The organism is Hydrogenophaga sp. (genome assembly GCF_048549895.1).
In the GTDB taxonomy this organism is placed as follows: domain Bacteria; phylum Pseudomonadota; class Gammaproteobacteria; order Burkholderiales; family Burkholderiaceae_C; genus Hydrogenophaga.
In genome coordinates, this window is sequence record NZ_JBLYYB010000165.1 from 1 (window position 1) to 52908 (window position 52908).

Here is a 52908-nt window from a genome sequence, read left to right on the forward strand (position 1 = left end):
ATCGGCATCGTGCGCGGCGTGCACTTCATGGAGATCGGTGGCTACATCGTTGATCCGCAGTTCCTGCTGCCGTTCGGCAAGCTCAGCGCCAAGAACGACATCGCCGCGCTGGGCAGCAACACCGGCGTGGGCGACCTGCTGCTGGCGGCCACTGTGTGGTTGACCAAGCCCGGCGACAAGACCCACTTCGGCATCACGCCCTTCATCTCGGCGCCCACCGGCCAGTACGACCGCAACGACCCGCTGAGCCTGGGCGAGAACCGCTGGAAATACGCGCTGCAGGCGGGCTTCATCACGCCGCTGGCCGACAAGGTCATGCTTGACCTCGCGGCCGACGTGCAGATCCACGGCAAGAACAAGGATTTCGGCGCGAGCAGCGCCACCATGGAGCAGAAGCCGCTGTTCCAGGCTCAGGCCTTTCTGCGCTACCAGCTCTCGGCCACGACCGATCTGCGCACGGGCGTGTCTCACACCACCGGTGGTCAGACCACGCTCAACGGCGTGAGGCAGGACGACCGCATCGCCACCACCAAGTTTCAGGTGGGTGTGGCGCATTTCCTGAGCGCCAAGACGCAGGTGTTGGCCACCTACGGGCGCGACACCTCGGTGCGCCAGGGCTTCAAGGAAGACGGTCGCATCAACCTGCGCCTGCTGCAGATTTTCTGATGGTGTGGGTGCGCTGACCGTCAGCGCACCCACTGTGCCTCCAGGCGGCCGCCCAGCAGAAAACCGTTGGGCACTTTTTCTTCGCGCTCGAACTTCACCAAGCCCTTGCCCTGGCAATACCACTCGCGGCTGGTCAGGGGCACGTCTGTGAAGCCGTTCACCGGGTCGGTGAAGAGGTTGAGGTTGGCGCGGCCCACCACGCGCAGGCAGGGCTGGTGGGTGCCGGTGGGGGTGGTCACGCTGTCGTCCACCGCCTCGATGCGCCAGTACATCAGCGCCTTGTGGCTGTAGCGCAGTTCGCGCGGGTGTTCGTTGCGCCGCAGGATCAGGTAGGGCACGGTGGTGGTGGTCCATTCGGTGCCCACCGCATACGGCGCCTTCAGCACCCACATCGGCTCTTTCTCGGGTGTGGGCTCGGTGTCGATGTCCATTTGCGTTGCCACGCGCTTCACACCGGTCTCGTCGGTCTTGAGGAAGTAGCCCACGCCGGCCGAGTGGTGGCGCACCATCACCGGTTGGTCGTTGAGGGTGCGCGGGCCTTCCACGCGCAGCGTCCACTCGTCCACGGGGGGCGCTTCTTCGCTGGTGACCTTCACCTCGTACACCTGGGAACTGCCTTCGACGAGCGGGAACCAGCTGTCGCTCTGGGCGCCCTGGCAGCCCGCAAGCAGAGCGGCGAGGCCGATGGCGTTGAGGCGCTTCATTTTTCGGGCAACTGCGCGCGGGGCAGGTCGCTCAGCTTGATCTGCAGTTTGTCGTTGCTGGTCGGGCGCAGCCATGCAAAGCCACCTTGGCCCTTGACCGGCTCGGTGCTGCCCATCTGGGTGTTGCCGTCGCGCGCTTTCTTGATGCCGTCGCCCAGGATGCGTGCGAGGTCTTTCTCGTACGGCAGGCGGTGCACGCGCGGCATCTCCAGCGGCTTGTTGTCCTTCATGGGGTTGACCCAGATGAAGATGGCGCCGGGGTGGTTGCGCCCGGGGCTGGGTTCGTCGAACACCGCAGACAGCAGCACAAAGCGCTGGGGCAGGGCGTCGTCGCTCGGCCAGCCGGCAATGCCTTGCAGGGTGTTGTGGCTCAGGGCATAGAAGGCGGTGACCAGCAGCACGGCGCAAGCCTTGACGCCCCAGTGCCAGCGCGTGGCCAGCAGCAGGCACACGAGCAAAAAGGCGAGCAGCGCGTACACGAGCACCAGCAGCAGCAATTGGGATGAAACGGTGGGGATCATGGGGGTGGTGTCAGAGACCGGTTCTTTGAACGATGGTGAGCGGTCGGGTGTTGATGTCGGTCACGGCGCCGGTGTCGTTGATGCTGAAGCGCACCAGCGTGCGTTCGTCGCCCTTGCGCGGAATCTGCTGCGTGCCGGTGAACACGATCTCGGCCTGCGGGTTCACCTTGACCACCGCCACCGACACGTCCACCGGCTGCTGGTCGCGCGTGTCGTAGTAGTGGGCGTTCACCACGTACTCGCCCGGCACCAGGCCGCGCAGTGTGACGATCTCCTGGCGCACCGGGCTGGTGATCTCGCGGCCGTTGACGATCACGGTGTTGTTCTTGGCGCCGCGGTCGTCGCGGTCCAGGTGCAGCATGCCGGCGTCGCGCGCGCGGAACCACAGCGTCTTGCCGCCGGGCTCGTTGACCCAGGCGTCGATGTCGTTGGGGTTGTTGTCCGGCCAGGAGATGGTGACGATGAACTCGGCCTTGGCCGGGATGTCGCCGGCCTTGCGCGACTTGGGGTTGAACGAGAGCAGGGCGATGACGAAACAGAAGACGAAGGCGATCAACATGTTGAACAACATGTCGTAGAACGGATCGGTCTCCGTGTCACGGACCGCTCGGCCGATCGCCATGCGGCGCTCCTGCAAGTGCCTGGATCGCGGGCGCTGTCATGGGGGGTGTGGCGGCCAGGGTGTCGGCCACCAGCGCGTCGGCAAAGCGGTCCAGCCGCATGAGCTGCAGGCCGAGCAGGATGTTGCCGGTGAGCCCGGTCACGGTGGTCAGCAGCGCGATGCCCAGGCCGCCCGTGAGGTTCTTGAGCAGCTGCGCCGACTGGCTCGCGTCGAAGCTGTCCATCTGCCCGAGCTGCAGCGCGAGGATGGAAAAGCCGATCACCTTGCCCAGCAGGCCGAGCTTGAGCTGGATGCCGTTGAGCCACCAGGCCATCTCGTGCGGGCCGTGTGCGCGCTCGCCCAGGATCTGCATCCAGGTGTTCTGGTCGGCGCCGGGCTGGGTGCAGCCGCGCAGGTACTCGGCGCTCCAGTCTTGTTCGGTGTTGTTCGTCGAATCTGGGCGCGCGAGCAGCGCGTCCAGCCGCTGGCGCTGCAGGCCCAGCGCCCACGCGCGCCGGCCGGCCCACACCGAGCAACCGATGAACAGCAGCACGATGATCACGGTGAGGCCGGTGGGGTCGGCCGCCACCAGCCGGTGCCACGCGCCGGCCTGCCACAGCAGCAGCGCGCCGAAGGCCAGCAGGCCCATGTAGGCCAGCCACAGCAAAAACAGGCCGTTGGGCGCTTGCTCCAGTGCCAGCGGGCTGCGCCGTGCGCCCGGCAGGTGGCTCACCAGCGCGGCGCCGAGCATGCGGTGGTGGTGGGGTGTGGCGGGCGCGGTGTCGGCCATGGTCAGGCTTCGGGGTGCAGCGCGCGCGATTCCGCGTCGCTTCGGAAGACGATGGGAATGTGGCGCTGGGTGGGCGCCTGTTTGACGAGTTGAACCACCTTCTCGTGGTGCGGCGATTTGCTGCACACCGGGTCGGCCTGGGTGGCGTCGCCGGTGATCAGGAAGGCCTGGCAGTGGCAACCGCCAAAGTCCTTGTGGCGCTCGTCGCAGCTGCGGCAGGGCGGCTTCATCCAGTCTTCGCCACGGAAGGCGTTGAAGGCCTGGCTCTTCTGCCAGATGTCGGCGAGCGCCATGTCGCGCACGTTGGGCAGCTTCAGGCCCGGCAGGTCGCGCGCGTTGTGGCAAGGCATGGCCACGCCGTCGGGTGCGACCGAGAGGAACACCGAGCCCCAGCCGTTCATGCAGGCCTTGGGCCGCTCTTCGAAATAGTCGGGCACCACGAACAGCAGCTTGCAGCGTTTGCCGATGGTCTCGCGGTAGCGGTTGACCACCGCCTCGGCCTCGACCAGTTGCTCATGCGTGGGCATGAGGTGGTCGCGGTTGACCCAGGCCCAGCCGTAGTATTGCGTGTTGGCCAGCTCCAGGTATTCGGCGTCGAGCGCAAGCGCCATCTCGATGATCTGGTCCACGTGCGGCAGGTTGTGCCGGTGCAGCACGCAGTTCATCACCATCGGCCAGTCGTGCGCCTTGATCAGGCGCGCCACCTTCTGCTTGAGCTCGAAGGTCTTGGTGTGGCTCAGGAAGTCGTTGAGCTCGCGTGTGCTGTCCTGGAACGAGAGCTGGATGTGATCCAGCCCCGCGTCTTTCAGGCGCTGTGCACGCGCTTCGTTCAGACCCACACCCGACGTGATGAGGTTGGTGTAGTAGCCCAGCGCGTGCGCTTCCTGCACCAGTTCTTCGAGGTCGTCACGCACCAGCGGTTCACCGCCCGAGAAACCCAGCTGTGCGGCGCCGAGCTTGCGCGCCTGGCGCATCACGTCGACCCACTGCGCGGTGGTCAGCTCGTCCTGGATGCGCGCGTGGCGCGTGGGGTTGTAGCAGAACACGCAGTGCAGCGGGCACTGGTAGGTGAGCTCGGCCAGCAGCCACAGCGGCGGGCCGGCTGGGTGCGTTTTGGCGGCCAGCAGCGAGAGCGCTTCGGAGACCGGTGCGAACTCAGTCGATCCAGCCACGGCGGCCTCCTTCTTCAATCAGCGATTCGACCTGGGTGGTCAGGCCCTGAACCGAAAACGCAGCTTCAAGCTCGCTCACGATCTGTGCCACCGTGCGTTCACCATCGCAGCGCTTGAGGATCTCGGCGGCGCTGTCGTTGAGCTGCACCATGCCCTCGGGGTACAGCAGCACCCAGCGTGTTTGTGCTTCTTCGTACTGCAGGCGGAAACGGCGCGAGAGCTTGGGATGGGTGGAGGTCATTGGCAGGCTTTCTCGATCGCGTCGAGCATGGTCCAGAGCACATCGAGCTTGAACTGCAGGATGTCGAGCGCGCGGTGCTGCTCGGCTCGCGTGGTGAAGTGGTCCAGCGTGACGCGCAGGCCGTGTTCCACGTCGCGCCCGGCCAGCGGGATGCGCTTGCGGAAATAGCCCAGGCCGTCGGCGTTGATCCACGGGTAGTGCGTGGGCCAGGTGGCCAGGCGGTCCTTGTGGATCTGGGGCGCGAACATCTCGGTGAGCGAGGAGCACACGGCTTCCTGCCACGGGGCCTTGGCGGCGAAGTTCACGTAGGCATCGCAGGCAAAGCGCACCGCCGGCACCACGCCTTGCAGCGAGAGCAGGTCGTCGCGCGCAATGCCCACCGCTTCACCCAGGCGTATCCAGGCCTCCAGGCCGCCGCTGGCCGAGCCCTCGAAGTCGCCGTAGCCGTCGTGGTCGAGGATGCGCTCCACCCACAGGCGGCGGTGCGCCCGGTCGGGCATGTTGGCCAGGATCGCGGCGTCCTTGCGCGGAATGCAGACCTGGTAATAAAAGCGGTTGGCCACCCAGCAGCGCAGCTCGTCGGGCGTGCAACCGCCGGCGTTCATGCGCACGTTGAACGGGTGGTGGATGTGGTACGAGCGGCCCTTGTCGCGCAGCTGGGCTTCGAACTCGTCGCGTGTCCAGGCGGGGAGGCCTTCGAGCGGGCGCGGGGTGGTGGCGATGTCCATGGTGTGGCGGCTTCAGAACACGATGTCCATGCCGTCGTGCGCCACCTCGATGCCGTGGCGGGTGAGCTCGGCGCGCTCGGCGGAATCTTCGATCAGCATCGGGTTCGTGTTGTTGATGTGGATGAGGATCTTGCGGATGGAGCGCGGCAGTTTTCCCAGCTGTTCGATCATGCCGCCCGGGCCGCTTTGCGGCAGGTGGCCCATCTCGGCGGCCTTCTTCTTCGAGAGGCCTTGCGTGATCATTTCGTCTTCGGTCCAGAAGGTGCCGTCCACCAGCAGCACCGAGCAGCTCGCCATGAGCGTGAGCAGCTCGGGCGTCACCGCGCCCAGGCCCGGCGCGTAAAACACGCGCGCACCGTTGGCGGGGTTCTGGATCACCAGGCCGAGGTTGTCGCCCGCGCGCGGATTGCCGCGAAAGGGGGAGTACGGTGGCGGTTTGGAGGCAATGGCCACGGTCTGCACCTCGATGCCGGGCAGGCCGTCGACCGTGATGGTGCGGCCGTCGGACGGCAGCTCGGTGGTGGCCACGCCGCAGTAGTGCGAGAGGATGCCGGTGATGGGGAAGCCGCTGGAGATGTCGGAGAGCACCTCGGGGGTGGCCAGCAGCGGCAGTTTCGAGCCGCGCTCGCGCAGCATGATGAGACCGGTCACGTGGTCGATCTGCGCGTCCATGAGCAGCACCGCCGCAATGCCGCTGTCGCGCACGGCGCGTGCGGGTTGCAGGTCGGGGGTGTCGCGGATCTGGGTGAGGATGTCGGGCGAGGCGTTGACCAGCAGCCAGTCCAGGCCGTTGGCGGTGACCGCAATCGACGACTGCGTGCGTGCCCTGGCTTTGATGCGGCCATGGCGCAGGCCGTCGCAGTTGGCGCAGTTGCAGTTCCACTGCGGGAAACCACCACCGGCCGAAGAACCCAGAACCCGGATGCGCATGTCAGGACACCTGAAAGACCAAGAAAAAGGCGCACGCGTTGTTCACCCGTGCGCCCCGAACCAAGCGGTGAAGATCAGCGGTTGGCGATGTACATCGTGATTTCAAAACCGAAACGCAGGTCGGTGAAGGCGGGGGTCGTCCATTGCATAGAAGGTCTCCAATAATGGGTTGGCACGAAACATGTCTGCAAGCTCGCCAGCACCATTGCCACAAGCCGCCCCCATGAATAGCAATATCGATGCCACAAAAACTGTGTCACCCCCGGCGGTGGCCAGCACCGCGTGGCCGTGCCCGCAACACCTGCCGCTGGGGCCGTTGCCTGGCGTGCACCGCATGGCCTGGCGCACCGTGGGCGCGCCGCAGGGCGAGCCCTGGTTGCTGTTGCACGGGGGGCCGGGCAGCAGTTGCCAGCCCGGCATGTTGAGGCCCTTTGACCTATCGAGGCAATGGGTGGTCGCGCCCGATCAGCGGGGCTGCGGCGCCTCGCTTCCGAAGGGGCGCACGGCCGGCAACCACACGGCAGCGCTGGTGGCGGACATGGAAGCGCTGCGCGAACACCTGGGGCTGGAGCGCTGGTCGGTGCTGGCCGGTTCGTGGGGCACGGTGGTGGCTTTGGCTTACACGCTGGCGCACCCGCAGCGTGTGCAGCGCCTGGTGTTGCGGGGCGCGTTTGCGCTGAGGCGGATCGAGGTCGGCGGGCTGTTGCTGCCCTCGTCGCGCGTGCGACAGTCGCTCGGCTGGAGCGCTTTGTGGCCCGCTTTTTCCGGGGTGGTTTTGCCGGTGGCGCTGCGGCGGCTGACACAACTGATTCAAAGTGGGACACCGGGTGTTGCATCGCTGCGCGCCGCGCGCGGCTGGGCTTTGCTGGAGACCGCGTCGGCTGCGCGCAGCCAGCGGCGCAGCCTGCGCCACGCGGCGCTGACCACACCGCGCCTGGCGGCCTCGATCCGGCGCGAATGGGCGTCACTGCGCAAGGCCGAAAAGCGCGCCGTGGCCCGGCTCCGCAAACCCGGGAAAACCCGCGCTGACCACAACGCGTTGGCGAAATTCCGCATCCAGGCGCACTACCTGCGACACCGGGGTTTCGTGCGCCCGGGCGGGCTCGAACAGGGCGTGTTGCAGGCCGCCCGCCACGGCTTGCCGGTGGACTGGGTGCATGGCCGGTTCGATGTGATCTGCCCACCGGCCAACAGCCGGCGCTGGGCCGCACTGGGCCGCGCTGCGGGGGGTGAGGTCACGCAGGTGGAGCCGCACAGCGGCCACCTCGGCCACGAGCCCGACATGCTGAACCAGCTGCGCAGCCGCGTGCGCAGGACGCTGGCATGAACGGCCTGTGCCGTGCGGTGCTGGTGGGTGTGTTCACGCTGCTGGCGGGCTGCGCCTCGACCTCTCACCAGCCCGACTGCAACGCCGCCAGTGCGGTGCCGTGGCAGGCGGTGGCGCCGGGCGTGTGGGTGTGGCAACCCGACGCACAGGCCGACGTGTCTGCCGCCAACGCAGGCCACGTGGTGCCCACCTCGGTGGTGGTCTCGGGCGCGGATGCGCTGGTGATCGACCCCGGCCCGAGCCACCGGCACGGCCTGCGCGTGCGCGACTCGCTGGCCTGCCGCTTCGGCGCGCAGGTGCGCGTGGTGGTCAACACCCACGCCCACGCCGAGAACGTGCTGGCGAACTCGGCGTTTGCCCCATTGCTGGCGGCGGGGCAACTGGAGATCGTGTCCAACGAGGGCACGCGCAGCGCCATGCAGCAGCGCTGTCCGGCCTGCCTGGCCAGCCTGAGTGAGCGCGCAGGCGAGGGCGCCATGGCCGGCACCCGCATCGTCTGGCCCAGCCGCGTGCTGCAGACCGGCGAGGTTTTGCGCATCGGTGCGCATCGGCTGCGCGTGTTGCCAGCCGCGCCGGGTCACACCGAAAGCGATCTCGTGCTGTGGGACGAGGCCACCCGCGTGGTGTGGGCCGGGGGGCTGGTGTACGACCAGCGCCTGCCCGAGTTGGCGCAGGGCGGGGTGGACGCGTGGCTGGCCGCGCTGGACCGCATCGCGGCACTCCAGCCGCGCCACGTGATCGGCAATGCCGTGTCCAGCGCAGGGGGCGCGCAAGCCTTGCCACCGGCCATGGTCAGCACCCGCGCCTACCTGCGCGACTTGCGCGCGGCGGTGCTCAAGGCCATGGACGAAGGTCGCTACGCGGGCGAGACCGCCGCCATCGAGATGCCGGCCTACAAGGACTGGGCGGGCTACGCGCAGCGGCAGGGCTTCAACCTGCAGCGCGCGTGGCGCGAGATGGAGCCGGTGTGGATGGAGCGCAGCCCCGCCACACGCTGAGGCTCAGTTGAGCAGGTCCGGCGGGAGCTGGTCTTTCTTGCGGTAGATGGTGTTGCGCGAGACGCCCAGCGCCTTGGCCGCTGCCGAGACATTGCCCTTGTGCAGGCGCAGCATCTGCGCCATGGCGCTGAGCGCCACGTCCTGCAACTTCTGGCCTTCAGCAGACACTTCCGCCGCCGGCTCCGGCGCGCTGCAGGCGGGCGCTGCATCCACCGGCACCATGATCGGTGCCACCGGCGCTGCGGCTGGAGCCACCACCTGTTGGTGGTCCAGCTCTTCCAGGAAATCGTCGGGCAGGTGGCTCATGTCGATCACACCGTTCTGGCCGACCATCACCACCGCCGTGCGCAGCAGGTTGTGCAGCTGGCGGAAGTTGCCGGGCCAGGCGTAGCGCTTGAAGAGGTCCATGACCTGCGCCGACACGCCCACCGGCTGGCTGCCTTCGCTGAGCGCGAGCAAAATTTTCTGCACCACGAGTTCGAAGTCGCTGCGTTCGCGCAGCGCGGGCAGGCGCACCACCAGGCCGTTGAGGCGGTAGTACAGGTCTTCGCGGAAATCGCCGCGCGCGATCATGTCCTTGAGGTTCTTGTGCGTGGCGCTCACCACCGCCACATCCACATCGACCTCCTTGCCCGCACCCAGCGGGCTGACCTTGCGCTCCTGCAACACGCGCAGCAGCCGCGCCTGCAGGTGCTTGGGCATGTCGCCGATCTCGTCGAGGAACAGCGTGCCGCCGTGGGCCTGCAGGATCTTGCCGATCGAGCCCTTCTTGCGCGCACCGGTGAAGGCGCCTTCTTCGTAGCCGAAGAGTTCGGACTCGATCAGCGTGTCGGGGATGGAGGCGCAGTTCACCGAGACGAAGGGCTGGGCCGCGCGGCTCGAATCGCCGTGGATCGCTTGCGCGAGCAGGTCCTTGCCAGTGCCGGTTTCGCCCAGGATCATGATCGGGATGTCGCGCCCGCTGACCATGCGCAGCTTGTGGATCACCGAGGTCACTTGTGCGTCGCCGGTGTCCAGGTAATGCAGCGACGAGAACTGCATCTTCTTGCCGGTCTGCTTCAGCGGCTCGGGCTGCGATGCCGCAGGCGCCTGCGGTGGCTGGGGCTGGGGCTGGGCAGGTGCTTCGCCCGTGTGCGCCGTGGGCTTGGCGGCCCACATGTTGGAGGCCTTGAGTTTGACCCGGCACCACACCGACACGCCGTTGTGCATGCACAGCTGCTTGGGGTTGGGTGTGGCGCCGCCGAAGAGTTCGAACAGCGCCGAGACCGGCAGGCCGAACAGCGAGGAGAAGGTGTGGGCCTTGAGTGCGGAAAACGGCAGGCCGATCTGGAACTGCGCACTGCGGTTGGCCGAGAGAAAACGGCCCTCGGGCGAGAACACCGCGATGCCCTCGACCAGCGTGCCCAGAAACTCCGAGCGTGTGTGGAAGTGGATGCGGATCGCCTTGGGGAAGATGTCGGCGAACATGTGGTTCTCGATCATCTGCGCCGACATGCGCACCAGCGCCAGCGTGTGCTGGTGGTAGCTGCGGTGGTCTCCAGTCACATCCAGCGCGCCGATCACCTGACCGTAAGGGTCGAAGATGGGTGAGGCCGAACAGGTGAGGAACTTGTTGGCGTTCATGTAGTGCTGACCGCCGTGCACGGTGAGCGCTTCTTCTTCGGTCAGCGCGGTGCCGATCGCGTTGGTGCCCTTGCTTTTCTCCGACCAGTCCATGCCGGGCGTGAGTGCGACCTGCGAGGCGCGCTCCAGAAAATCCATGTCGCCCAGCGAGTGCAGCACCAGGCCCTTGGCCGAGGTGAGCAGCACCATGCTGTGGGTGTTGACGATCTGGTCGTAGAGCGTTTCCATCACGGGTGCGGCGTGCTGGAACAGAAAGCGGTTTTCTTCCAGCGCATCGGGCAGCACGCCGTGCGCCGGGCTCGAAAAGTCAGGCTCGTCGGTCACGGTGAGACCGTACGACTGCGAGCGGCGGTGCGACTGACCGATCAGGTCGTGGTGATCGGCACCCGGCACGCCCGCCAGCGGGGATGCCGCGCGATGACCCGTGGCGGGGCTCGTGAAGAGGGCGGAACTCATGTGGTCTCCAGGGTCCGGGGGGAGGACTCCCCAGCAATCCACCGACCAGTGCGGGTCGTCGGATTCAGGGTGATTGGATGCGGTGCGTTCGCTGTGTTGGTGTGTCATGCAATTTTCTTCATAACTGTCCCGGGAAACAACACTGGTAATCCCGGTGTGCAACAACCCGGGCCGCGTGTACCTCCGCCTTGATAGCAAGTAACTTGCCTGCTTTTGCACTACTTTTTCCGGTGAAAAGGTGGTCCAGAAGGCACCAGTGGCGCAGAACGGTGTGACACGCGGCGTGGGAGAGGGCTTCGCAATTGATGCAATTTGGTACACGTGGGCGGCATCGATCCGGGTTTTGATGGAAGGCCTGCTTCTTGCTGACCAGATCGGGTGAACCCGCTTTGACCCTGGAGACCTCTCGATGAAAACCCGTACTTTTTCTTTCTCGAAACGCGCTGCTCGCGGCCTGCTGGCGCTGGCGGTGACTTGCGGTGTGGCCGCTGTCATGGCCCACGGCGACGTGACCCCGCAGTCGGTGGACACCAGCAGCCTGCCGCAGCTCGGTGCCAAGTGGCTCGACGCCAACCCCTACAGCACCGGCCCGGCCAACAAGGAGGCCTTGCGCATCGGCACCTCGGCCTACAACCAGAACTGCGCGCGCTGCCACGGTCTGGAGGCGATCTCGGGGGGCATGTCGCCCGACCTGCGCAAATTCGACGCCGACTGCACGGGCATGGCCGATGCGGCCAAGAAGGCGGCCTGCTACAAGGAGATGGACGACTTCTACGTGGCCACCGTGCGCCGTGGCCGCGTGCGCGATGGCCGCGTGTACATGCCGCCCTTTGAAGGCACGCTCACGCAGGAAGCCATCTGGTCGATCAAGACCTACCTGGAAACCCGCCGCGAGAAGTGATGACCCGCGAGCCGCTTGCGGCCCGCATCCCGAGGAGACAAGACATGACAGACAACAACAGGCAGCTGGACCGACGCCAGATCCTGGGCAGCCTGCTGCCCCTGCTGGCCGGCCTGCCGCTGATGGCGAATGCGCAGACCGAGCTGACCGACCTCGCCAAGATCCGCGCCAGCGGTGTGCTCAAGGTGGCGGTCTACAAAGACAACGCACCCTTCTCCGATGGCCCGGCCAACGACGTGAAGGGGCTGGACGTGTCGATCGCAGCAGCGCTGGCCAGACAGCTCAACCTCAAGCTCTCGCTGTTGCCGTTCGATGCGGGCGAGAACATGAACGACGATCTGCGCAACATGGTCTGGCGCGGCCACTACCTGGGTTACGGCCCGGCCGACGTGATGCTGCAGGTGCCCGGCGACAAATACCTCATGGCGCGCAACCGCCAGGTGCTGATCCTGGCGCCGTACATGCGCCAGTCGCTGGTGCTCGCCTACGACACCACGCGCATCGCAGACGTGAGCAGCCCGGACGACCTCAAAGGGTTCCAGCTCGCCGCCGAGCGCGGCGCCGGAGCGACCAGCGCGCTCATGGGCTACAACGGCGGCCTGCTGCGCGCACAGGTGGGCATCCACAACACCGGCACGCAGGCCGTGCAGGCCATGCTCGACGGCAAGGCGGTGGCCGCCTATGTGACGCGCGCGCAGGCCGAATCGGTGCTCTCGCGCGCCGAGGTCAAGCCCGGCCAGTACCGCCTCACGCCACTGGCGCTCAGTGGCCTGCCCGACAACGGCTGGCCGGTGGGCATGGCGATCAAGGCCGAGAACAAGGAGCTGGGCCAGGCGCTGGAGACCGCTTTGCAGTCGATCCGCAGCAGCGGCGAATTGCTGGCGATCTTCAAGCAGCACGGCATGACGCTGACCGCGCCCTGAGCGCTCCGTGCCGGGCTCATCCGGCGAGCCTGCAAGGCGGCTTCCCGGCCGCCTTTTTCGTGGTCAGCCGCCGGACTTCTTGCGCATGAGCTTGCGGTAGACCGTGGCGCGGCTGATACCCAGCGCGCGTGCGGCTTCCATCACGTTGCCGCGGGCTTCTTCCACCGCTTTGCGGATGAGGGCGGTCTCCACGTCCTTGAGCGGTACGGCGGCGCCCGAGCCGTTCATGGGTGCCCGCTCGCCACCCGCGTTGAGCCGCGCGTGCACGTTCAGGCGCAGCCCCGACCACAGCGGCACCTCGATCGCGTTGCGCTGACCGCGCGCGGCATCGAACAGCGTTTCGAGGGGCACGGCAAACACGTCGGTGCAATGGCCTGCGCGGCCCAGCGGCGCGATGCCCAGCATGTCGGCAGCCGGTCGGTTCAGGCCGGTGATGTGGCCGTCTGCATCCACGCACACAAGCCCGTCGCTGTCACTGCCCAGCGACTGGCCGGGCCAGTTCAGGCTGAGCAGCAGGCGGTGCGGGCGGGCCAGCGCCAGCGCGTTTTCGATGCTGCGCGCCGACTGCGTGACGAGGTGCTTGAGCGCGGGTTGCTCCACCACGTTCACGCCGGTGAGGTCAAGCATGCCCACGCATTGGCCATCGGGGCCCCAGATGGGCGCGCCCGCGCAGCTGTAGACGCTGGTGGCATCAAAGAAGTGTTCGCCCCGGTGCAGCCACACCGGCTGCAACTCGGCCAGCGTGGTGCCGATGGCGGTGGTGCCCACGGCGCGCTCCGACAGGTCAACGCCCACGCGTGCAATGCTCGATGCCTGCGGGTTGTGCCGGTCCACCGGGCCGTTCACGTCGATCACCATGCCGCTGGCGTCGGTGAGGATGGCGAAGTAGCGCGTGTTGGCCATGGCCCGCGTGAGCGACTGGATGACCGGGGCCGCCGCGCGCAGCAAGGGTTGGTTGGCGTCGATGGTGTTGCGCACCGCGCTGTGGGTCACCGCATCGAAGGCGACGGGGTGGTGCGGGTTGAAGCCCATGCCCAGGCAGCGCCGCCACGAGCGATCAATCCAGGGCGAGAGCTCCGTGGGTGCGCTGGGGTCGCGCGTGTCCAGCACCGCCTTGCGCGCCTGCTCGATCACGGCCAGGCGGTGCGGGTGCGTCAGGGGTGGCTGGGTGTTCGGAATCACAACAGAATTAAAGCAGCGTTTGAACGTCCCAGCGTGCGCCTCAACTGCTCGCGGGATCGGTGTTAACCCCCAGCGCAGGCTCGGGCCAGCGGCAGACCCAGCCGGTGTCTCGCGCGAGAGCATCGACGTCTTCGGGCGTGTCCAGGTCGCGCGTGTGGTGCGGGTTGTCCACCACCCAGGGCAGGGTGGCCTGTGGGTGCGCAGCGCGCCACTGCCGCAGGCCGGTGCCGGGGGCGGCGAGCAGGTCGGCGCGCACCGCAGCATCGAACATCACCGGATGGCCCGGCACGCCGTTGACCATGGGCATGAGCACCTGAGAGCCGGGCGGGCGGCGCTGGAACGCGTGCAGCACCGCGCCGATGTCGCTGGCGTCGATCAGGGGCTGATCGGCCAGCAGCACCATCACGGCCTGCACATCGCCGTCCAGCGCGCGCAAGCCCAGGTGCAGTGACGAGGCCGGGTCGTCCTCGGGCGCGGGGTTGACCACCTGGCGTGGAGTGATGTGTTCAGGCCACTGGGCGAGGTGCGCCTGTATGTCGGCGGCGTGGTGGCCCAGCACCAGCACGGGGGTGTGCAGCCCCAGGCTGCGCACCGAGCGCACCAGCCGCTCCAGCAGGCTGTGGCCTTGCACCTCCAGCAAACACTTGGCCCGCCCTCCCATGCGCCGGCCAGCACCCGCGGCCAGGATGAGCACGCCGGTGCGCAGCGGCTGCGGAGCTGCGGCGGTGTTCACCGCGCGGCGGTGCTTGAAAAGCAGGTCGGGCCGGATGGCTCGGCCGTGCCATCGGTCAGCGCATTCTTGGCGTGCGCCACGTCCATGTCGCGCGGCAGCGGCACGCCGTTTTTCACCGCCAGCACCTCGGCCATGATGCTCACCGCGATCTCGGGCGGCGTCTTGCTGCCGATGTAGATGCCGATCGGCCCGCGCAGCCGCGCCAGGCTTTCTGCGGTCTGCTCGAAGTGTTCGATCAGGCGGGCGTGGCGCGCTTCGTTGTTGCGCCGCGAGCCGATGGCGCCCACATAAAAAGCCTCGGTGTCCAGCGCTTCGAGCAAGGCCAGGTCGTCGAGCTTGGGGTCGTGCGTGAGCGCGATCACGCAGCTGCGGCGGTCGACCTTGAAGTCGCGCACCACGTCGTCGGGCATCTCGGTCAGCAGCGCCACGCCGGGCACCGACCAGGCGGTGCGGTACTCCTCGCGTGGGTCGCACACGGTGACGGCGAAGCCGCTGAACAGCGCCATGGTGGCGAGGTATTCGGTGAGTTGGCCGGCGCCGATCAGCAACATGCGGTACTCGGGGCCGAAGGTGTTGGCCAGCACCTCGCCGTCGTCGAGCAATGGCGAGGGCGCGGTAACCGCACGCAGTTCCACGCGGCCACTCGCCAGCTCGGTGCGCCGCTGCACCATCTGGCCATCGGCCAGGGTCTGCACGAGTGCCAGCAGCGAAGCCGCGTCGGGGTTGAATTCGAGCACCAGCTCCAGCGTGCCGCCGCAGGGCAGGCCGAAGCGGTGGGCTTCGTCCGCGCTCACGCCGTACTTCACGCGCTGCGGCGTGCTGTCGGGAATGTCGTGGGTGATGCCTGGCGCTGGCGCGCTGGCGCTGGTCTGGTTGGCGCGGCTGTAGCGGTAGATCAGGTCGTCTTCGATGCAGCCGCCCGAGACCGAACCGACCACCGCGCCGCTCTCGCACAGCGCCATGATGGAGCCCACCGGGCGCGGCGACGAACCCCAGGTGCGAACCACGGTGGCGAGCAGGGCGCGTTGCCCCTGGGTGCGCCAACCGTGCAGCGTGCGCAGGACGGTGACGTCGAGGTTTTCCATGTGTGGTTTCTTTCAGCCCCGCGTGGCCATGTACACCGCTGCCGCCACGAGGACGGCGATGGTACCCCAGACCCACACGGGAAGGCCGCCTTTGGCGGTGGGTGCTGGCAGGGCCACCACTTCGCCGGCGGCGGCGGGGTAGCGGCGTTGCAGCTCCTCTTCGAAGCGGCGGAAGAAGTCTTCCGCGAGCGACTTGGCCGCGCCGTCGATCAGACGCTGGCCGAGCTGCGCGATCTTGCCGCCCACGGTGGAGTGCACGGTGTAGCTGAGTTCGCAGCCAGCGGCGTTGGGTGTGAGCAGCACGGCCGACTCGCCCTTGCCGAAACCCGCCACGCCGCCTTGCGCGTCGAAGCCGAGCTTGTATGACTGCGGGGGCACGATGTCGGAGAGCACCACGCGTCCGTTGAAGCGCGCGGCCACCGGGCCGATTTTGATGGCGGTGCCCACCGCGTAGGTGTTCTCTCCCGTGAGCTCGAACTTCTCGCAACCCGGGATGCAGGTCTTGAGGATCTCGGGGTTGTTGAGGGCCTCCCAGGCCTGTTGTTGTGTCACGGCGAGTTGCCGGGTGCCTTGCATGTCCACGTTGAAATCTCCGGTTGGTTGTGAATGTGAAGAAACAGAAAATCAGGCGCGCTGCATCAGCGCGGCCATCGAGCGCGCCAGGTCTTCCAGGCGGCTGAGGTTGTGAACGGCCAGCGCGCCGTGGGCGTGGCGCTGCAACACGGCGGCACCGCTGGCCAGCGGCTGGTAGCCGTCAAAACGCAGCAAGGGGTTGAGCCAGAGCAACTGGCGGCTGTGGCGCTTGAGCCATTGCAGTTCGGCATCCAGCACGTCGGGCGCGCCGGTGTCCAGGCCGTCGGTGATGAGCAGCACCACGGTGCGCCGTCCCACGAGAGTGCGGCGGTGGTGGGTGCGCAGGTCGGCCAGCGACGCGCCCAGGCGTGTGCCACCGGCGAAGTCGTCGATGGCGTCGTTGGCCAGCGTCAGCATCTGGTCGGTGTCGCTGTGGCGAAAGGCGGTGCGCAGGTCGGTGAGCTGGGTGCCGAAGGCGAAGGCTGAGCGCGGGGTGCCGCGTGTGGCCTGGTGCAGAAAGGCCAGCAGCAGCCGCGCGTAGCGCTCCATCGAGCCCGAGATGTCGACCAGGATCAGCAGCGGCAGCGGCTGGTGCCGGCGCGTTTTCATGGGCAGGTGCAGCAGCTCGCCGTCAAAGCGGCGCGCTTGTTGCAAAGCGCGTGGCCAGTGGGGACGGTGGCCGCGTGTGCCGGCGCGTTCGCGGCGCGAGCGCACGGGCGGCAAGGGCAGCGGGATTTCGCGCACGAGTTGTTCGACCAGGCGGAACTCGCTGGCCGAGAGGCCGGCAAAGTCGGCGTGGCGCAGGCGCTGCATGTCGCTCGCGGTCATGGCGGCGTCGAGCTTGAGTTCGGTCTCGCCCTGGTTGGGCGTGCGCGCCTTGAGGCCGGCCACGCTCAGCGCTTCCTGCACGCGCGCCTTGCGTCGCACCGGGTGGGCTTTGGCGGCCTTGGGCAGCATCTGCGAGAGCAGTTGCTGCGCCAGTTCGGGGTTGCGGAAGAAGGCGTCGAACATCTCGCCGAACACGCCCAGGTCTTGCTGGCGGCTCACCAGCACGGCTTCCAGTGCGGCGCGCAGGTCGTCCTTGCGCTCTACGCCCACGGTCTGCGTGGCGGTGATGGCCAGTGTCATGCGGCTGCTGTCCACCGGCACACCGGCGCGGCGCAGGGCGCGGCCGAAGGCGGTGATGTGGTCGGGCAGTTTTCCGCTTCTTGCGTCGCCGAGGATCATTGGATGACCAAAAATTCCGTTCGCCCTGAGCTTGTCGAAGGGTGCTGGTGGTGGGGGTGTGGAAGGGCTTCGACAGGCTCAGCCCGAACGGGATTTGGCATGGCGCGAACAGGTCATTCCTGCGGCTCCAACAGCTTGTCCAGCATCGGCAGCAAAGCCGCCACATCCTCCCGCTGCTTGAACAAAATGCCCGCCGTGTCCTGGATCACCTCGGGGTCCAGCGTGAGGGTGTCCAGCGCCACCAGGGCCTTGGCCCATTCCACGCTCTCGGCGATGCCGGGGCCGCGCTGGAAGGCATTGGAAAACGGCTGGCTGCGCAGGCGCGAGACGAAGCGCGACACCTGTTCGGTGAGTTGTTTGCTCGCCTCGGGCACCTGGCTCCTCACGATGGCGAGTTCGCGCTCGCGCTCGGGGTAATCGAGCCACTGGTAGAGGCAACGGCGCTTGACGGCGTCGTTCAGATCGCGGGTGCGGTTGCTGGTGAGGATGGTCAGCGGTGCAGCCACGGCCTGGATGGTGCCGAGCTCCGGAATGCTCACCTGGTATTCGCCCAGGTACTCCAGCAGAAAGGCTTCAAAGGGTTCGTCGGCGCGGTCCACCTCGTCGATCAGCAGCACCGCGCCTGGGGCTGGTGTCTGCAGCGCCTGCAGCAGGGGCCGGCGGATGAGGTAGCGGGCCTGGTAGACCTCGCGTTCGATCTCGTCTGGAGTTGAAGTTGCTTGGGCTGCGCGCATGTGCAGCAACTGCGCGGTGTGGTTCCACTCGTAGAGGGCTTCGCGCTGCTCCATGCCGTCGTAGCACTGCAATCGCAAGAGCGGACGGCCCAGCACCTTGGCCAGCGCTTTGGCCAGCTCGGTCTTGCCCACGCCGGGTTCACCTTCGAGCAGCAGCGGGCGCTGCAGTTTCATGGCGAGGAACACGGCGGTGGCCAGCCGCCGTGGCGCGTGATAACCCACGCCTTGCAGGGCGTGGGTCAGGCCGTCGATGGACTCCACAGCAGCGGTGACGCTCGGCTCGCTCACGCGTTGGCCAATGCCACCGCCACCTGCGTCTGCACCTTGATGAGGTGCGCGCGGTAGGCTGCGCTGGCATGCAGGTCGCCATTGATGTCGCTGGCGTCGATCACCACGCTGTTCACAGCATCGGGTGTGAAGCTCTTGCTCAGCGCAGCCTCCAGGCCTGCATGGCGGAACACGCCGTTGCCGGTGCCGGTGATGGCCACGCGCACGCCACTGGCGGTCTGTGCCACGAACACGCCCACCAGCGCAAAACGCGAGGCCGGCTGGCGAAACTTGGCGTAGGCGGACTTCAATGGCACGGGGAAGCTGATGGCGGTGATGAGTTCACCGGCGTCCAGCGCCGTGGTGTAGAGACCCTGGAAGAAATCGTCGGCGGCGATGGTGCGGCGGTCGGTGTGCACCGTGGCGCCCAGGCCCAGCACCGCGCTGGGGTAGCAGGCGGCGGGGTCGTTGTTGGCCACCGAGCCGCCCATGGTGCCCATGGCACGCACCTGGCGGTCGCCAATGCCGTCGGCCAGCGCGGCCAGCCCGGGAATGTGCTTGCGCACCTCGGCGTGGTTGGCCACTTCCTGGTGGCGGGTCATGGCGCCGATGACGACGCTTTGACCGTCCACCTGGATGCCGCGCAACTCGGTCACGTTGGCCAGGTCCACCAGGCGTTCGGGTTGCATGAGCCGCTGCTTCATCGAAGCGATCATGGTCTGGCCACCGGCCAGGGCTTGTGCGCCGCCTGCGGTCAGGCGTTTGGCGTCGGCAAGCGTCGTGGGTTGTTCAAGGGTGAATGCGTACATGGTGCTGTCTCCTTACTTCTTGGCGTTCTGGATGGCGGTCCACACACGGTTCGGGCTGGCGGGCATGTCGAGGTCTTTCACGCCCAGCGGTGCCAGCGCATCGAGCACCGCGTTGATCACCGCCGGGGGTGAACCGATGGCACCGGCCTCGCCGCAGCCTTTGGTGCCCAGCGGGTTGGTGGTGCAGGGGGTGCACACATGGCCCACGGTGAAGTCGGGGAAATCGTCGGCGCGCGGCATGGCGTAGTCCATGAACGAACCGGTGACGAGCTGACCGGTTTCGCGGTCGTACACGCACTGCTCCATGAGCGCCTGACCGATGCCCTGTACCAGACCGCCGTGCACCTGGCCCTCCACGATCATCGGGTTGATGATGGTGCCGAAGTCGTCCACCGCGGTGAAGCGGTCGACCCGCACCACACCGGTGTTGGGGTCGATCTCGACCTCGCAGATGTGGGTGCCGGCGGGGTAGGTGAAGTTGGTCGGGTCGTAGAACGCGGTCTCGTTCAGGCCCGGCTCCAGCTTGTCCAGCGGGTAGTTGTGCGGCACATAAGCGGTGAGCGCGACCTGGCCGAAGGTCACCTTTTTGTCGGTGCCCTTGACGGTGAACTCGCCGCCCGCGAACTCCACGTCGGCATCACCCGTTTCCATCAGGTGGGCCGCGATCTTCTTGGCCTTGGCCTCGATCTTGTCGAGCGCCCGCATGATGGCCGCACCGCCCACCGAGATGGAGCGCGAGCCGTAGGTGCCCATGCCGAACGGCACACGGCCGGTGTCGCCGTGCACGATGTCGACCTGCTCCGGGTCCAGCCCCAGGCGAGACGCCACCACCTGCGCAAACGTGGTCTCGTGGCCCTGGCCGTGGCTGTGCGAGCCGGTGAACACGGTCACGCTGCCGGTGGGGTGCACACGCACTTCGCCGCATTCAAAGAGGCCGGCGCGCGCGCCGAGTGCACCCGCGATGTTGCTGGGTGCCAGTCCGCAGGCTTCGATGTAGCTGGAGTAACCGATGCCGCGCAGCAAGCCCTTGGCCTTGGACGCCGCCTGGCGCGCCGGCAGGCCGGCGATGTCGGCCAACTGGTTGGCTTTGTCCAAGCACTGGGGGAAATCACCGGTGTCGTACTGCAGGGCCACCGGCGTCTGGTAAGGGAACTCGGTGATGAAGTTGCGGCGGCGGATCTCGTCTTGCGAGAGACCGGTTTCCCAGGCCGCGCGGCTCACGATGCGCTCCAGCAAATAGGTGGCCTCGGGCCGGCCGGCGCCGCGGTAGGCGTCCACCGGCGCGGTGTTGGTGAACCACGCGTCCACCTCCACATACACCTGCGGCGTGGCGTACTGGCCGGCCAGCAGCGTGGCGTACAGGATGGTGGGCACGGCGGTGGAGAAGGTGGAGAGGTAGGCGCCGAGGTTGGCGTCGGTGTGCACCTTGAAGGCCAGGAACTTGCCGTCCTTGTCGAGCGCCATCTCGGCGTGCGTCACGTGGTCGCGGCCGTGGGCGTCGCACAGAAACGCTTCCGAGCGGTCGCAGTTCCACTTGATCGCGCAATTGAGTTTTTTGGCGGCCCAGGTCAGGCACACGTCTTCAGCGTAGAGGTAGATCTTGGCGCCGAAGCCGCCGCCCACGTCGGGCGCGATCACGCGCACCTTGTGCTCGGGCAGGCCCATCACGAACGCGGTGAGCAGCAGGCGCTCCACGTGCGGGTTCTGGTTCGACACGTAGAGCGTGTAGTCGTCACCGGCGCGGTTGTACGAGCCGATCACCGCGCGCGGCTCCATCGGGTTGGGCACCAGGCGGTTGTTGATCAGGTCGATCTTGGTCACGTGCGCGGCGTTGGCGAACGCGGCGTCGACCTGACCCTGGTCGCCAATGGACCACTTGTAGCAGTGGTTGCCGGGCGCGGCGTCGTGCAGCGCGGTGGCGCTGGGCTTCATGGCGTCGCGCACGTCCACCGTGGCGGGCAGGGCTTCGTAGTCCACCACCACGAGTTCGGCGGCGTTCTTCGCCTGCTCCAGCGTCTCGGCCACGACCATGACCACGTGGTCGCCCACGTAGCGCACCTTGCCGTGCGCCAGGATGGGGTGGGGCGGCTCCTTCATGGGCTGGCCCTGGGTGTCGGTGATGAGCCAGCCGCAGGGCAGGCCGCCGATCTTGTCGGCTGCCACGTCTTCACCGTCGAACACACCGACCACGCCGGGCGCGGCCAGTGCGGCGGTTTTGTCGATGCTGATGATGCGGGCGTGGGCGTGCGGCGAGCGCACGAACACCGCCTGGCGCATGTTGGCCAGCACGATGTCGTCGGTGTACTGGCCGGCGCCGGTGAGGAAACGGTAGTCCTCCTTGCGCAGGAGGGATTCCCCGATGTGGGGGAGTTTGGCGAAGTCGATGGCACCCATGTCGTTTGCTCCTTATGCCTTCAGGCCTGCAGCACCCTGCTGCACGGCCTTGACGATGTTTTGATACCCGGTGCAGCGGCACAGGTTGCCTTCCAGGCCTTCGCGGATGTCGCGGGCGCTGGCGTTGGGGTGGCTCTTGCACAGGCTGATCGAGCTCATCACCATGCCGGGCGTGCAGAAGCCGCATTGCAGGCCGTGGCATTCCTTGAAGGCGGCCTGCATGGGGTGCATGGTCCCGTCGGCGGCGGCCAGGCCTTCGATGGTGGTGACATCGCTGCCGGCGGCCTGGGCCAGCAGCATGTTGCAAGACTTCACCGCGCGGCCGTCCAGCAAGACGGTGCAGGCGCCGCACTGGGCGGTGTCGCAACCCACGTGGGTGCCGGTGAGTTTGAGGTGTTCGCGAAGCGTGTGAACCAGCAGCGTGTGGGGTGCTGCATCGACGGTCACGGCCTTGCCGTTGACCTTCAGTTGGACCTGCATGTCTGTCTCCTGTGTTGTGGGCGAACGCAAGTGAAACATGCTCGATTGGCCACCGAATTGAGTGATAACCCTCAATTCAATTGGCTGCTTTCAATCATTCTCAATTTGAGACGGCGGGCTATTCGATGGGTGAAAAAGTCAGCCCATTGAATCGGCTTGAATTTGTATGTTGTTCATTGCATAGGCTGGCTTATGCATTGCAATTCATGCAGGTCGCGCCGTTGATGCGACCCTGTTTGAAGGGATGCATCAGCCCTCCACCCCGGCAAAGCGCTTGGACTTGGGGCTCCGATGGTGCGAAAAACGGTGTCTCAAACTGAGACTTTTTGAAAGACTGCCCTTCAGTTGCGGGTAAACCCTGAATATGAATTGCGGTCACAACCAAACAATCGTATGAAGAGGTCTGCATAAAGCACCCCACGGACAGCCCTCTACCCACACCCGGAGACACGTATGCAAAAAGTCCTACACATCAACCCCGACAAATGCACCGGCTGCTTGCAGTGCGAAATGGCCTGCTCGTTCGAGAACTACGGAACCTACGCCACGTCGAAGTCGCGCATCAAGGTTTTTGACTTCCACCACACCGGCAAAAAAGTGCCCTACACCTGCACGCAGTGCGACGAGGCCTGGTGCCTGCACGCCTGCCCGGTGGAAGCGATCACGGTCGACAAGATGACCGGCGCCAAGGTGGTGAACGAGACCACCTGCGTGGGTTGCAAGGTCTGCACCATCGCCTGCCCGTTCGGCACGATCAACTACGTGCAGGAAACCGGCAAGGTCCAGAAGTGCGACCTGTGCGGTGGCGAGCCGGCCTGCGCCGAGGCCTGCCCGACCGCCGCCATCACCTTCATTGATGCCAACTGGACCGGCATGGACAAGATGAAGCAGTGGGCCGACAAGCTGGGCAACCAGCCAACAGCGGCCTGACCGGTTTCCGTTCGGGCTGAGCCTGTCGAAGCCTTTCGACAGGCTCAAGGCGAACGGGTATTTGAGATCTTGAGGGTCAGACCACTCGCAAAGCGATGTGCTCTGACCCCAACCGATTAACTGAAGGAGCATCAACATGTCATGGGCTGGAAAAATCCTCCGCGTCAACCTGACCGCGGGCACCGTGAAGACCGAAGCGCTGAACACCGAGTGGGCACGTTCCTACATCGGCTCGCGCGGTCTGGGCAGCAAGTACCTGGTGAGCGAGGTCGATCCCAAGGTCGATCCGCTGTCGCCTGACAACAAGATCATCTGGGCCACCGGCCCGTTGACCGGCACGATGGCCTCCACCGGGGGCCGCTACACCGTCATCACCAAAGGCCCGCTGACCGGTGCCATCGCCTGCTCGAACTCGGGTGGCTACTGGGGCGCCGAGCTCAAGATGGCCGGCTGGGACATGATCATCTTCGAGGGCAAGTCCCCGAAGCCGGTCTACCTCTACATCAACGACGACGTGGCCGAGCTGCGCGACGCCGGCCACCTCTGGGGCCAGAGCGTCTGGAAGACCGAAGAGATCCTCAAGTCGAGCCTGCAAGATCCGCTGGTGCGCGTGTCCAGCATCGGCAAGGCCGGTGAAAACGGCGTGCTGTACGCGGCCGTGGTGAACGACCTGCACCGCGCGGCTGGCCGTTCGGGCGTGGGCGCTGTCATGGGCAGCAAGAACCTGAAAGCCATTGCCGTGCGCGGCACCAAGGGCGTGGGCAACATCCGCGACCCCAAGGCCTTCATGAAGACCACCTTCGAGAAGAAGAAGATCCTGGCCGAGAACGCGGTGACGGGCCAGGGCCTGCCGGCCTACGGCACGCAGGTGCTCATGAACGTGATCAACGAGATCGGCGCGCTGCCCACCCGCAACCACCGCGACGTGCAGTTCGAGGGCGCCAAAGACATCTCGGCCGAGGCCATGGTCACGCCGCGCGAGAGCGACGGCAAGAAGCACCTGGTGACCAACCAGGCCTGCTTCGGTTGCACGATCGCGTGCGGGCGCATCAGCAAGATGGACGAAGGTCACTTCACCGTGAAGAACAAGCCGCAGTACTGGGGTGCCAACGGCGGCCTGGAATACGAAGCGGCCTGGGCACTCGGCGCGGCCAACGGCGTGAACGATCTGGAAGCCCTGCAGTACGCCAACCTGCTGTGCAACGAAGAGGGTTTCGACCCCATCAGCTTCGGCGCCACCGTGGGTGCGGTGATGGAGCTCTACGAGATGGGTGTGCTCACCAAGGAGCAGCTGGGTATTGACGCGAAGTTCGGTTCGGCGCAAGCGCTGGCCCACTTCGCCGAGATCACTGCCAAGGGCGAAGGCTTCGGCAAGGAAATCGGTCTGGGCTCGGCCCGCCTGACCAAAAAGTACGGCCACCCCGATCTGTCCATGAGCGTCAAGGGCCAGGAGTTTCCGGCTTACGACGGTCGCGCAATCCAGGGCATTGGTCTGGCTTACGCCACCTCCAACCGCGGCGCCTGCCACCTGCGCGGCTACACCATTGCGTCTGAAGTGCTGGGCATTCCGGTCAAGACCGATCCGGTCGAGTCCGACGGCAAGCCGGAACTGGTGAAGGCATTCCAGGACGCCACCGCTGCGTTCGACTCGTCGGGCCTGTGTGTGTTCACCACCTTCGCCTGGGGCGTGGCCGATCTGGCGCCGCAACTGCAGGCCGCGTGCAACGAAGAGTTCACCACCGAAGAGCTGGAGAAGATCGGTGAGCGCATCTGGAACATGGAGCGCGAATTCAACAACGCCGCCGGCTTCACCGCCAAGGACGATTCGCTGCCCAAGCGCCTGCTGACCGAAGCCGCCAAGACCGGCGCCTCCAAGGGCATGGTCAGCAAGCTGCCCGAGATGCTGCCCAAGTACTACGCCGCGCGCGGCTGGGACCCGGAAGGCCGCCCGACGGCCGCGACCAAGGCCCGCCTGAGCCTTTGACGGCGACTGCAAGAACGCAGGTTGATGGGGTCGGATCACCGACCAAAGCGCAGCGCAGGTCGCGTGCTCTGACCCCCAATCAACTGGAAGCAACGAAGCAGCGGTCCCCAGAGACCGTTTTCTTTTTTCTGGAGAACAACATGACCCACCACGTCATCCTGGGCGCCGGCCCCGCCGGTGTCATCGCCGCCGAGACCATCCGCAAGCATGCCCCTGCCGACACCATCACCCTGGTGGGTGACGAGGCCGAGCCGCCGTATTCGCGCATGGCCATTCCCTACCTGCTCATCGGCAATGTGAAGGAAACCGGCACCTACCTGCGCAAGAGCCTCACGCACTACAGCGACCTGCGCATCGACCAGGTGCCCGGTCGCGCCACCCAGGTGGACACGAAGGCGCGCACGGTGACCCTGGACAGCGGCAAGACCCTGACCTTCGACAAGCTGCTGATCGCCACCGGCTCGCACCCGGTGCGTCCGCCGATCCCCGGTATGGACTCGCCCGGCGTGCATCCCTGCTGGACGCTGGAAGACGCGCGCGCCATCATGGCCCTGGCCAAGCCCGGCGCACGTGTGTTGCAGATGGGCGCCGGCTTCATCGGCTGCATCATCATGGAAGCCCTGGCCGCGCGCGGTGTGGAACTGAGCGTGGTGGAAATGGGCGACCGCATGGTGCCGCGCATGATGGGCCCCACGGCCGGCGGCATGATCCGCGACTGGTGCGAGAAGAAGGGCGTGAAGGTCTACACTGGCACCAAGGTCGAGGCCATCGAGCGTGCCACCAACGGACCCACCGGCATCGTCGGCAAGCTGGCCAGCGCCATGGGCCTGGGTTCGTCCGAGCCGTCCAGTGGCCTGCGCGTCAAGCTCTCGGGCGGGCAGACGGTGGAGGCCGATCTGGTGATCAGTGCCACCGGCGTGCGCCCGGCCATCGGGTTTTTGAAAGACTCCGGCATCACCTGCCTGGTGGGTGTGCTCACCGACGAGCACCTGCAGACCAATGTGAGCGGCATCTACGCTGCCGGTGATTGCGCCGAAGCGTTCGACAAGGTCAGCGGCAAGACCATCGTGAGCGCCATCCAGCCCAACGCCGCCGAGCAGGCGCGCGTGGCCGCGCTCAACATGGTGGGCCAGAAAGCCGACCTCAAGGGTGTGACGCAGATCAACGTGCTGGACACGCTGGGGCTGATTTCCACCAGCTTCGGCAACTGGGAAGGTGTGGCCGGCGGCGAACACGCCGAGCTCACCGACAAGGCCAGCGGGCGCCACCTGAGCCTGCAGTTCAAGGACGACGTGATGGTCGGCTGCAACTCGGTGGGCTGGACCGAGCACGTGGGCGTGATGCGCGGCCTGGTCGAAGGCCAGGTGAAGCTGGGCGAATGGAAAGAGCGCCTGATGCACGACCCGACCAAGCTGATGGACGCTTACCTTGCCAGCGCACAGGGTCAAGGGCAGTGGGCTGGCGCTGGCGATGAACGCAGACGGTGAAAATCACGTGTCCTTTTCCCGTTCGCCCTGAGCCTGTCGAAGGGCCCTCGCCATCCATGAACATCACTTTCAAGCTCTTCGCCACCCTCACCGACTACCTGCCCCCAGACGCCCGGCGCAGCAACCAGGTGTCGCTGGACATCGACCCGGCGACACCCATCAGCCGGATCATCGAGCCCTTCGGCCTGCCGCCCAAGCTGGTGCATCTGGTGCTGGTCAACGGCAAATACATCCAGCCCGAGGAGCGCCTGAGCGCCACCTTGGTCGAAGGCGACGTGCTCGCCATCTGGCCGCCGATTGCGGGGGGCTGAGCCCCATGCAGTCGAGCTACGAGGAGCGCTTCGAGCGCGACATGGGCTGTACCGAGGCCGAGTGGCTGGGCTGGTTGCCCGCCGCCGTGGGTGCGTGCGTGTGGCGCCGCGAGGGTGCTCACGCCGTGATCGAAATCCCGCCGGGCCGGCTTGAACTGCGCTGGGCTCAACAGCCGCCGCGCGTGATCGCACTCATGCGCATGCCGGTGCTGCGGGTCAACTTCGTCCTCAGCGGGCTGGACGCAGAGCAGCGCTACGCCTTCATGAAGCGCTTTGACCTTTACATGCAGCGCGGAGGGGGCTGAAGCCTTCAGCTCAGCGTCTTCAGGCCGAGCCAGGTCAGCAGCAGCGAGCCGAACAGGTGCAGCCCGGCCACACCGCTGGCCATCAACACCCGGCTTTGCTGCAGCAGGGTCATCACCTCGATGGAGAAGGTGGAGAAGGTGGTGAGCGCGCCCAGCAGGCCGGTGACGATGGCCAGGCGCCACACCGGGTCGAGCTGGGGCTGCGCATTGAAGAAAGCGAACGCCAGGCCGATGGCGTAGGCGCCGATCCAGTTGGCCGCCAGCGTGCCCCAGGGCAGCAGCGCGCCGGGTGTCGTGAGCCACAGGCCCAGCCGCCAGCGGGCCAACGCGCCCACGCAAGCGCCCAGGCAGATGGCGATGACGCTGGGCAGGGTGTTCATGGCTCAGGGCTCACAAGGCTTAGAAAGGTGGGTCTTCGTCGCCGTCGGCGGTCACGGTGGCGGGCTGGGTTGCCACAGGTGCATCACCGGTGGGTGCAGCGCCAAACGCCATCTCGCCGCCCAGCGCTTCCACCAATTCGGGCAGCAGCTTTTGCAGTTCGCCGGTGGACAGGGCCACGTCGGCGTCAAAGCCGTTCTCGCCTTCGTCGGGGCGGCCGTCGAACACGCCTTCGAGAAAGTTGATCTTTTTCAGCTGCAGCGATTCGGTGAGCACAAAGCCGATGCGGCCTTCCCAACTCAGCGCCAGGCGCGTGGGCAGTTTGCCCTCGGTGATGTGCTGGCGCACCTCGTCGGTGGCGAGGTTGTGGCGGGTGAATTTCACCGACGACTTCTCCTCGTCGCCCGACTTCAATTCACACTCGCGCTCCACCGCAAAACCGCCCGGCCATTCGTCGGGCGTGGTGGCCGAGAGCCACTGCGTCATGGCGGTCTGCGGCGTCACGGCGGTCTGCAGCAGCGTGATGACCAGGCCGTCGAAGGCGCGCACCAGCGCGGTCACCACCTCGTCGATCTTGCCCTGGCTGCTGGCGTCGGTCACGAGCCAGCCGTTGTCCAGGTCGAGCCAGACCCACACGTTCATCTGCCGCGCAAACGCCTGCGGCAGCAGGGCCAGCAGCGCGTCTTCGCGCAGTGCCTTGGTTTCTTTCTTGCCGGGCTTGCGGCCGGTGGTGGCCTCGATGTGGTCGGCCTCTTCCTGCGCTTTCTTCTTCACCACTGAGCCGGGCACACCCTTGGTCTCGATCTGGAGTTTGAGGATGCGCTGGCCAGCCACCGATTCCACCAGCGGGCCATGGGCCTCGCCCCGCGGTTCGACCCAGCCCACCGATTTGTCCTGCGTGGCACCGCAGGGCTTGAAACGGGCCGCGTCGAGTGCGGCCTCCATGTCTGCCAGCGTTGCCGTCCAGCCGGGGGCAATGCGGTAGATCGTCACATTCTTGAACACGGAAATCCTTGTTGATCTGCAAAACGAAAAAGGCCCGCCACTGTCTGGAGTGGCGGGCCTTGCATCTTAGGGGATGGCGGGGTCACATCCTCGATGGCAACGAGGTAACGATTTGCGGGAGCCACCACAGGAGCGGCAGCGCCAGCACCATCAGAAAGAAGCAGGGCATGAGGTGGCGGTCGACGAGCCCGAGACCGCCGCAAAGATGGTGCTGCCCAGGATGCAGGTGTGCAGCAGCCGGCCAGGCCGCAGGCGTCGCCCACCTTCTGCGAAGCGGCTCCGCCGAGCGCTTGGGCGTCGGCCCCCGGCTTTTCGCAGTGCGTCTTGCGTGGGTTTGTCCGGCGCATCGAAGGCGCGCTTGTTCACGATGACCGCGTTCTTGGGCAGCCAGGTTGAAGTCGGCGGCCTGATAGACCGCAGGGAGGTCCCGCTTGGTCTGTGCCCGGACGGCTGAACTCAGCACAGGCACGGTGGTCGTCGTGGCAGATGTGAGCTTCGTGCTTTCTCCGGGACAATGGTCGGATGATGAAAATCCTCAACACAAACGCAAACACCGGGCCCGCCGCTTGCGTGTTTTCCCGGAGAACGACAGCATGAACCTGCGGTTCGTCGAGGCGTTCTATTGGGTGGCCTCGCTCAAGAGTGTCACGCGCGCGGCCGAGAAGTTGTTCTTGACGCAGTCGGCCATGTCAAGCCGCATTGCGGCCCTGGAGGAAGAGCTGGGCGTGCTGCTGCTGGATCGGCGCGAAAAGCAGTTCCGCCTGACGGTGGCGGGAGCGCGCTTTTTCACCTATGCCCAGCGCCTGCTGGAGCTGCAGCGCGAAGTGAAAGCAGAGATGGGCGCGGGCGCGGCGCTGACCGTTTCACTGCGCATTGGCGCCATCGAATCGGTGTTGCATTCATGGTTGATTCCGTGGATCGAGAAACTGCGCGCTGACCACCCGGCGTTGGCGCTGGAACTCACGGTTGAAACCACACCCATTCTGGTGGAGCAGGTTCAGCGCGGGACGCAGGACATCGTGTTCGCTGCGTTGCCTGCGGCCGCCGACGGCGTGCGCAGTCTAAGCCTGCCACCGATGGAGATGGTGTTCATGGGCCACACCCAATTGCATCGCAAGCGCCGTTATGCCTTGAGCGAATTGGCCAGCCTGGAGCTGTTGACCTTCCAGCGCGGCTCGCACCCGCATGTGGCGCTGATCGACCTGTTTCGCCACGAGGGCGTGGAGCCCGGTCGCGTGCACACCATTTCTTCGATCTCGGCCATGGTCCAACTGGTGCAAGGCGGCTTCGGTGTGGCCACGCTGCCATTGCACGCGATCCAACGCATGCAGAACTACCCCGACCTGCGACCGCTGGCATGTGACAGCGCGTTGCAGCCGTTACCAATCCATGCAAGCTATCGGACAGATCCTTCTACAAATGCAGTAGAGACGGTGGTGCGGTCTGCTTTGGCCTTCGTCGAAGCGCAATTCGGCACCAAGAAGCGGTCCACGCGCGCACCATCCGGGCGCGATGTGCCCCGTTCTTGAGCACAAGAAAAATCGATGATCTAAGCGAAATATTATGAATTTGAACTCCTGCTGATCGACATCCACAATCCGCCCATCGTCATCAAGGTGACATGTCAAAACGACAGGAGACAAGGTGGATTCGGATTCCCGTCTGACAGTGGATGTGTTTGGTCACGAGGGCATGCAGAGCGCATCCCATGTGCGCAGCTTGATCCGTCAAGGTCGTTGGAGCCACCACACCAGCGGCCTGGCCGACGAGCACGTGCAGGGCAACCTGGTGATCCTTCCTGAGTCGCTGGCCCTGGACTTTCTGCGCTTCTGTCAACGCAATCCCAAACCGTGTCCACTCCTGGCGGTTTCCGAACCCGGCCAGCGCCTGGTGCCCACGTTGGGTACCGACATCGACATCTGCACCGACTTGCCGCGCTACCGCGTCTGGCGCAACGGCGAACTTGTTGAAGAGCCCACGGACATCTCGAATCTCTGGCGCCAAAACCTGGTGAGTTTCGTGATCGGTTGCTCGTTCTCCTTCGAGCAAGCGCTGTTGGCGGCTGGCCTGCCGCTGCGCCATGTAGAGCAGGGGCGCAACGTGGCGATGTACCGAACCAGTATTCCCACCGAAGCTGCCGGCCCGTTCAGTGGCCCGCTGGTGGTGTCCATGCGACCAATGAAGGCTGCAGACGCCATTCGTGCGGTGCAGGTCACATCGCGTTTTCCCAACGTACACGGTGCACCGGTGCACATCGGTGATCCGTCCCAGATCGGCATTCATGACATCTCAAAGCCCGACTACGGCGATGCGGTGGACGTGATGCCCGATGAGCTGCCGGTGTTCTGGGCCTGCGGCGTGACGCCGCAGGCTGCGATCCAGCAGGCCCGCCCCGCGTTCTGCATCACCCACGCCCCAGGCGCGATGTTGATCACGGACCTTCTCAATCACCAGCTAGCCAGTTTTTAACCAGGAGCCAACGATGAAAAAGATTCTGTTCTGCCTTTCCGCTGCAACCCTTGCTGCCGCCGCTTCGGCGCAAACGAAATGGGACCTTCCCACGGGCTATTCAGCCAACAGCTTCCAGACCCAGAACGTCCAGCAGTTTGCCAACGAGGTGGACCAGATCACCGGTGGCAAGCTCAAGATCACGGTTCATCCTGGTGGTTCGCTCTACAAGGCCAACGAAATCAAGCGCGCGGTACAAACCGGTCAGGTGCCGGCGGCCGAGTTCATCCTGTCGGGCGCGGCCAACGAAAATCCTTTGTTCGGTCTGGATTCCATTCCATTCCTTGCCACCAGCTACCCCGCAGCCAAGCGTCTTTACGAGGCCGGCAAGCCCGCGCAGGACAAGCTGCTGGCCTCGCAGGGCATGAAGGTTCTGTTCACCGTGCCATGGCCTGGGCAATCGCTCTACTCCATCAAGCCGGTGAATGCGCCTGCCGATCTGGCCGGTACGAAGATGCGGGCTTACAACCCCGCCACCACGCGCATTGCGCAGTTGCTTAAGGCGCAGCCGGTGACCATCCAGTTGGCAGAACTGCCTCAGGCGCTGGCCACCGGTGGTGTGCAGAACTTTTTGACCTCCAGCGCCAGCGGTGTTGAGAGCAAACTTTTCGAACAGGTCAAGTATTTCTACCCGGTCAGTGCCTGGTTGCCGCGCAACGCGACGGTGGTGAATCAAAAAGCCTTCGATGCGTTGGATAAAACCACTCAGGAAGCCGTGCTTAAAGCCGCAGGTGCTGCTGAGCAGCGTGGCTGGGCAGCCAGTGAGCAGCTCAACAGCGAATTCATCAAGGAGCTGGGCGTGAAGGGCATGTCGATCGCCGAACCTTCAGACAGTCTCAAGAAAGAACTCGCTGCGATCGGTGAAACCATGACCGCTGATTGGCTCAAGACTGCTGGCCCTGAAGGCCAGGCCGTCATTGAGGCTTACCGCAGCCGGTAAGCACCTTCCCTGGCGGGCAGGCCCTGAAGACCTGCCCGCTGAATCGATTCACGTCTGCCATTCAACCGAATCCAGGAGAGCGCGGTGTCTCAACTTGTCTTCCGTTTCTATCAGGGGCTGATGTTCCTGTCGTGCGTTTCCATGGTCGCCGCTTTCGTTTCGGTGCTGCTCGGCGTCTTGGCGCGTGAGGTGCATTGGGACCTTCCCGGGCTGGATGCCTACGCCGGGTATGCCATCGCATGTGCGTTGTTCCTGGCTTTGCCTTCCACGCTGCGACGCGGTGAGCACATCCGCGTGACGTTGCTGCTGGACCGTTTGCCCGCCCGCGTCCGAGGCGCATTTGAATGGGTCTGCCTCGTGGGTGGACTCACCATTGCGCTTGCGCTTGCCTGGTTCTCTATCCGCTTGGTCTGGATGTCCTGGACCACGCATGACATTTCGCCCGGCGCAGATGCCACGCCTTTGTGGATTCCGCAGATCGGCATGGCTTTGGGCTGCGTCGGATTTGCGCTGTCGTTTGCCCATGCACTGCTGATGCGCTTGCGGGGTGATCAATTCATTGCGATGGGCGCCGAAGCGGCGCACATCGAGTAACTCACCATTCCTCAAAGGAATTCACATGGATATCTTGATTGCTGCAGGCCTGATGGTGTTGCTGCTGGCCCTGCTGGGCGGCGGTCTGTGGATTGGTCTGTCTCTGCTGGCTGTGGCGCTGATCGGCATGGAGCTGTTTACCTCGCGCCCCGTGGGAGACAGCATGGTGTTGACCATCTGGGGATCGACCTCCAGTTGGACACTGACCGCGCTTCCACTTTTTTTGTGGATGGGCGAAATCCTGTTTCGGAGCAAGCTCTCCGACGACATGTTCAAAGGGCTGGCACCGTGGCTTGATCGCCTGCCCGGTCGGTTGCTTCACACCAACGTTGTGGGCTGCACCATTTTTGCGGCCATCTCCGGTTCGTCGGCAGCAACCTGCGCCACCATTGGCAAGATCACATTGCCGGAACTGAAGAAGCGCGGCTACCCCGATGACATTTCGGTGGGCACCCTGGCCGGTGCCGGTACGTTGGGTCTCCTGATCCCACCCTCGATCATCATGATCGTCTACGGTGTGGCCGCGAATGTGTCGATTGCCAAACTGTTCCTGGCAGGTGTGATTCCTGGTTTGATGCTCGCCGCGCTGTTCATGGGCTACATCATCGTCTGGGCACTGTTCAACAAGGACAAGGTTCCCGCTGCAGACACGGCCATGAGCTTTGCTCAGAAGATCCATGCGTCACGGCACCTGATCCCAGTGGTGTCCCTGATCGCCGTGGTGCTTGGCGGCATCTACAGCGGCATTGCCACCGCCACCGAAGCCGCCGCCTTGGGTGTGGGTGGTGCACTGGTGCTTGCCCAGATCGAAGGCTCATTGAACTGGACCCGTTTCAAGGAAGGATTGGCCGCCGCCTGCCGCATCTACTGCATGATCGGCCTGATCCTGGCGGGCGCGGCCTTCCTTACCCTGGCCATGGGCTTCATCGGGCTACCGCGGCACCTGGCCGAGTTCATTGGGGGGCTGAACCTTTCGCCGTTCAACCTGATGCTGTTGTTGATCGTGTTTTTCATCGTGCTCGGATGCTTCCTCGATGGCATCTCCATGGTCGTTCTCACCATTGCCGTGTTGTTGCCTACCGTGGAAGCCGCTGGATTCGACCTGATCTGGTTCGGTATCTTCATCGTGTTGGTGGTCGAAATGGCACAGATCACCCCGCCCGTTGGCTTCAACCTGTTTGTGATTCAGGGCTTGACCAAGCGCGAAGTGACCTGGATCGCGCGTACTGCGCTGCCGCTGTTTTTCCTGATGCTGGCGGCTGTTTTTCTGACGTACTTTGTACCTGAGATCGTGCTGTGGCTGCCACAGCGGATGCAGAGCTGAACCCCTCGATCCGCTGCGGGAGACCCTCATGAAGCTGCTATTGCTGATCGCTCTGACCGCCGCCTCGGTGGCGCATGCGCAGACACGCTGGCAACTCGCCACAGGCTACCGGGCGGACTCCTTTCACACGCAAAACGCGGCGCAATTTGCAGCCGATGTTGAACAAGCGACGGCAGGAGCATTGCGTATCCAGCTGCGACCCAACAACACGCTGTTCAAACTTGGCGAAATTCGCCAGGCGGTGCAAGAGGGCAGGGCCGAAGCGGGCGAAACGATCATGAGCAGCATGGTCGGCGACATCCCGATTGCTGGTGTTGATGCCATCCCTTTTGTTGTGCACAGCTATTCCGATGCCCGTCGGCTCTGGCATTTGCAGCGGCCACTCATCGAAAAGCATTTCGCAGCGCGAGGGCTGAAACCCCTGTACGTGGTTCCCTGGCCCCCACAGGGCCTCTTCTCCAACAAACCCGTGCGCTCGGGGGCAGACCTCAAAGGCACGCGCATGCGCACCTACAACCAGTCCACCGTGCGCATTGCGGAGATGCTCGGTGCTTCGCCGGTGGATGTGCCCATGGTTGATGTCAACCGGGCGCTCGTCGATGGCAAGGTCGACAGCATGATCACGTCTGCTGTCACCGGCGTGGAAAACCGTGTGTGGGGCCAGATTGGTTACTTCTACGGTATCAATGCATGGTTCCCCAAGAATATCGTGTTCGTCAACGCCAAGGCCTTTGACGCTTTGCCCTCCACAGATCGTGAGGCTGTGATCCAGGCTGCCACCCGTGCCGAAGAAAGGGGTTGGGCGCTGAGTGAAGCTGTTGCGTCGGAGTCCATGCAGGAGTTGCAGCGTCAGGGCATGACGGTGGGCCGGGTGCCTGCTGCATTTGAGAGCGAGCTCAAGCGCCTGGGTGAAAAGTTTTCCCGTGAATGGGTCAAGTCGGTCGGTACCGAAGCCAACCTGATCTTCATTCCTTATTACCTTCATCGTTAAAGTCATTCATCATGCAAGACAAAACTTCTCCCCTGGGCAGCCGCTGGCAATTCTGGATTGACCGTGGAGGCACCTTCACCGACATCGTGGCCAAGAAGCCCGATGGCTCACTCACCACCCACAAGCTGCTGTCCGAAAATCCCGAGCATTACCGCGACGCAGCGGTGGCCGGCATTCGCCACCTGCTGGGCCTGAAAGCCGGCGAGCCTGTGACACCCGCTCTGGTGGAGTGCGTGAAGATGGGCACGACCGTGGCCACGAACGCGCTGCTGGAGCGAAAAGGAGAGCCCACGCTGCTTGTGACAACGCGGGGTTTTCGCGACTCGCTGCGCATTGCGTATCAAAACCGCCCGCGCCTGTTTGATCGCCGCATTGTGTTGCCCGAGCTGCTGTACAGCGCAGTGGTTGAGGCGCAAGAGCGTGTCAGCGCACATGGCGATGTGCTTCAGGCGCTGGATGAAGCAACCTTGCGTGCAGACCTGATGATCGCTTACTCGCGAGGATTGCGCAGTGTGGCTGTTGTGTTCATGCATGGCTACCGCTTCATCTCGCATGAGCAGATCGCGAGCCGCATTGCGCGTGAGGTCGGCTTCACGCAGGTCAGCACCTCGCACGAAACCAGTCCGATGATGAAGTTCGTGAGTCGCGGCGACACGACGGTGGTAGATGCTTATCTGTCTCCTATCCTGCGACGTTATGTTGATCAAGTCGCCGGAGAAATGCCCGGTGTCAAGCTGTTCTTCATGCAGTCCTCGGGTGGATTGACCGATGCGCGGGCCTTTCATGGCAAGGACGCAATCCTCTCCGGCCCGGCTGGCGGCATCGTTGGCATGGCTCGCACAGCCGGTCTTGCGGGCCAGGACAAGGTCATTGGGTTCGATATGGGGGGCACATCCACCGACGTTTCGCACTACGCTGGCGAATTCGAACGCGAGTTTGAAACCCAAGTGGCGGGCGTGCGCATGCGCGCACCCATGATGAGCATCCATACCGTTGCCGCCGGTGGCGGATCCATCTTGTCGTTTGACGGTGCCCGCTTTCGGGTAGGGCCCGAGAGCGCAGGCGCCAACCCAGGGCCTGCCAGTTACCGCCGGGGCGGTCCACTGGCGGTGACCGATGCGAATGTGATGACCGGCAAGATCCAGCCGCGCCACTTTCCCAAGGTGTTCGGGCCCAAGGCAGATGAGGCGCTGAGCCTGGAGGCCGTGCAGGCTCGATTTGGTGAATTGGCAACGCAGACGGGCCGACCACCTGAAGAGGTGGCCGAAGGCTTCATCAACATCGCAGTCCAGCAGATGGCGAATGCGATAAAGAAGATTTCGGTCGCGCGCGGCTACGACGTCACGCGCTACACGCTTCAGTGCTTTGGCGGAGCGGGAGGTCAACATGCCTGCCTGGTTGCCGATGCCCTGGGCATGACGCGCGTTTTCGTACACCCGCTTGCTGGTGTGCTCAGCGCATACGGCATGGGACTGGCGGATCAAAACGTGATTCGAGAGCAGGCTGTGGAGTTGCCACTCGCGCTTGCTTCCTTGCCCATCATTGCCGAAAAACTCGATACGCTGGGCGCAGCAGCTCAAGCAGAACTGGAGCGTCAGCAGGTGAATGCCGGTGAGGCCTTGGTTCATCACCGCGTGCATGTGCGCTATGACGGCAGTGACGCTGCATTGGTCGTACCGTTCGGGGACCTCGCCACCATACAGGCGGGTTTTGAATCCGCGTACCGCCAGCGCTTTGCATTCCTGATGCAGGGCAAACGGCTGGTGGTGGAGGCGGTGTCGGTGGAAGCCGTGGTTGCGGGCGATGCGCCTGACGAGCCCCGGTTTGAAACGCACGAGCCCCGCGAAGTGCCGCGACGCGAGACCGTGCGCATGTACTCCGATGGCCAATGGCTGGATGCGGCTCTGGTGGTGCGCGAAGATCTGCGAGCGGGTGACGTGATTCCTGGTCCGGCCATCATTGCCGAGAAGAACGCAACCACGGTGGTGGAGCCCGGCTGGGAAGCGGTGTTGACCGCGCTCGACCATCTGATTCTTGACCGCCGGGTACCGCGAACGGTGACCTATGCCGTGGGGACCAAGGTGGACCCGGTGCTGCAGGACGTGTTCAACAACCTGTTCATGAACATCGCCGAACAAATGGGCCTGCAACTGCAGAACACGGCTTACTCGGTCAATATCAAGGAGCGACTCGATTTCTCGTGTGCGCTATTTGATGCGCAGGGAAACCTGATTGCCAACGCGCCGCACATGCCGGTGCATCTGGGTTCCATGGGTGAGAGCATCAAAACCGTGATCCGCGAGAACGCCGGCAAGATGCAGCGCGGCGACGTGTACGCGCTCAACGATCCCTACCATGGCGGCACGCACCTGCCCGATGTGACTGTGATCACGCCGGTGTACATGGGCGGCGAGCCGACCTTCTATGTGGGCTCACGCGGTCACCATGCCGACATTGGCGGTATCACGCCGGGTTCCATGCCGCCGTTCTCCACGCGCATTGAGGAAGAGGGCGTGCAGATCAACAATGTGAAGCTGGTGGATCGTGGCGTGCTGCTGGAGGCAGAGATGGTGGCCTTGCTGCAAAGCGGCGAATTTCCTTCTCGAAATCCGCAGCAGAACATGGCCGATCTCAAGGCTCAGATTGCAGCCAATGAGAAGGGCGTCCAAGAGCTGCGAAAAATGGTTGAGCAGTTCGGTTTGGACGTTGTGCAAGCCTATATGCGGCACGTGCAAGACAACGCCGAGGAGTCGGTGCGCCGCGTGATCACGCGCCTGAAGGACGGTGCTTTCACTTTGCCGCTGGACAACGGCGCGCAGATCCAGGTCGCAGTACGGGTGAATGCAGCGCAGCGCAGCGCGGAGATCGACTTCACCGGAACGTCGCCGCAGCAGCTCAACAACTTCAACGCACCCACCGCGGTGTGCATGGCCGCCGTGCTTTACGTGTTCCGAACGCTGGTGGACGATGACATCCCGCTCAACGCGGGTTGTTTGAAGCCGCTCAAGGTCATCATCCCGCCGGGATCCATGCTCAACCCCAACCCGCCGGCCTCGGTGGTGGCGGGCAATGTGGAAACATCGAGCTGCATCACCAACGCGCTGTACGGCGCGCTGGGCGTGATGGCCGCGAGCCAGTGCACCATGAACAACTTCACCTTCGGCAACGCGAAGCACCAGTACTACGAGACCATCTCGGGTGGCAGTGGGGCGGGCGAGGGTTTTGATGGCACGAGCGTGGTGCAGACCCACATGACCAACTCGCGCCTGACCGACCCCGAGGTGCTGGAGTTCCGTTTCCCGGTGCGCTTGGAGAGCTACGAGATCCGAGAAGGCTCGGGCGGCGCTGGCCGCTGGATTGGTGGCCACGGCGGTGTGCGCCGCGTGTGCTTTCTGGAAGACATGACAGCCAGCATCCTGTCCAACGGCCGCCTGTTTGGTGCCTTCGGCATGGCCGGCGGGCAGGCCGGGAAGGTCGGCATCAACCGCGTGGTGCGAACAGACGGCTCGGTTGAAGCGTTGGACCACATCGGGCAAGCCGAGATGAAGCCGGGTGACGTCTTTGAGATTCACACCCCGGGTGGTGGTGGGTTTGGAGAGGTCTGAGCCGCCCTACAGTTCTTCTACACGCCGGGCCGGGTAGCTGTCCCAGGCTTGGCAGCCGGGGCATTGCCAGAAGTGCTGGCGTGCCTCGAAGCCGCAGGCTGCACACCGGTAGCGTCGCAAGGGTGCGCTGGCTTGCTCCAGAGACCGCTGCACCTGAATCTGCGCGATCTCGCTGGAGAGCTTTTCCCCAGCCAACCACCTCGCGGTGATGACCAGCGACGGTTCCCGCTCAAGGTGGCTCAGGTAGCGGTTGCGGACAGCCTCGGGTTCGCTGCACAGTCCCGCGAGCGCTTCCGTGACGTCGATCGACGGAGCGCGCTCGTGGCTGGCCTGCAATACCGCCATCGCCTCGGCTTGCTTTCCCGTCTGTCGGGCCAGGTCGGCAAGCGAACCCGCCGCCAGCGGCAAGCCTTGTGGAGCGTGCTGATTCAGGCGAAGCAGGGCGTCAAATGCCCCCGCTGTGTCGCCACGCTGCGCCTTGTGCGAAGACATCGCCAGCCAGCTGCGTGACAGCTGCGGGGCGTGTTGCACAGCTTCTTCGAGCAGGTGCATGGCGCGTTCGCCATCACCACCGCGCTGTGCGATTTCCGCCTCTTCGCACAGGTAGTGGGCCAGCCGGGAAGAGAAGCTGCCTTGCTCCGCCGCCTCCAGCTTCTGCGCGATCTGCTTGGCTTGCTGCCAATCGCGCGAGCGCTCGTAGATGCCCAACAAAGCCAGCAAGGCTTCGCCTTCAAACGCCGATCCCTTGAGCTTGTTGAGGGCTGCCTCGGCACGGTCCAGCAGACCAGCTTTGAGAAAATCCAGGGCCAGCGCGTGCTGCGCCCGGTCGCGGTCCTTGCCGCTGATGTCGGCCCGCGAGAGCAGATGTTCGTGCACGCGCACGGCGCGGTCGTAGTCGCCACGGCGACGGAACAGGTTGCCCAGGGCAAAGTGCAGCTCGGTCGTGTCCGGGTCGCCTTGCACCGCTTCGATGAAGGCGTCGATGGCCTGGTCTTGCTGCTCGTTGAGCAGGTGGTTCAGGCCGCGGAAGTAGGCCTTGGGCGCCTGGCGGCTTTCCATGCGCCACTGGCGGAGGTCCAGGCGGGAGGCTCCCCAGCCCGCTGCAAATGCCAGGGGCAAGCCCCACAGCAGCCAGGTGAAATCAAAGTCCATGGCGGCGGTCGCTAGGGTCGGGGAATAGGGTGGAGTCTGCGTCAAAGGCGGTATTGGCAGCGGCGGCTGAGGCAGCCCGGCTGCGCGAGCGTTTGGCTCGCAGCCACAGCGGCAGCATGACCAGAACACCGAGGAAAACGCCCATCACGAGTGCGGCCAGCATGACCAACACCAGTGGCGCCTGCCAGCTGGCACCGAAGAACAGGTTGAGCGTCACGCTGTCCTGGTTGTTCAGCGCGAAGGCGAACAACACAAAAAAAATGGCTGCGTTGAGCAGCCACATCAGGTATTTCAAATCGTCCCCTTTTGTGGTGGGGCGATTGTAGCGATCAGACCTCTGTCGAAGCAGCAGGCATCACGTCGGGTTCTTGGGCTCTCGCCCGAGAATTTCAGCGGTCCTGGCGTCCACCTGCTCGCGCAGGGCCTTGCCCGGCTTGAAGTGCGGTACGCGCTTCTCAGGGATCATCACGCTCTCGCCGGAGCGGGGGTTGCGTCCCACGCGCGGTGATCGGCGATTGACCGAAAAGCTGCCAAAACCACGGATCTCGATCCGGTGGCCTTTGACCAGTGCATCGCCCATGGCGTCGAGGATGGCCTTGACGGCAAACTCGGCGTCGCGGTGCGTCAGCTGGCTGAACCGGCTGGCCAACGCTTCAACGAGGTCGCTGCGGGTCATGTGTTCGGGTTTGGACTTGGGCATTCAAGAACCGGCGCCCGGTCAGGGAACCCGCCGCGAGGCGGGCAGCTGACCCAAGCGCCGGCAATCGTGCTTAGCCGTTGTTGTTGTCCAGCTTGGCGCGCAGCAGGGCGCCCAGGCTGGTGGTGCCGGCGCTTTCGCGCGAGGACTGCTGGCTCAGGCTTGCCATGGCTTCCTGTTGGTCAGCGGCGTCCTTGGCCTTGATGGACAACTGGATGTTGCGCGTCTTGCGGTCGATGTTCACCACCACGGTGGTGACTTCGTCGCCTTCTTTCAGCATGTTGCGTGCGTCTTCCACACGGTCACGGCTGATTTCGCTGGCGCGCAAATAGCCCAACACGTCTTCACCCAGGTCGATCTCGGCACCCTTGGCGTCCACGGTCTTGACCTTGCCGGTCACGATGGAACCCTTGTCATTCACCGACACGAAGGTGGTGAATGGGTCGCCGTCGAGTTGCTTGATGCCCAGGGAGATGCGCTCGCGTTCCACGTCGATGGCCAGCACGATCGCTTCGACTTCTTGGCCCTTCTTGTAGTTGCGCACGGCGGCTTCGCCGGTTTCGTTCCACGACAGGTCGGACAGGTGCACCAGGCCGTCGATGCCGGCAGCCAGACCCACGAACACGCCGAAGTCGGTGATCGACTTGATCGGGCCCTTGACGCGGTCACCGCGCTTGGTGGCTTCAGCAAACTCGTGCCATGGGTTGGCACGGCATTGCTTCATGCCCAGCGAGATGCGACGTTTGTCTTCGTCGATGTCCAGCACCATGACTTCGACTTCGTCGCCCAGCGACACCAGCTTGGAAGGCGCAACGTTTTTGTTGGTCCAGTCCATTTCGGACACGTGCACCAGACCTTCGATGCCTGGCTCGAGTTCCACGAATGCGCCGTAGTCGGCGATGTTGGTGATCTTGCCGAACATGCGGGTGCTTTGTGGGTAACGGCGGGCAACGCCCATCCAGGGGTCGTCGCCCATCTGCTTCAGACCCAGCGAGACGCGGTGCTTCTCGGTGTCGAACTTGAGGATCTTGGCGGTGATTTCCTGGCCGGCCTGCACCACTTCGCTGGGGTGACGCACACGACGCCATGCCATGTCGGTGATGTGCAGCAGACCGTCGATGCCGCCGAGGTCCACGAACGCACCGTATTCGGTGATGTTCTTGACCACGCCGTGAACGATGGCGCCTTCTTTGAGGGTGTCCATCAGCTTGGCGCGCTCTTCGCCCATGGAGGCTTCCACCACGGCGCGGCGGCTCAGCACCACGTTGTTGCGCTTGCGGTCGAGCTTGATGACCTTGAATTCCAGGGTCTTGTTTTCGTAAGGCGTGAGGTCCTTGGTCGGACGGCTGTCGACCAGCGAGCCCGGCAGGAAGGCGCTGATGCCGTTGACCATGACTTTGAGGCCGCCCTTGACCTTGCTGGAGGTCGTGCCGGTGACGAATTCGCCCGACTCGAGTGCTTTCTCCAGAGACATCCACGAGGCCAGGCGCTTGGCCTTGTCGCGTGACAGCAGGGTGTCGCCGAAACCGTTTTCCACGGAATCGATGGCGACCGACACGAAATCGCCCACCTGCACTTCGAGTTCGCCCAGGTCGTTCTTGAATTCGGCCAACGGCACGTAGGCTTCCGACTTCAGACCAGCGTTGACCACCACATGGCTGTGTTCGATGCGAACAACTTCAGCGGTGATGACTTCGCCCGAGCGCATTTCGGCGCGTTTCAGGGACTCTTCGAACAGGGCGGCAAATGATTCAGACATTGAATTTCCTAAAACCACTCAGCGTCGGCGCCTTCAACCAAGGGACTCGGTTTGCGCAGGGATCGACGTGTGGGCGGCGTTGACATTGCGGTGCGAAACACCGCGGGGTTGGTTGAAAAGAACCTTCGAGCATGCGGGCTGGGAGCGCCCGGCTGTGCCGTCAGGGCCAAATGTGCAAGCGCGCTCAGTTTCCCGAGAACGCCGTTTTGCCTTGCCACCAGTTCATCACCACCTGCACCGATGCTTCGATGTCCAGTTCGGAATTGTCCAGTTTCAAGGCATCTTCGGCTGGCTTGAGAGGGGCATGTGTGCGGGATGAGTCCCGCAAATCACGCACTCTCAGGTCTTCCAAAAGACTGTCGATGTTAGCAGCAATTCCCTTTGAAATCAATTGCTTATGGCGCCGCTGGGCGCGTTGTTCGGCGGTGGCCGTCAGGAAGACCTTCAAAGCCGCGTCCGGGAAGATCACCGTGCCCATGTCGCGCCCGTCGGCCACCAGGCCGGGCAGGCGTCGGAAGCTCTGTTGCAGGCCGTGCAGCGCGGATCGCACCGCCAGGTGCTGCGACACCCTGGACGCCATGCCGCCAGTGGATTCCAGGCGCAGCGGGTCGGTGATGTCGCGCCCACCCAGAAACACCTTGTGGTCGCGGAACGCCAGCGGCAACTGGGCCGCCAGGCGGGCCAGCGCCGGCTCGTCGTCCAGCGACACACCGGCGTCTTGCGCCGCGAGCGCCGTGGCCCGGTAGAGCGCACCCGAGTCGAGCAGGTGGTAACCCAGGCGCTGCGCCACTTCGGAGGCCAGGGTGCCCTTGCCCGACGCCGTGGGGCCGTCGATGCAGATGACGGGGATGGCCTGCGCGGGTGTGGTGCAGACGTCGAACAAGGTCTCGAAATAGTCGGGGAAGGTCTTGCCCACGCATTTCGGGTCTTCAATGCGCACCGGCAGGCTCGCCGGGTTGAACGCGGCGAGCGAGAAACACATGGCGATGCGGTGGTCGTCGTAGGTGTGGATGCTGGCGGGGAGCCATGTGGTGGGCGGCGTGATGCGGATGAAGTCCGCGCCTTCTTCCACCGTGGCGCCCAGCTTGCGGCATTCATTTGTCATGGCCGCGATGCGGTCGGTTTCTTTCACGCGCCAGCTGGCGATGTTGCGCAACGTGGTGGTGCCGTCGGCGTAGAGCGCCATCACGGCCAGGGTCATGGCCGCGTCCGGAATGTGGTTGCAGTCGAGTTCGATGGCCCTGAGTGGCCAGGCGCCGCGCCGGATGTGCAGCCGATTGGCTTCGCCTGTGATTTCCGCGCCCATGAGCCGGGCGGCTTCAATGAAGCGGATGTCGCCCTGGATGGAGGCCAGGCCAACGCCTTCGATGGTGATGCCCTGGGTACTCGGTGCGATGGCTCCAAGCGCGATGAAGTAGCTGGCCGACGAGGCGTCCCCCTCGACCGGTATGCGCCCGGGCGAACGGTAGCGGCTGCCGGCTGGAATGGTGAAGCGTTGCCAGCCATCACGTTGCACATCAACACCGAAGCGCGACAGCAGGTTCAGCGTGATCTCGATGTAGGGGCGCGAGATCAGTTCACCGACCACCTCAATGACGATGGCTTGTTGTTGCGTCACCAGCGGCAGCGCCAGCAGCAGCGCGGTGAGGAACTGGCTGGACACGTCGCCCCGTACGCAGATTGGCCGCTCCAGTTGCAAGGTCAGGGGTACGCCCGTGCCGAGCTTGAGCGGCGGGTAGCCTTCCTGACCGAGGCAGGCCACCGCGCAACCGAGCTGGCGCAAGGCGTCCACCAGATCGCCGATGGGCCGTTCGTGCATGCGCGGCACGCCACTGAGTTCGAACTCGGCGCCGTGGGTGGACGCCAGCAGTGCCAGGGCCGCAGTGAGTGGGCGCATGGCCGTGCCGGCGTTGCCCAGAAACAGCTGCGTTTGCCTCACGGGGAGTTGTCCGCCCAGGCCGTGCACACGCAATGTGCCATCGGGCTGTGGTTCGATTAGGCAGCCGAGCTGGCGCAAGGCGTTCAACATCACCTGCGTGTCGTCGGAGTCCAGCAGATCGGCCACGTCGGTGTGGCCCTCACTCAGGGCTGCGAGCAACAGCACCCGGTTGGAAATGCTTTTGGAGCCCGGCAGGCGCACGGTGCCGCCTGCACTGGCCAGCGGGGGGATGTCAAGGAACGGGGTGGAATACATGTGTGCGGTGGCGCGAGAACGCCGCGGTCAGCGTCGCGCTCAGCTCTGAGGCTTGATGGCGGTCATGCGCCAATGGGCGCGGGCGTTGCTGGCTTGATCGATCAGGGCTTCCAACGCGTCCGGGTTGTCGGCATTGATGGCCGTCTCCAACGCGTTCAGGGCCCGCTGGAACAGGCGTGATTGCGCCAGCAGTTCTTCGCGGTTGGACATGAGGATGTCGCGCCAGACCACCGGGTCGCTGGCCGCAATGCGGGTGAAGTCGCGAAAGCCCGGTCCAGCCAGTGACAGGAAATCCTCGGCCTGCTGCTGGCTTTTGATGCCGTTCATCAAGGCAAACGCCACCAGGTGGGGCAGGTGGCTCACTGCGGCATAGGCGGCGTCGTGCGCTTCCGGGGACATCTGCTTGACGTGACAACCCAGCGCGATCCAGACCTTGTGTGCCTTGTCCAGCTGTGTCGTGAGCGTGCGCTCAATCGGCGTGAGGATGACCTGGCGGCCGTTGTACAGATCGGGATCTGCGTGCTCCACGCCTGCAAGCTCCTTGCCGGCGATGGGATGCGCCGGCACGAACACGCCCACATGGTCCTTGAGCACGCGGCGCGCGGCGTCGATCACCTCGCGCTTGGTCGAGCCCACATCCATGATCAGCACATCGCCGCGCACCAGATGACGAATGGCCTTGAAGGTGGCTTCTGTGGCCGACACGGGCACGGCGAGCAGCACCAGATCGGCGCCCGAGACAGCGAGCAGCGCAGAAGGTGCCTCGACGTCGATCACACCCAACTGGCGTGCCCGCTCGGTGGTGGACGGCGACTTGCTGTAACCCACCACGCGCTTGACCAGACCGGCGCGCTTGAGGGCCAGCGCAAACGAGCCGCCCATCATGCCGCAGCCGATCAATCCCAATTGTTCAAACATCATTCGTTCACCGGGTATGCGCCCAGCACCTTGTAAAAAGCGCACAGACCCTGAAGCTCTTGCAGTGCGGCAGCCACATGGGGCTGCGATGGATGGCCGGCGATGTCGATGTAGAAGTAGTACTCCCACTGGCCAGACTTCGCGGGCCGCGACTCGAAACGTGTCATCGACACGCCGTTGTTCTTCAGCGGCACGAGCAGGTCGTGCACCGCGCCAGGCCGGTTCGGCACAGAAACCACCAGACTCGTGCAGTCGCGTCCGGAGGCGGGCGGCATGGCCAGCGTCTGGGGCAGGGCGATCACGGCAAAGCGTGTGCGGTTGTAAGCCTCGTCTTGAACGGCATGCGAGACGATGTGCAGGCCGAACTGGGCCGCAGCACGTTCGCTGGCAATGCCGGCCCACGCCGGGTTGGTGGCCGCCAGGCGAGCGCCTTCTGCATTGCTGGACACCGCGCGTTTTTCTGCCTTGGGCAAGTGCTGCGAGAGCCAGTTCTGGCACTGTGCGAGCGCTTGGGGATGCGCCATGACCACTTCAATGCCGTCCAGTGTGTTGAGCTGTCGCAGCAGGTTGTGGCGCACCAGCAGACTCACCTCGCCGACCACGTGCACGGGCGAACGCAGGAACAGATCGAGCGAGCGCGCCACCACACCTTCGGTGGAGTTCTCCATGCCGACCACACCAAACTGCGCGGTGCCGGCGGCGGTGGCGTGGAAGACCTCGTCGAAGTCGGCGCAGTAGATCAGGTTGGCCGCGCTGCCGAAGAACTCGATGGCCGCCTGTTCGCAGAAGGTGCCTTGCGGGCCCAAGACGGCCACGCGTTGCGGGGCTTCGAGTGCGAGGCAGGCCGACATGATCTCGCGCCAGATCGAGGCCACGTGCTGGTTCAGCAGCGGGCCCTGGTTGGCGGCCTGAATTTTTTCAATGACCTGCGCCACGCGGTCGGGTCTGAAAAACGGGGAACCTTCGTGGCGTTTGATGACGCCGACTTCTTCGGCCACGCGGGCGCGCTGGTTGAGCAGCGAGAGCAGTTGCTGATCAAGCGCATCAATCTGCACGCGCAAGGCCGCGAGGGCGTCGGACTGGGTGGGTTGGGTCATGTCTTCGGGTTTTGGGGCCTGCGTTCAGGCCCGTGTTTTTTCAAAGTCGCGCATGAACTGCACCAGCGCCTGTACGCCTTCAAGTGGCATGGCGTTGTAGATGCTGGCGCGCATGCCGCCCACCGACTTGTGCCCTTTGAGTTGCAGCAGACCCGCGGCCTTGGCGCCCGCCAGGAACGCGTCGTTCAGGGCTTCGTCGCGCAAGAAGAACGGAACGTTCATGCGCGAGCGGCAGTCATGGGCCACCTTGTTGAGGTAGAGCGCAGAGCCGTCGATGAAGTCGTACAGCAGTGTCGCTTTGGCGATGTTGCGCTGCTCCATCGCGGCCACACCGCTCAGGCCACCCTCGGTCTGGCGTTTGAGCCACTGGAACGTGAGTCCCGCCATGTAGATGCTGTACGTGGGCGGGGTGTTGTACATCGAGCCGTTGGCCGCCACCGTCTTGTAGTCGAAGGCGCTGGGGCAGGTAGGCAGGGCATGACCGAGCAGGTCTTCGCGCACAACCACCAGGGTCAGGCCGGCCGGGCCCAGGTTTTTTTGCGCACCGCCGAAGGCCAGACCCACACGCGACCAGTCCACCGTGCGCGAGGCCACGTGGGACGAGAAGTCGATCACCAGGGGCGCGTTGCTGCCCAGGGCCTTCAGGTCGGGCAGCTCGTGAAACTCGATGCCGTGGATCGTCTCGTTGCTGCAGATGTGCACGTACTGCGCATCGGCCCCGAGCCGCCACGAGCCCGGCGAGGGCAGGGTGGTGTGGTTCGAATCCGCGTTGCTCGCGGCCAAGGCAGGCTGCGCATATCGGGCGGCTTCCTTGATGGACTTCTGGCTCCAACTGCCCGTGACGACAAAGTCGACCTGGCCACCGCGCGAGAGGTTCAGCGGAACGATGGCGTTTTCGGCCAACCCACCGCCCTGCATGAACAGGATGTGAAAGTTCGCTGGAATGGCGAGCAGTTCGCGCAGGTCAGCCAGCGCCGCCTCCATGATCTCGCCGAACTCCTTGCCGCGGTGGCTCATCTCCATCACGCTCATGCCGCTGCCGTGCCAGTCGAGCATCTCGTCAGCGGCTTGTTGCAGCACGTCGGCCGGCATGGCGGCCGGACCAGCGGAGAAGTTGTAGGGCCGCGCCATCACGCCTCAAGGCCCGGGTCGTCGGCCTCGTTCGGCTCGTCCAGCTCGGGCACGTTGGCGTCGTTTTCCACAATGCGTTGCAGACCCGAGAGCTCGGCGCCTTCGTCCAGCGCGATCAGCGTGACACCTTGCGTGGCTCGGCCCATTTCGCGGATCTCCGAGACGCGGGTGCGCACCAGCACCCCCTTGTCGGTGATCAGCATGATCTCGTCGTCGGTGTGCACCAGCGTGGCTGCCACCACCTTGCCGTTGCGCTCGCTTTGCTGGATCGCGATCATGCCTTTGGTGCCGCGTCCATGGCGGGTGTACTCGGAGATGGGAGTGCGTTTGCCGTAGCCGTTGATGGTTGCGGTCAGCACGCTCTGGTGTTCGTCTTCTGCCACCAGCATGGCAATCACGCTTTGCGTTTCTTCGATCATCATGCCGCGCACGCCACGCGCATTGCGGCCCATCGGGCGCACGTCGTTTTCATCAAAACGCACGGCCTTGCCGCCGTCGCTGAACAGCATCACGTCGTGCTGGCCATCGGTCAGCGCAGCACCGATCAGGAAGTCACCTTCGTCCAGGTCCACCGCAATGATGCCGGCCTTGCGCGGGTTGCTGAACTCGTCCAGCGCGGTTTTCTTGACCGTGCCCATGCTCGTTGCCATGAACACGTAGCGGTCTGATGGGAATGAGCGCATCTCACCCGTGAGCGGTAACACCACGTTGATCTTCTCGCCTTCCTGCAGCGGGAACATGTTGACGATGGGGCGGCCGCGTGAGCCGCGCGAGCCGGCCGGCACTTCCCATACCTTGAGCCAGTAGAGCCGACCGCGGTTGGAGAAACACAGGATGTAGTCGTGCGTGTTGGCAATGAAGAGCTGGTCGATCCAGTCGTCTTCCTTGGTGGCGGTGGCCTGCTTGCCGCGCCCGCCGCGCTTTTGCGCCCGGTACTCGGACAGTGGCTGGCTCTTGATGTAGCCGCTGTGGCTGAGCGTGACCACCATGTCGGTGGGCGTGATCAGGTCTTCGGTGGCCAGGTCTTGTGCGTTGTGCTCGATCTCGCTGCGGCGCGCGCCCAGCTTGGTCTGGCCAAACTCCTGCTTCACGATGTTGAGTTCGTCGCCGATGATGGTCGACACACGCTCGGGTTTGGAGAGGATGTCGAGCAGATCGTCGATCTCGCCCATGACTTCCTTGTACTCCGCCACGATCTTGTCCTGCTCCAGGCCAGTCAGGCGCTGCAAGCGCATTTGCAGGATTTCCTGGGCCTGCGTTTCGGACAGTCGGTACAGACCATCGCCGCCCATGCCGAAAGCTTTTTCAAGACCGTCGGGGCGATAGTCATCGGCGTTGATCACGCCACCGTCGGCGCGCGTGCGGGTGAGCATCTCCCGCACCAGCTGGCTGTCCCAGGGACGCGCCATCAGCTCGGCCTTGGCCACTGGCGGGGTGGGCGACTCGCGGATGATGCGAATGAAGTCGTCAATGTTGGCCAGCGCTACAGCCAGACCTTCGAGCACATGACCGCGTTCACGCGCCTTGCGCAGGTTGAACACCGTGCGGCGGGTCACCACCTCGCGGCGGTGCTCCAGGAACACCTGGATCAGGTCTTTCAGGTTGCACAGACGGGGCTGGCCGTCGACCAGCGCCACCATGTTGATGCCGAAGGTGTCCTGCAGCTGCGTCTGCTTGTACAGGTTGTTCAGCACCACTTCGGGCACTTCGCCGCGCTTGAGCTCGATCACCAGACGCATGCCCGACTTGTCCGACTCGTCCTGGATGTGGCTGATGCCCTCGATCTTCTTCTCGTGCACCAGTTCCGCAATGCGCTCCTGCAGCGTCTTCTTGTTCACCTGATAGGGCAACTCGTCCACGATGATGGACTGGCGTTGACCGCGGTCGATGTCCTCGAAGTGGCACTTTGCGCGCATCACCACGCGGCCGCGACCGGTGCGATAACCATCCTTCACGCCATTGATGCCGTAAATGATGCCGGCCGTGGGGAAGTCGGGCGCCGGGATGATTTCCATCAATTCGTCAATGGAAGCTTCCGGGTTCTTCAGAAGGTGCAGGCACGCATCCACCACCTCGTTGAGGTTGTGCGGCGGGATGTTGGTGGCCATGCCGACCGCAATGCCCGAAGAGCCATTGACCAGCAGGTTGGGCAGGCGCGAAGGCAGTACCAGCGGCTCCTTTTCGGAACCGTCGTAGTTGGGGCCGAAGTTGACGGTTTCCTTGTCGATGTCGGCCAGCATCTCGTGCGAGATCTTGGACAAGCGGATTTCGGTGTACCGCATGGCGGCGGCGTTGTCGCCGTCCACCGAGCCGAAGTTGCCCTGGCCATCCACCAGCATGTGACGAAGCGAAAAATCCTGCGCCATTCGAACGATCGTGTCGTACACCGCGCTGTCGCCGTGCGGGTGGTATTTACCGATCACGTCACCAACGATACGGGCCGATTTTTTGTAAGGCCGGTTCCAGTCGTTGTTGAGTTCATGCATGGCAAACAGAACTCGCCTGTGCACGGGTTTGAGGCCGTCGCGCGCGTCGGGAAGTGCCCGTCCGACGATCACGCTCATCGCGTAGTCGAGGTAGCTGCGGCGCATTTCCTCTTCAAGACTGATGGGCAAGGTCTCTTTGGCGAACTGTGTCATGAGCGGAGCTGGTGTACGTCGATTGAGCCAAAAGGCAACTCACCATTTTACGGGGCACTCTGATCGCGGCCCGTGCCCGCAGTTTGTTGTAGTACGACAACGAATGCGCGCACGGTCAGACCGCAGCCACCGGGGTGCCAGTAGCTGGTGGTTGGCCCCATAGCGCTTGTGGCACAATGAAATCCAACGTTTTGAGTGGTGGTCACTTCAAGCGTCTTTTTTTGTACGCAGTCCGTCTGCGGCTTACCAAGAGGAAAACCATGAAAAAACTCAACAAAGTGGCAATGCTGATCGCAACCGCCGCCATGGCAACGGCTGCTGGCGCTCAAACCATCGACAACTGGCGCAATGGCACCAGCGAACTGGTTTGGAAAAACGGCACCAACGAACTGTGCTGGCGTGATGCCAGCTGGACGCCCGCTACGGCGGCTGTCGGCTGCGATGGCGCAATCGTGCCCGTGGCTGCTCCAGCACCCGCACCTGCCGCAGCACCTGCGCCAGCTGCCGCCAAGCCTGCTCCAGCACCCGCTGCCGCTCCAGCTCCTGCTGCTTCCAAAGTCACCTACGCCGCTGACGCGTTCTTTGATTTCGACAAAGCCGTGCTCAAGCCCGAAGGCAAGGCCAAGCTGGACGACCTCGCCAGCAAAGTGTCCGGTATCAATCTGGAAGTCGTGATCGCAGTGGGCCACACCGATTCCACTGGCGCCGCTGGTTACAACCAGGCGCTGTCGAACCGCCGTGCTGAAGCGGTCAAGGCCTACTTGGTGAGCAAGGGCATCGAAAGCAACCGCATCTACACCGAAGGCAAGGGCCTGACCCAGCCAGTGGCCGACAACGCCACCCGCGAAGGTCGCGCCAAGAACCGTCGCGTTGAAGTCGAAGTCGTTGGCACCCGCGCCAACAAGTAAACCTCTGGTTTCCCATGAAAAAACCGCGCCTCGGCGCGGTTTTTTCATGGGCTGACGATAATTGCGATATGAATCAAAACATCAATGCCGATCCAGCGGAGTTGGCCAAGTTTTCAGATCTGGCGCATCGTTGGTGGGATCCCGAAAGCGAATTCCGGCCATTGCACCAGATCAACCCATTGCGTTTGACCTGGATCGACGCCTTGGCTCAGCTCAAAGGCAAACGTGTGCTGGACATTGGTTGTGGCGGCGGCATTCTCTCCGACGCCATGGCGCGCAAAGGCGCGCTTGTGACCGGTATTGATTTGTCCGCCAAGGCGCTTCGGGTGGCGCAGTTGCACGCGCTGGAAGCCGGAACCACCAATGTCGACTACCAGGAAATCAGTGCGGAGGCCATGGCCCAGCAGGAGCCTGAGGCGTTTGACGTGGTCACCTGCATGGAGATGCTGGAGCACGTGCCTGACCCGTCCTCGGTCGTGCGGTCTTGCGCGGCGCTGGTCAAACCCGGCGGCTGGGTGTTCTTTTCAACGCTCAATCGCAACCCGAAGGCATTCCTGTTCGCCATCCTCGGTGCCGAGTACGTGTTGCAGTTGCTGCCCAAAGGCACCCACGAATACGCGAAGTTCATCAAGCCCAGTGAACTGGCCCGCTACGGCCGTGAAGCCGGCCTGGAGCTGACAGACACACGCGGCATGGAGTACAACCCGCTCACGCGCCGTTATTGGTTGAGTGGTGACACCAGCGTGAACTACCTGTTTGCCACCCGCAAGGCATGACGCTCTCTGCTTTTCGAGGTGTGCGTGCCGTGTTGTTCGATCTGGACGGCACGCTGATCGACAGCGCGCCCGATCTGGGCGCTGCAGCGGATGGCATGCGGCTGCGGCGCGGGCTGGCGTCCAAACCGCTGGCGGAGTATCGGCCCCATGTGGGGTCCGGCGCGCGCGGCATGTTGCAGGTGGCTTTCGGCATGGACGCCCAGCACGGGGACTACGAGCACTACAAGGAAGAGTTCTTCGTTCACTACGAAAACTGCTTGACGCAGCGCACGCGGCCGTTTGAAGGTGTTGATCGGTTGGTGGTGGCTTTGCTGCAGCGGGGTTTGCGCTGGGGCGTGGTGACCAACAAGGCGCAGCGCTTCACCACACCCATCACCCGCTCCATGGGCTTGTTCGATTCGGCGTCCACGGTCATCAGCGGTGACACCACGCCGCATGCGAAGCCACACCCCGAACCCTTGCTGGAGGCCGCACGCCGGATGTCGTTGCCACCGGCGCAGTGCATCTACGTGGGCGATGACGAGCGGGACATCCGCGCGGGCCGATCCGCCGGCATGGGCACGGTGGCCGCCAGCTACGGTTACCTGGGTGCGGGAGCCGATGTGGCGAGCTGGGGCGCTGACGCCGAAGTTTCTTCGCCCCTGCAGGTCTTGCAATTGCTCGAACCGTCTTAAAATAGTTAGCTTGGGGCTGTACTGGTTTCGACGTGGGTTCGGACGCGCAGCAGGGCATGTCGAGGTTCTGTCACCTCGTAAAGCAACAGAAAAAAACCAACTGCAAACGACGAACGTTTCGCACTCGCCGCTTAATCAGCGGTGAGCCTTGCAACAGCAGGCCGATGGGCTGGGCAAGGGGGTCGCAAGACCTCCCGGCTGCAAGGATAATTTCATCGGCTGGCTTTGCGTCGGGCACCTTGGCGCAGGGCGAGACTCAAGGATGCTGGCTTCCCGTTTAGCGTGCCACTGCGCGACTCGGGCGGCGAGACCCAAATCAGACGGCTACACATGTAGAACTGCTCGAAGAAGGCTTGCGGACGGGGGTTCAAATCCCCCCAGCTCCACCAACACCTTGACAAAAAGCCGCCCGGTCTTCCGGGCGGCTTTTGTTTTTCTGGTGACCCGTCCTGCCAGAGGTTGACACTTTTTCGTGAAAGAAAAGGCAAGTCAAATGGAATCAGGCATCAAGCGCACGCAGAGGGACTACACGCTGG

General features: G+C 64.4%; 50 protein-coding genes and 1 other RNA gene. 21 read left to right on the forward strand and 30 right to left on the reverse strand.

Annotation, left to right across the window (positions count from 1 at the left end):
* Positions 1-666: transporter (locus tag ACN4F8_RS16025; protein WP_419474471.1), on the forward strand; the 666-nt coding region annotated here is incomplete at its 5' end.
* 20 nt (positions 667-686) lie between these two features.
* Here ACN4F8_RS16025 and ACN4F8_RS16030 read toward each other — a convergent pair.
* The 9 genes from ACN4F8_RS16030 to pqqA all read right to left on the reverse strand — a co-directional run bounded on the left by ACN4F8_RS16030 (position 687) and on the right by pqqA (position 6502).
* Positions 687-1370, reverse strand: coding sequence for a hypothetical protein (locus ACN4F8_RS16030; protein ID WP_419474472.1), 684 nt, complete (start codon positions 1368-1370; stop codon positions 687-689).
* Positions 1367-1891, reverse strand: coding sequence for a hypothetical protein (locus tag ACN4F8_RS16035; RefSeq protein ID WP_419474473.1), 525 nt, complete (start codon positions 1889-1891; stop codon positions 1367-1369). Before ACN4F8_RS16035 ends, ACN4F8_RS16030 begins: the two co-directional genes overlap by 4 nt.
* Positions 1892-1901: 10 nt before the next feature.
* On the reverse strand, positions 1902-2513 hold the full coding sequence (locus tag ACN4F8_RS16040) for a hypothetical protein (protein ID WP_419474474.1): 612 nt from the start codon (positions 2511-2513) through the stop codon (positions 1902-1904).
* Entirely contained in the window at positions 2488-3282 is a 795-nt protein-coding gene (locus tag ACN4F8_RS16045; protein ID WP_419474475.1) for a hypothetical protein, read from the reverse strand. Before ACN4F8_RS16045 ends, ACN4F8_RS16040 begins: the two co-directional genes overlap by 26 nt.
* A 2-nt stretch (positions 3283-3284) precedes the next feature.
* A complete protein-coding gene (pqqE, locus tag ACN4F8_RS16050; protein WP_419474511.1) occupies positions 3285-4409 on the reverse strand; it encodes a pyrroloquinoline quinone biosynthesis protein PqqE in 1125 nt (374 codons plus the stop codon).
* A 28-nt stretch (positions 4410-4437) separates the two neighbouring features.
* Entirely contained in the window at positions 4438-4695 is a 258-nt protein-coding gene (pqqD, locus tag ACN4F8_RS16055) for a pyrroloquinoline quinone biosynthesis peptide chaperone PqqD (RefSeq protein WP_419474476.1), read from the reverse strand.
* Positions 4692-5423, reverse strand: a complete 732-nt coding sequence (pqqC, locus tag ACN4F8_RS16060; RefSeq protein WP_419474477.1) for a pyrroloquinoline-quinone synthase PqqC — start codon at positions 5421-5423, stop codon at positions 4692-4694. The genes pqqD and pqqC overlap by 4 nt, the downstream gene beginning before the upstream one ends.
* A gap of 12 nt (positions 5424-5435) precedes the next feature.
* The gene (gene pqqB / locus ACN4F8_RS16065) at positions 5436-6353 is read right to left on the reverse strand and encodes a pyrroloquinoline quinone biosynthesis protein PqqB (protein ID WP_419474478.1); all 918 of its coding nucleotides are present in this window, start codon (positions 6351-6353) and stop codon (positions 5436-5438) included.
* A 74-nt stretch (positions 6354-6427) separates the two neighbouring features.
* Positions 6428-6502, reverse strand: coding sequence for a pyrroloquinoline quinone precursor peptide PqqA (gene pqqA / locus ACN4F8_RS16070; RefSeq protein ID WP_068167214.1), 75 nt, complete (start codon positions 6500-6502; stop codon positions 6428-6430).
* A 74-nt stretch (positions 6503-6576) separates the two neighbouring features.
* On the opposite strand from pqqA, the gene ACN4F8_RS16075 reads away from it, so the two are divergent.
* Positions 6577-7680, forward strand: a complete 1104-nt coding sequence (locus tag ACN4F8_RS16075) for an alpha/beta fold hydrolase (RefSeq protein WP_419474479.1) — start codon at positions 6577-6579, stop codon at positions 7678-7680.
* Entirely contained in the window at positions 7677-8678 is a 1002-nt protein-coding gene (locus tag ACN4F8_RS16080) for an MBL fold metallo-hydrolase (protein WP_419474480.1), read from the forward strand. The genes ACN4F8_RS16075 and ACN4F8_RS16080 overlap by 4 nt, the downstream gene beginning before the upstream one ends.
* Before the next feature lie 3 nt (positions 8679-8681).
* Here the strand turns inward: ACN4F8_RS16080 and ACN4F8_RS16085 are convergent, their stop codons facing one another.
* Positions 8682-10757, reverse strand: a complete 2076-nt coding sequence (locus ACN4F8_RS16085) for a sigma-54-dependent Fis family transcriptional regulator (protein ID WP_419474481.1) — start codon at positions 10755-10757, stop codon at positions 8682-8684.
* Positions 10758-11166: 409 nt separating this feature from the next.
* Here ACN4F8_RS16085 and pedF point away from each other — a divergent pair, with 409 nt between their 5' ends.
* Together pedF and ACN4F8_RS16095 are read left to right on the forward strand one after the other, a co-directional pair.
* Positions 11167-11658 (forward strand): cytochrome c-550 PedF, encoded by a 492-nt coding sequence (gene pedF, locus ACN4F8_RS16090; protein WP_419474482.1) that lies wholly within the window; start codon positions 11167-11169, stop codon positions 11656-11658.
* A 44-nt stretch (positions 11659-11702) separates the two neighbouring features.
* Complete coding sequence (locus ACN4F8_RS16095; RefSeq protein WP_419474483.1) at positions 11703-12581, forward strand: substrate-binding periplasmic protein; 879 nt, start codon at positions 11703-11705, stop codon at positions 12579-12581.
* A gap of 63 nt (positions 12582-12644) precedes the next feature.
* Here ACN4F8_RS16095 and ACN4F8_RS16100 read toward each other — a convergent pair whose 3' ends face one another.
* The 9 genes from ACN4F8_RS16100 to ACN4F8_RS16140 all read right to left on the reverse strand — a co-directional run bounded on the left by ACN4F8_RS16100 (position 12645) and on the right by ACN4F8_RS16140 (position 22065).
* A complete protein-coding gene (locus tag ACN4F8_RS16100; RefSeq protein ID WP_419474512.1) occupies positions 12645-13760 on the reverse strand; it encodes a helix-turn-helix domain-containing protein in 1116 nt (371 codons plus the stop codon).
* A gap of 43 nt (positions 13761-13803) precedes the next feature.
* Positions 13804-14496 carry a nucleotidyltransferase family protein gene (locus ACN4F8_RS16105; RefSeq protein WP_419474484.1) on the reverse strand — a complete coding sequence of 231 codons (693 nt, stop codon included), beginning with the start codon at positions 14494-14496 and terminating at the stop codon, positions 13804-13806.
* Positions 14493-15581 carry an XdhC family protein gene (locus tag ACN4F8_RS16110; protein WP_419474485.1) on the reverse strand — a complete coding sequence of 363 codons (1089 nt, stop codon included), beginning with the start codon at positions 15579-15581 and terminating at the stop codon, positions 14493-14495. Before ACN4F8_RS16110 ends, ACN4F8_RS16105 begins: the two co-directional genes overlap by 4 nt.
* 12 nt (positions 15582-15593) lie before the next feature.
* Positions 15594-16163 carry a CoxG family protein gene (locus ACN4F8_RS16115; RefSeq protein ID WP_419474486.1) on the reverse strand — a complete coding sequence of 190 codons (570 nt, stop codon included), beginning with the start codon at positions 16161-16163 and terminating at the stop codon, positions 15594-15596.
* Between the two features lie 42 nt (positions 16164-16205).
* Positions 16206-17381, reverse strand: coding sequence for a vWA domain-containing protein (locus ACN4F8_RS16120; protein WP_419474487.1), 1176 nt, complete (start codon positions 17379-17381; stop codon positions 16206-16208).
* A 113-nt stretch (positions 17382-17494) separates the two neighbouring features.
* Complete coding sequence (locus tag ACN4F8_RS16125) at positions 17495-18403, reverse strand: AAA family ATPase (RefSeq protein ID WP_419474488.1); 909 nt, start codon at positions 18401-18403, stop codon at positions 17495-17497.
* Positions 18400-19191 (reverse strand): FAD binding domain-containing protein, encoded by a 792-nt coding sequence (locus ACN4F8_RS16130; RefSeq protein ID WP_419474489.1) that lies wholly within the window; start codon positions 19189-19191, stop codon positions 18400-18402. The genes ACN4F8_RS16125 and ACN4F8_RS16130 overlap by 4 nt, the downstream gene beginning before the upstream one ends.
* A 12-nt stretch (positions 19192-19203) precedes the next feature.
* Entirely contained in the window at positions 19204-21585 is a 2382-nt protein-coding gene (locus ACN4F8_RS16135; protein ID WP_419474490.1) for a xanthine dehydrogenase family protein molybdopterin-binding subunit, read from the reverse strand.
* Between the two features lie 12 nt (positions 21586-21597).
* Positions 21598-22065, reverse strand: coding sequence for a (2Fe-2S)-binding protein (locus tag ACN4F8_RS16140; RefSeq protein WP_419474491.1), 468 nt, complete (start codon positions 22063-22065; stop codon positions 21598-21600).
* Between the two features lie 453 nt (positions 22066-22518).
* Here ACN4F8_RS16140 and ACN4F8_RS16145 point away from each other — a divergent pair, with 453 nt between their 5' ends.
* From ACN4F8_RS16145 to ACN4F8_RS16165, 5 genes are all read left to right on the forward strand, one after another.
* The gene (locus ACN4F8_RS16145; RefSeq protein WP_332750439.1) at positions 22519-22995 is read left to right on the forward strand and encodes a 4Fe-4S dicluster domain-containing protein; all 477 of its coding nucleotides are present in this window, start codon (positions 22519-22521) and stop codon (positions 22993-22995) included.
* 136 nt (positions 22996-23131) lie between these two features.
* Positions 23132-24979 (forward strand): aldehyde ferredoxin oxidoreductase family protein, encoded by a 1848-nt coding sequence (locus ACN4F8_RS16150; protein ID WP_419474492.1) that lies wholly within the window; start codon positions 23132-23134, stop codon positions 24977-24979.
* Between the two features lie 140 nt (positions 24980-25119).
* Positions 25120-26466 (forward strand): NAD(P)/FAD-dependent oxidoreductase, encoded by a 1347-nt coding sequence (locus ACN4F8_RS16155; protein ID WP_419474493.1) that lies wholly within the window; start codon positions 25120-25122, stop codon positions 26464-26466.
* A 56-nt stretch (positions 26467-26522) separates the two neighbouring features.
* On the forward strand, positions 26523-26777 hold the full coding sequence (thiS, locus tag ACN4F8_RS16160; protein WP_419474494.1) for a sulfur carrier protein ThiS: 255 nt from the start codon (positions 26523-26525) through the stop codon (positions 26775-26777).
* Positions 26778-26782: 5 nt separating this feature from the next.
* Entirely contained in the window at positions 26783-27082 is a 300-nt protein-coding gene (locus ACN4F8_RS16165; protein WP_419474495.1) for a hypothetical protein, read from the forward strand.
* A gap of 5 nt (positions 27083-27087) precedes the next feature.
* Here the strand turns inward: ACN4F8_RS16165 and crcB are convergent, their stop codons facing one another.
* Together crcB and ACN4F8_RS16175 are read right to left on the reverse strand one after the other, a co-directional pair.
* On the reverse strand, positions 27088-27453 hold the full coding sequence (gene crcB / locus ACN4F8_RS16170; RefSeq protein WP_419474513.1) for a fluoride efflux transporter CrcB: 366 nt from the start codon (positions 27451-27453) through the stop codon (positions 27088-27090).
* A gap of 28 nt (positions 27454-27481) precedes the next feature.
* Complete coding sequence (locus ACN4F8_RS16175) at positions 27482-28465, reverse strand: recombination-associated protein RdgC (RefSeq protein WP_419474496.1); 984 nt, start codon at positions 28463-28465, stop codon at positions 27482-27484.
* Positions 28466-29058: 593 nt separating this feature from the next.
* Between ACN4F8_RS16175 and ACN4F8_RS16180 the strand changes: the two genes are divergently transcribed.
* The 7 genes from ACN4F8_RS16180 to ACN4F8_RS16210 all read left to right on the forward strand — a co-directional run bounded on the left by ACN4F8_RS16180 (position 29059) and on the right by ACN4F8_RS16210 (position 38427).
* Positions 29059-29994, forward strand: a complete 936-nt coding sequence (locus ACN4F8_RS16180) for a LysR family transcriptional regulator (protein ID WP_419474497.1) — start codon at positions 29059-29061, stop codon at positions 29992-29994.
* Positions 29995-30157: 163 nt separating this feature from the next.
* Positions 30158-30934, forward strand: coding sequence for a putative hydro-lyase (locus ACN4F8_RS16185; protein ID WP_419474514.1), 777 nt, complete (start codon positions 30158-30160; stop codon positions 30932-30934).
* 13 nt (positions 30935-30947) lie between these two features.
* Positions 30948-31913 (forward strand): TRAP transporter substrate-binding protein, encoded by a 966-nt coding sequence (locus ACN4F8_RS16190; protein ID WP_419474498.1) that lies wholly within the window; start codon positions 30948-30950, stop codon positions 31911-31913.
* Positions 31914-31997: 84 nt separating this feature from the next.
* Positions 31998-32507: a TRAP transporter small permease gene (locus ACN4F8_RS16195; protein WP_419474499.1), complete on the forward strand. Its 510-nt coding sequence runs from the start codon at positions 31998-32000 to the stop codon at positions 32505-32507.
* A 25-nt stretch (positions 32508-32532) separates the two neighbouring features.
* The gene (locus ACN4F8_RS16200; RefSeq protein WP_419474515.1) at positions 32533-33831 is read left to right on the forward strand and encodes a TRAP transporter large permease; all 1299 of its coding nucleotides are present in this window, start codon (positions 32533-32535) and stop codon (positions 33829-33831) included.
* Positions 33832-33859: 28 nt separating this feature from the next.
* On the forward strand, positions 33860-34822 hold the full coding sequence (locus tag ACN4F8_RS16205) for a TRAP transporter substrate-binding protein (RefSeq protein WP_419474500.1): 963 nt from the start codon (positions 33860-33862) through the stop codon (positions 34820-34822).
* An 11-nt stretch (positions 34823-34833) separates the two neighbouring features.
* Positions 34834-38427 (forward strand): hydantoinase B/oxoprolinase family protein, encoded by a 3594-nt coding sequence (locus ACN4F8_RS16210; protein ID WP_419474501.1) that lies wholly within the window; start codon positions 34834-34836, stop codon positions 38425-38427.
* Positions 38428-38433: 6 nt separating this feature from the next.
* Here ACN4F8_RS16210 and lapB read toward each other — a convergent pair whose 3' ends face one another.
* The 9 genes from lapB to gyrA all read right to left on the reverse strand — a co-directional run bounded on the left by lapB (position 38434) and on the right by gyrA (position 50014).
* The gene (gene lapB / locus ACN4F8_RS16215) at positions 38434-39579 is read right to left on the reverse strand and encodes a lipopolysaccharide assembly protein LapB (RefSeq protein WP_419474502.1); all 1146 of its coding nucleotides are present in this window, start codon (positions 39577-39579) and stop codon (positions 38434-38436) included.
* Positions 39569-39874 carry a LapA family protein gene (locus ACN4F8_RS16220; protein ID WP_419474503.1) on the reverse strand — a complete coding sequence of 102 codons (306 nt, stop codon included), beginning with the start codon at positions 39872-39874 and terminating at the stop codon, positions 39569-39571. The genes lapB and ACN4F8_RS16220 overlap by 11 nt, the downstream gene beginning before the upstream one ends.
* A 60-nt stretch (positions 39875-39934) precedes the next feature.
* A complete protein-coding gene (locus ACN4F8_RS16225) occupies positions 39935-40255 on the reverse strand; it encodes an integration host factor subunit beta (protein ID WP_419474516.1) in 321 nt (106 codons plus the stop codon).
* A 94-nt stretch (positions 40256-40349) separates the two neighbouring features.
* Positions 40350-42035 (reverse strand): 30S ribosomal protein S1, encoded by a 1686-nt coding sequence (gene rpsA / locus ACN4F8_RS16230; RefSeq protein WP_419474504.1) that lies wholly within the window; start codon positions 42033-42035, stop codon positions 40350-40352.
* A 184-nt stretch (positions 42036-42219) separates the two neighbouring features.
* Positions 42220-44229, reverse strand: a complete 2010-nt coding sequence (locus ACN4F8_RS16235) for a bifunctional 3-phosphoshikimate 1-carboxyvinyltransferase/cytidylate kinase (protein ID WP_419474505.1) — start codon at positions 44227-44229, stop codon at positions 42220-42222.
* A gap of 39 nt (positions 44230-44268) precedes the next feature.
* Positions 44269-45147 carry a prephenate dehydrogenase gene (locus ACN4F8_RS16240; protein ID WP_419474517.1) on the reverse strand — a complete coding sequence of 293 codons (879 nt, stop codon included), beginning with the start codon at positions 45145-45147 and terminating at the stop codon, positions 44269-44271.
* Positions 45147-46244 carry a prephenate dehydratase gene (gene pheA / locus ACN4F8_RS16245; protein WP_419474506.1) on the reverse strand — a complete coding sequence of 366 codons (1098 nt, stop codon included), beginning with the start codon at positions 46242-46244 and terminating at the stop codon, positions 45147-45149. The genes ACN4F8_RS16240 and pheA overlap by 1 nt, the downstream gene beginning before the upstream one ends.
* Before the next feature lie 24 nt (positions 46245-46268).
* Complete coding sequence (gene serC / locus ACN4F8_RS16250) at positions 46269-47375, reverse strand: 3-phosphoserine/phosphohydroxythreonine transaminase (RefSeq protein ID WP_419474507.1); 1107 nt, start codon at positions 47373-47375, stop codon at positions 46269-46271.
* A complete protein-coding gene (gyrA, locus tag ACN4F8_RS16255; RefSeq protein WP_419474508.1) occupies positions 47375-50014 on the reverse strand; it encodes a DNA gyrase subunit A in 2640 nt (879 codons plus the stop codon). Before gyrA ends, serC begins: the two co-directional genes overlap by 1 nt.
* Before the next feature lie 260 nt (positions 50015-50274).
* Between gyrA and ompA the strand changes: the two genes are divergently transcribed.
* The 4 genes from ompA (at position 50275) to ssrA (ending at position 52761) form a co-directional block, all read left to right on the forward strand.
* Positions 50275-50922: an outer membrane protein OmpA gene (gene ompA / locus ACN4F8_RS16260; protein ID WP_419474509.1), complete on the forward strand. Its 648-nt coding sequence runs from the start codon at positions 50275-50277 to the stop codon at positions 50920-50922.
* 68 nt (positions 50923-50990) lie between these two features.
* Positions 50991-51698 carry a bifunctional 2-polyprenyl-6-hydroxyphenol methylase/3-demethylubiquinol 3-O-methyltransferase UbiG gene (gene ubiG, locus ACN4F8_RS16265; protein WP_419474518.1) on the forward strand — a complete coding sequence of 236 codons (708 nt, stop codon included), beginning with the start codon at positions 50991-50993 and terminating at the stop codon, positions 51696-51698.
* A complete protein-coding gene (locus ACN4F8_RS16270) occupies positions 51695-52372 on the forward strand; it encodes an HAD-IA family hydrolase (protein ID WP_419474510.1) in 678 nt (225 codons plus the stop codon). The genes ubiG and ACN4F8_RS16270 overlap by 4 nt, the downstream gene beginning before the upstream one ends.
* A gap of 12 nt (positions 52373-52384) precedes the next feature.
* Positions 52385-52761, forward strand: a transfer-messenger RNA (tmRNA) gene (gene ssrA / locus ACN4F8_RS16275).
* Positions 52762-52908 lie beyond the last annotated feature (147 nt).

Excerpts from the sequence above, each read along its gene's own strand:
- ACN4F8_RS16030 (WP_419474472.1), bottom strand. The coding sequence starts at position 1,370 with ATGAAGCGCCTCAACGCCATCGGCCTCGCCGCTCTGCTTGCGGGCTGC.
- ACN4F8_RS16035 (WP_419474473.1), bottom strand. The coding sequence starts at position 1,891 with ATGATCCCCACCGTTTCATCCCAATTGCTGCTGCTGGTGCTCGTGTAC.
- ACN4F8_RS16040 (WP_419474474.1), bottom strand. The coding sequence starts at position 2,513 with ATGGCGATCGGCCGAGCGGTCCGTGACACGGAGACCGATCCGTTCTAC.
- ACN4F8_RS16045 (WP_419474475.1), bottom strand. The coding sequence starts at position 3,282 with ATGGCCGACACCGCGCCCGCCACACCCCACCACCACCGCATGCTCGGC.
- pqqD (WP_419474476.1), bottom strand. The coding sequence starts at position 4,695 with ATGACCTCCACCCATCCCAAGCTCTCGCGCCGTTTCCGCCTGCAGTAC.
- pqqC (WP_419474477.1), bottom strand. The coding sequence starts at position 5,423 with ATGGACATCGCCACCACCCCGCGCCCGCTCGAAGGCCTCCCCGCCTGG.
- pqqB (WP_419474478.1), bottom strand. The coding sequence starts at position 6,353 with ATGCGCATCCGGGTTCTGGGTTCTTCGGCCGGTGGTGGTTTCCCGCAG.
- ACN4F8_RS16075 (WP_419474479.1), top strand. The coding sequence starts at position 6,577 with ATGAATAGCAATATCGATGCCACAAAAACTGTGTCACCCCCGGCGGTG.
- ACN4F8_RS16080 (WP_419474480.1), top strand. The coding sequence starts at position 7,677 with ATGAACGGCCTGTGCCGTGCGGTGCTGGTGGGTGTGTTCACGCTGCTG.
- ACN4F8_RS16085 (WP_419474481.1), bottom strand. The coding sequence starts at position 10,757 with ATGAGTTCCGCCCTCTTCACGAGCCCCGCCACGGGTCATCGCGCGGCA.
- pedF (WP_419474482.1), top strand. The coding sequence starts at position 11,167 with ATGAAAACCCGTACTTTTTCTTTCTCGAAACGCGCTGCTCGCGGCCTG.
- ACN4F8_RS16095 (WP_419474483.1), top strand. The coding sequence starts at position 11,703 with ATGACAGACAACAACAGGCAGCTGGACCGACGCCAGATCCTGGGCAGC.
- ACN4F8_RS16110 (WP_419474485.1), bottom strand. The coding sequence starts at position 15,581 with ATGGAAAACCTCGACGTCACCGTCCTGCGCACGCTGCACGGTTGGCGC.
- ACN4F8_RS16120 (WP_419474487.1), bottom strand. The coding sequence starts at position 17,381 with ATGATCCTCGGCGACGCAAGAAGCGGAAAACTGCCCGACCACATCACC.
- ACN4F8_RS16130 (WP_419474489.1), bottom strand. The coding sequence starts at position 19,191 with ATGTACGCATTCACCCTTGAACAACCCACGACGCTTGCCGACGCCAAA.
- ACN4F8_RS16135 (WP_419474490.1), bottom strand. The coding sequence starts at position 21,585 with ATGGGTGCCATCGACTTCGCCAAACTCCCCCACATCGGGGAATCCCTC.
- ACN4F8_RS16140 (WP_419474491.1), bottom strand. The coding sequence starts at position 22,065 with ATGCAGGTCCAACTGAAGGTCAACGGCAAGGCCGTGACCGTCGATGCA.
- ACN4F8_RS16145 (WP_332750439.1), top strand. The coding sequence starts at position 22,519 with ATGCAAAAAGTCCTACACATCAACCCCGACAAATGCACCGGCTGCTTG.
- ACN4F8_RS16150 (WP_419474492.1), top strand. The coding sequence starts at position 23,132 with ATGTCATGGGCTGGAAAAATCCTCCGCGTCAACCTGACCGCGGGCACC.
- ACN4F8_RS16155 (WP_419474493.1), top strand. The coding sequence starts at position 25,120 with ATGACCCACCACGTCATCCTGGGCGCCGGCCCCGCCGGTGTCATCGCC.
- thiS (WP_419474494.1), top strand. The coding sequence starts at position 26,523 with ATGAACATCACTTTCAAGCTCTTCGCCACCCTCACCGACTACCTGCCC.
- ACN4F8_RS16165 (WP_419474495.1), top strand. The coding sequence starts at position 26,783 with ATGCAGTCGAGCTACGAGGAGCGCTTCGAGCGCGACATGGGCTGTACC.
- ACN4F8_RS16180 (WP_419474497.1), top strand. The coding sequence starts at position 29,059 with ATGAACCTGCGGTTCGTCGAGGCGTTCTATTGGGTGGCCTCGCTCAAG.
- ACN4F8_RS16185 (WP_419474514.1), top strand. The coding sequence starts at position 30,158 with ATGCAGAGCGCATCCCATGTGCGCAGCTTGATCCGTCAAGGTCGTTGG.
- ACN4F8_RS16190 (WP_419474498.1), top strand. The coding sequence starts at position 30,948 with ATGAAAAAGATTCTGTTCTGCCTTTCCGCTGCAACCCTTGCTGCCGCC.
- ACN4F8_RS16200 (WP_419474515.1), top strand. The coding sequence starts at position 32,533 with ATGGATATCTTGATTGCTGCAGGCCTGATGGTGTTGCTGCTGGCCCTG.
- ACN4F8_RS16205 (WP_419474500.1), top strand. The coding sequence starts at position 33,860 with ATGAAGCTGCTATTGCTGATCGCTCTGACCGCCGCCTCGGTGGCGCAT.
- ACN4F8_RS16210 (WP_419474501.1), top strand. The coding sequence starts at position 34,834 with ATGCAAGACAAAACTTCTCCCCTGGGCAGCCGCTGGCAATTCTGGATT.
- lapB (WP_419474502.1), bottom strand. The coding sequence starts at position 39,579 with ATGGACTTTGATTTCACCTGGCTGCTGTGGGGCTTGCCCCTGGCATTT.
- ACN4F8_RS16225 (WP_419474516.1), bottom strand. The coding sequence starts at position 40,255 with ATGACCCGCAGCGACCTCGTTGAAGCGTTGGCCAGCCGGTTCAGCCAG.
- rpsA (WP_419474504.1), bottom strand. The coding sequence starts at position 42,035 with ATGTCTGAATCATTTGCCGCCCTGTTCGAAGAGTCCCTGAAACGCGCC.
- ACN4F8_RS16235 (WP_419474505.1), bottom strand. The coding sequence starts at position 44,229 with ATGTATTCCACCCCGTTCCTTGACATCCCCCCGCTGGCCAGTGCAGGC.
- ACN4F8_RS16240 (WP_419474517.1), bottom strand. The coding sequence starts at position 45,147 with ATGTTTGAACAATTGGGATTGATCGGCTGCGGCATGATGGGCGGCTCG.
- pheA (WP_419474506.1), bottom strand. The coding sequence starts at position 46,244 with ATGACCCAACCCACCCAGTCCGACGCCCTCGCGGCCTTGCGCGTGCAG.
- serC (WP_419474507.1), bottom strand. The coding sequence starts at position 47,375 with ATGGCGCGGCCCTACAACTTCTCCGCTGGTCCGGCCGCCATGCCGGCC.
- gyrA (WP_419474508.1), bottom strand. The coding sequence starts at position 50,014 with ATGACACAGTTCGCCAAAGAGACCTTGCCCATCAGTCTTGAAGAGGAA.
- ompA (WP_419474509.1), top strand. The coding sequence starts at position 50,275 with ATGAAAAAACTCAACAAAGTGGCAATGCTGATCGCAACCGCCGCCATG.
- ubiG (WP_419474518.1), top strand. The coding sequence starts at position 50,991 with ATGAATCAAAACATCAATGCCGATCCAGCGGAGTTGGCCAAGTTTTCA.
- ACN4F8_RS16270 (WP_419474510.1), top strand. The coding sequence starts at position 51,695 with ATGACGCTCTCTGCTTTTCGAGGTGTGCGTGCCGTGTTGTTCGATCTG.